At 72.1% G+C, this 57,671-nt stretch carries 46 protein-coding genes and 2 tRNA genes (2 of these 48 running past the window's edge); 11 read left to right on the top strand and 37 right to left on the bottom strand.

Features of this window, described 5'->3' with window-relative positions:
- Nucleotides 1–2,210, bottom strand: partial view of a leucine--tRNA ligase gene (leuS, locus tag CP973_RS08190; RefSeq protein ID WP_150238888.1) — the 5' portion only. Its footprint begins 679 nt before the window's first position; only the first 2,210 of its 2,889 coding nucleotides appear in the window; its start codon is at nucleotides 2,208–2,210; its stop codon lies off the left edge, out of view.
- A gap of 1,072 nt (nucleotides 2,211–3,282) precedes the next feature.
- Here leuS and CP973_RS39905 point away from each other — a divergent pair.
- Nucleotides 3,283–4,059 carry a ferric reductase-like transmembrane domain-containing protein gene (locus CP973_RS39905; RefSeq protein WP_167538288.1) on the top strand — a complete coding sequence of 259 codons (777 nt, stop codon included), beginning with the start codon at nucleotides 3,283–3,285 and terminating at the stop codon, nucleotides 4,057–4,059.
- Nucleotides 4,056–5,597 carry an NADH-quinone oxidoreductase subunit NuoF family protein gene (locus CP973_RS08180; RefSeq protein WP_150238887.1) on the top strand — a complete coding sequence of 514 codons (1,542 nt, stop codon included), beginning with the start codon at nucleotides 4,056–4,058 and terminating at the stop codon, nucleotides 5,595–5,597. Before CP973_RS39905 ends, CP973_RS08180 begins: the two co-directional genes overlap by 4 nt.
- A 321-nt stretch (nucleotides 5,598–5,918) precedes the next feature.
- Here CP973_RS08180 and CP973_RS08175 read toward each other — a convergent pair whose 3' ends face one another.
- Nucleotides 5,919–6,836 carry a LysR family transcriptional regulator gene (locus CP973_RS08175; RefSeq protein ID WP_150238885.1) on the bottom strand — a complete coding sequence of 306 codons (918 nt, stop codon included), beginning with the start codon at nucleotides 6,834–6,836 and terminating at the stop codon, nucleotides 5,919–5,921.
- 207 nt (nucleotides 6,837–7,043) lie between these two features.
- On the opposite strand from CP973_RS08175, the gene CP973_RS08170 reads away from it, so the two are divergent.
- Nucleotides 7,044–8,531, top strand: coding sequence for an MFS transporter (locus tag CP973_RS08170; protein ID WP_150238884.1), 1,488 nt, complete (start codon nucleotides 7,044–7,046; stop codon nucleotides 8,529–8,531).
- 1,521 nt (nucleotides 8,532–10,052) lie between these two features.
- Here the strand turns inward: CP973_RS08170 and CP973_RS08165 are convergent.
- Entirely contained in the window at nucleotides 10,053–10,355 is a 303-nt protein-coding gene (locus CP973_RS08165; RefSeq protein ID WP_150238882.1) for a hypothetical protein, read from the bottom strand.
- Nucleotides 10,356–10,435: 80 nt separating this feature from the next.
- Here CP973_RS08165 and CP973_RS41370 point away from each other — a divergent pair, with 80 nt between their 5' ends.
- Together CP973_RS41370 and CP973_RS08160 are read left to right on the top strand one after the other, a co-directional pair.
- Complete coding sequence (locus tag CP973_RS41370; protein ID WP_280118999.1) at nucleotides 10,436–10,558, top strand: hypothetical protein; 123 nt, start codon at nucleotides 10,436–10,438, stop codon at nucleotides 10,556–10,558.
- Nucleotides 10,559–10,624: 66 nt separating this feature from the next.
- Entirely contained in the window at nucleotides 10,625–11,503 is an 879-nt protein-coding gene (locus CP973_RS08160; RefSeq protein WP_150238880.1) for a hypothetical protein, read from the top strand.
- Between the two features lie 300 nt (nucleotides 11,504–11,803).
- On the opposite strand, the gene CP973_RS08155 is transcribed toward CP973_RS08160, so the two are convergent.
- Nucleotides 11,804–11,876 (bottom strand) — tRNA-Ala (locus CP973_RS08155).
- 164 nt (nucleotides 11,877–12,040) lie between these two features.
- Here CP973_RS08155 and CP973_RS08150 point away from each other — a divergent pair.
- On the top strand, nucleotides 12,041–13,363 hold the full coding sequence (locus CP973_RS08150; RefSeq protein ID WP_150238879.1) for a glycosyltransferase 87 family protein: 1,323 nt from the start codon (nucleotides 12,041–12,043) through the stop codon (nucleotides 13,361–13,363).
- A gap of 15 nt (nucleotides 13,364–13,378) precedes the next feature.
- On the opposite strand, the gene phsA is transcribed toward CP973_RS08150, so the two are convergent.
- From phsA to CP973_RS08105, 10 genes are all read right to left on the bottom strand, one after another.
- Nucleotides 13,379–15,208 (bottom strand): O-aminophenol oxidase PhsA, encoded by a 1,830-nt coding sequence (gene phsA, locus CP973_RS08145; protein WP_150238877.1) that lies wholly within the window; start codon nucleotides 15,206–15,208, stop codon nucleotides 13,379–13,381.
- Between the two features lie 255 nt (nucleotides 15,209–15,463).
- Nucleotides 15,464–15,697 (bottom strand): hypothetical protein, encoded by a 234-nt coding sequence (locus CP973_RS08140; protein ID WP_004571982.1) that lies wholly within the window; start codon nucleotides 15,695–15,697, stop codon nucleotides 15,464–15,466.
- Between the two features lie 3 nt (nucleotides 15,698–15,700).
- Nucleotides 15,701–15,925 (bottom strand): hypothetical protein, encoded by a 225-nt coding sequence (locus CP973_RS08135; protein ID WP_150238875.1) that lies wholly within the window; start codon nucleotides 15,923–15,925, stop codon nucleotides 15,701–15,703.
- A 172-nt stretch (nucleotides 15,926–16,097) separates the two neighbouring features.
- Nucleotides 16,098–16,170, bottom strand: a tRNA-Ala gene (locus CP973_RS08130).
- Nucleotides 16,171–16,321: 151 nt separating this feature from the next.
- Nucleotides 16,322–16,975 carry a histidine phosphatase family protein gene (locus tag CP973_RS08125; RefSeq protein ID WP_150238873.1) on the bottom strand — a complete coding sequence of 218 codons (654 nt, stop codon included), beginning with the start codon at nucleotides 16,973–16,975 and terminating at the stop codon, nucleotides 16,322–16,324.
- A complete protein-coding gene (gene rsfS, locus CP973_RS08120) occupies nucleotides 16,972–17,406 on the bottom strand; it encodes a ribosome silencing factor (RefSeq protein WP_030588905.1) in 435 nt (144 codons plus the stop codon). The genes CP973_RS08125 and rsfS overlap by 4 nt, the downstream gene beginning before the upstream one ends.
- 109 nt (nucleotides 17,407–17,515) lie before the next feature.
- On the bottom strand, nucleotides 17,516–19,360 hold the full coding sequence (locus CP973_RS08115; RefSeq protein ID WP_150238871.1) for an LCP family protein: 1,845 nt from the start codon (nucleotides 19,358–19,360) through the stop codon (nucleotides 17,516–17,518).
- A 60-nt stretch (nucleotides 19,361–19,420) separates the two neighbouring features.
- The gene (gene nadD / locus CP973_RS08110; protein ID WP_150238869.1) at nucleotides 19,421–20,050 is read right to left on the bottom strand and encodes a nicotinate-nucleotide adenylyltransferase; all 630 of its coding nucleotides are present in this window, start codon (nucleotides 20,048–20,050) and stop codon (nucleotides 19,421–19,423) included.
- A 52-nt stretch (nucleotides 20,051–20,102) separates the two neighbouring features.
- Nucleotides 20,103–20,264: a hypothetical protein gene (locus CP973_RS39900; RefSeq protein ID WP_004571988.1), complete on the bottom strand. Its 162-nt coding sequence runs from the start codon at nucleotides 20,262–20,264 to the stop codon at nucleotides 20,103–20,105.
- Nucleotides 20,265–20,445: 181 nt separating this feature from the next.
- Nucleotides 20,446–20,643: a hypothetical protein gene (locus CP973_RS08105; protein ID WP_150238867.1), complete on the bottom strand. Its 198-nt coding sequence runs from the start codon at nucleotides 20,641–20,643 to the stop codon at nucleotides 20,446–20,448.
- A gap of 141 nt (nucleotides 20,644–20,784) precedes the next feature.
- Here CP973_RS08105 and CP973_RS08100 point away from each other — a divergent pair, with 141 nt between their 5' ends.
- The gene (locus CP973_RS08100) at nucleotides 20,785–21,903 is read left to right on the top strand and encodes a M48 family metallopeptidase (RefSeq protein WP_150238865.1); all 1,119 of its coding nucleotides are present in this window, start codon (nucleotides 20,785–20,787) and stop codon (nucleotides 21,901–21,903) included.
- A gap of 252 nt (nucleotides 21,904–22,155) precedes the next feature.
- On the opposite strand, the gene CP973_RS08095 is transcribed toward CP973_RS08100, so the two are convergent.
- The 13 genes from CP973_RS08095 to CP973_RS08035 all read right to left on the bottom strand — a co-directional run bounded on the left by CP973_RS08095 (nucleotide 22,156) and on the right by CP973_RS08035 (nucleotide 40,601).
- On the bottom strand, nucleotides 22,156–23,256 hold the full coding sequence (locus CP973_RS08095) for an SCO2583 family membrane protein (RefSeq protein ID WP_167538287.1): 1,101 nt from the start codon (nucleotides 23,254–23,256) through the stop codon (nucleotides 22,156–22,158).
- A 135-nt stretch (nucleotides 23,257–23,391) separates the two neighbouring features.
- Entirely contained in the window at nucleotides 23,392–24,021 is a 630-nt protein-coding gene (locus CP973_RS08090) for an SCO2584 family spore wall biosynthesis protein (RefSeq protein ID WP_150238861.1), read from the bottom strand.
- A gap of 116 nt (nucleotides 24,022–24,137) precedes the next feature.
- Nucleotides 24,138–25,529 (bottom strand): glutamate-5-semialdehyde dehydrogenase, encoded by a 1,392-nt coding sequence (locus CP973_RS08085; protein WP_280119015.1) that lies wholly within the window; start codon nucleotides 25,527–25,529, stop codon nucleotides 24,138–24,140.
- A gap of 221 nt (nucleotides 25,530–25,750) precedes the next feature.
- Nucleotides 25,751–26,245: a hypothetical protein gene (locus tag CP973_RS08080; protein ID WP_150238857.1), complete on the bottom strand. Its 495-nt coding sequence runs from the start codon at nucleotides 26,243–26,245 to the stop codon at nucleotides 25,751–25,753.
- 348 nt (nucleotides 26,246–26,593) lie between these two features.
- A complete protein-coding gene (gene proB / locus CP973_RS08075) occupies nucleotides 26,594–27,712 on the bottom strand; it encodes a glutamate 5-kinase (RefSeq protein WP_466119496.1) in 1,119 nt (372 codons plus the stop codon).
- A 145-nt stretch (nucleotides 27,713–27,857) separates the two neighbouring features.
- On the bottom strand, nucleotides 27,858–29,294 hold the full coding sequence (obgE, locus tag CP973_RS08070) for a GTPase ObgE (RefSeq protein WP_150238856.1): 1,437 nt from the start codon (nucleotides 29,292–29,294) through the stop codon (nucleotides 27,858–27,860).
- A 141-nt stretch (nucleotides 29,295–29,435) separates the two neighbouring features.
- Nucleotides 29,436–29,693: a 50S ribosomal protein L27 gene (rpmA, locus tag CP973_RS08065; RefSeq protein WP_150238854.1), complete on the bottom strand. Its 258-nt coding sequence runs from the start codon at nucleotides 29,691–29,693 to the stop codon at nucleotides 29,436–29,438.
- Nucleotides 29,694–29,707: 14 nt separating this feature from the next.
- Complete coding sequence (gene rplU, locus CP973_RS08060; RefSeq protein ID WP_150238852.1) at nucleotides 29,708–30,028, bottom strand: 50S ribosomal protein L21; 321 nt, start codon at nucleotides 30,026–30,028, stop codon at nucleotides 29,708–29,710.
- Between the two features lie 223 nt (nucleotides 30,029–30,251).
- Nucleotides 30,252–34,292, bottom strand: coding sequence for an Rne/Rng family ribonuclease (locus CP973_RS08055; protein WP_150238850.1), 4,041 nt, complete (start codon nucleotides 34,290–34,292; stop codon nucleotides 30,252–30,254).
- 250 nt (nucleotides 34,293–34,542) lie between these two features.
- Nucleotides 34,543–35,286 carry a TIGR03936 family radical SAM-associated protein gene (locus CP973_RS08050; RefSeq protein ID WP_150238849.1) on the bottom strand — a complete coding sequence of 248 codons (744 nt, stop codon included), beginning with the start codon at nucleotides 35,284–35,286 and terminating at the stop codon, nucleotides 34,543–34,545.
- 115 nt (nucleotides 35,287–35,401) lie between these two features.
- Nucleotides 35,402–36,487, bottom strand: coding sequence for a hypothetical protein (locus tag CP973_RS08045; protein WP_341874800.1), 1,086 nt, complete (start codon nucleotides 36,485–36,487; stop codon nucleotides 35,402–35,404).
- Between the two features lie 222 nt (nucleotides 36,488–36,709).
- Nucleotides 36,710–38,635 (bottom strand): TIGR03960 family B12-binding radical SAM protein, encoded by a 1,926-nt coding sequence (locus CP973_RS08040; RefSeq protein WP_150238847.1) that lies wholly within the window; start codon nucleotides 38,633–38,635, stop codon nucleotides 36,710–36,712.
- Nucleotides 38,636–38,846: 211 nt separating this feature from the next.
- Nucleotides 38,847–40,601, bottom strand: a complete 1,755-nt coding sequence (locus CP973_RS08035) for a CYTH and CHAD domain-containing protein (RefSeq protein ID WP_150238845.1) — start codon at nucleotides 40,599–40,601, stop codon at nucleotides 38,847–38,849.
- 297 nt (nucleotides 40,602–40,898) lie between these two features.
- Here CP973_RS08035 and CP973_RS08030 point away from each other — a divergent pair, with 297 nt between their 5' ends.
- The 3 genes from CP973_RS08030 (at nucleotide 40,899) to CP973_RS08020 (ending at nucleotide 44,668) form a co-directional block, all read left to right on the top strand.
- Nucleotides 40,899–42,278: a family 2B encapsulin nanocompartment shell protein gene (locus tag CP973_RS08030; protein ID WP_150238843.1), complete on the top strand. Its 1,380-nt coding sequence runs from the start codon at nucleotides 40,899–40,901 to the stop codon at nucleotides 42,276–42,278.
- On the top strand, nucleotides 42,265–44,058 hold the full coding sequence (locus CP973_RS08025; RefSeq protein ID WP_150238841.1) for a SufS family cysteine desulfurase: 1,794 nt from the start codon (nucleotides 42,265–42,267) through the stop codon (nucleotides 44,056–44,058). Before CP973_RS08030 ends, CP973_RS08025 begins: the two co-directional genes overlap by 14 nt.
- 145 nt (nucleotides 44,059–44,203) lie before the next feature.
- A complete protein-coding gene (locus CP973_RS08020) occupies nucleotides 44,204–44,668 on the top strand; it encodes a hypothetical protein (protein ID WP_150238839.1) in 465 nt (154 codons plus the stop codon).
- 55 nt (nucleotides 44,669–44,723) lie between these two features.
- On the opposite strand, the gene rodA is transcribed toward CP973_RS08020, so the two are convergent.
- From rodA to CP973_RS07975, 9 genes are all read right to left on the bottom strand, one after another.
- On the bottom strand, nucleotides 44,724–45,932 hold the full coding sequence (gene rodA / locus CP973_RS08015) for a rod shape-determining protein RodA (protein WP_150238837.1): 1,209 nt from the start codon (nucleotides 45,930–45,932) through the stop codon (nucleotides 44,724–44,726).
- Nucleotides 45,929–48,070, bottom strand: coding sequence for a penicillin-binding protein 2 (gene mrdA, locus CP973_RS08010; RefSeq protein ID WP_150238835.1), 2,142 nt, complete (start codon nucleotides 48,068–48,070; stop codon nucleotides 45,929–45,931). Before mrdA ends, rodA begins: the two co-directional genes overlap by 4 nt.
- Nucleotides 48,067–48,789 (bottom strand): rod shape-determining protein MreD, encoded by a 723-nt coding sequence (gene mreD, locus CP973_RS08005; RefSeq protein WP_150238833.1) that lies wholly within the window; start codon nucleotides 48,787–48,789, stop codon nucleotides 48,067–48,069. Before mreD ends, mrdA begins: the two co-directional genes overlap by 4 nt.
- 3 nt (nucleotides 48,790–48,792) lie before the next feature.
- Nucleotides 48,793–49,725 carry a rod shape-determining protein MreC gene (mreC, locus tag CP973_RS08000; protein ID WP_150238831.1) on the bottom strand — a complete coding sequence of 311 codons (933 nt, stop codon included), beginning with the start codon at nucleotides 49,723–49,725 and terminating at the stop codon, nucleotides 48,793–48,795.
- A 176-nt stretch (nucleotides 49,726–49,901) separates the two neighbouring features.
- Nucleotides 49,902–50,921, bottom strand: coding sequence for a rod shape-determining protein (locus CP973_RS07995; RefSeq protein WP_003985182.1), 1,020 nt, complete (start codon nucleotides 50,919–50,921; stop codon nucleotides 49,902–49,904).
- Nucleotides 50,922–51,206: 285 nt separating this feature from the next.
- Nucleotides 51,207–51,620, bottom strand: coding sequence for a nucleoside-diphosphate kinase (gene ndk / locus CP973_RS07990; RefSeq protein ID WP_003985181.1), 414 nt, complete (start codon nucleotides 51,618–51,620; stop codon nucleotides 51,207–51,209).
- 283 nt (nucleotides 51,621–51,903) lie between these two features.
- A complete protein-coding gene (locus CP973_RS07985) occupies nucleotides 51,904–52,263 on the bottom strand; it encodes a DUF4233 domain-containing protein (protein WP_150238829.1) in 360 nt (119 codons plus the stop codon).
- Nucleotides 52,264–52,265: 2 nt separating this feature from the next.
- Nucleotides 52,266–53,726: a bifunctional tetrahydrofolate synthase/dihydrofolate synthase gene (folC, locus tag CP973_RS07980; RefSeq protein WP_244409778.1), complete on the bottom strand. Its 1,461-nt coding sequence runs from the start codon at nucleotides 53,724–53,726 to the stop codon at nucleotides 52,266–52,268.
- Nucleotides 53,727–53,886: 160 nt separating this feature from the next.
- Entirely contained in the window at nucleotides 53,887–55,335 is a 1,449-nt protein-coding gene (locus tag CP973_RS07975; RefSeq protein WP_150238825.1) for a peptidoglycan D,D-transpeptidase FtsI family protein, read from the bottom strand.
- 325 nt (nucleotides 55,336–55,660) lie between these two features.
- Between CP973_RS07975 and CP973_RS07970 the strand changes: the two genes are divergently transcribed.
- On the top strand, nucleotides 55,661–56,863 hold the full coding sequence (locus tag CP973_RS07970; protein WP_150243280.1) for a hypothetical protein: 1,203 nt from the start codon (nucleotides 55,661–55,663) through the stop codon (nucleotides 56,861–56,863).
- Here the strand turns inward: CP973_RS07970 and CP973_RS07965 are convergent.
- On the bottom strand, nucleotides 56,829–57,671 hold the end of the coding sequence (locus CP973_RS07965; RefSeq protein WP_150238823.1) for a valine--tRNA ligase. 1,851 nt of this gene lie beyond the right edge of the window; 843 of the gene's 2,694 nt are visible here — the last part of the coding sequence; its start codon lies off the right edge, out of view; its stop codon occupies nucleotides 56,829–56,831. The two genes, CP973_RS07970 and CP973_RS07965, sit on opposite strands and share 35 nt — an antisense overlap.

The following is a 57,671-nucleotide window of genomic DNA, read 5'->3' as shown; positions in this document are numbered from 1 at the left end:
GACTTGCCCATCTTGCCCAGGACACGGCTGACCTTTTCGCCCTGGTAGTAGTACGCGCCGTCGCGCTCCTCCACCTCGGCGGCGGGTACGGCGATGCCGCGGCTGTCCCGGTAGACGAACGCCTGGATCATGCCCTGGTTGTACAGCTTGTGGAAGGGCTCCGAGGAGGCGATGTGCCCCAGGTCGTGCAGCACCTTGGACCAGAAGCGGGCGTACAGCAGGTGCAGCACCGCGTGCTCCTGGCCGCCCACGTACAGGTCGACGCCACCGGTCGGCTGCCCCTCGCGGGGGCCCATCCAGTACTGCTCGATCTCCGGGTCGACCAGCGCGGTGTCGTTGCGCGGGTCGGTGTAGCGCATCTCGTACCAGCAGGAACCCGCCCAGTTGGGCATGGTGTTGGTCTCGCGGCGGTACTTCTTCGGGCCGTCGCCCAGGTCCAGCTCCACGTTGACCCAGTCCTCGTTGCGGGACAGCGGGGTCTCGGGCTGGGTGTCGGCATCGTCCGGGTCGAAGGTGCGCGGCGAGTAGTCGTCGACCTCGGGCAGCTCCAGCGGCAGCATCGACTCGGGCAGCGCGTGCGCCACGCCGTCCTCGTCGTAGACGATCGGGAACGGCTCGCCCCAGTAGCGCTGCCGGCTGAACAGCCAGTCGCGCAGCCGGAAGTTGACGGTGCCCTCGCCGATGCCGTTGGCCGCCAGCCACTCGGTGATCTTCACCTTGGCGTCCGGGACGGTCAGGCCGTCCAGCGAGATGTCCGCGCCCGAGATGTCCGCACCGGACGAGTTGATGATCTTCGCTTCGTGCGAGTCGAAGGCGTCGTCCCAGGTGGCGGGGTCCTGGCTGCGGCCGTCCGACGGCTCGACCACACAGCGCATGGGCAGCTCGAAGGCGCGCGCGAAGGCGAAGTCACGGCTGTCGTGCGCCGGGACGGCCATGATCGCGCCGGTGCCGTAGCCCATCAGCACGTAGTCGGCGATGAAGACCGGGACGCGCTCGCCGCTGACCGGGTTGGTCGCGTACGCGCCGGTGAAGACGCCGGTCTTGTCCTTGGCCTCGGCCTGCCGCTCGACGTCCGACTTGGCCGCGGCCTGCTTGCGGTACGCGGCGACCGCCTCGGCCGGGGTGCCGTAACCGCCGGTCCACGCCTCGCGGGTGCCCTCCGGCCAGGCGTCCGGGACGATCGAACGCTCGCCGGAGACCAGCTCGTGCTCGGGCGCCAGCACCATGTAGGTGGCGCCGAACAGGGTGTCCTGGCGGGTGGTGAAGATGGTGATCTTGTCGTCACCGACCGGGAAGTCCACGCGCGCGCCCTCGGACCGGCCGATCCAGTTGCGCTGCTGCAGCTTGATCGCCTCGGGCCAGTCCAGCCCGTCCAGGTCCTCCAGCAGGCGGTCACCGTAGGCGGTGATGCGCATGTTCCACTGGCGCAGCTTGGCCTTGAAGACCGGGAAGTTGCCGCGCTCGGACCGGCCCTCGGCGGTGACCTCCTCGTTGGCCAGGACGGTGCCCAGGCCGGGGCACCAGTTGACCGGCGCGTCCGAGGCGTACGCCAGGCGGTACTCGCCCAGCACCTCGGCGCGCTCGGCGGCGCTCAGTGCACTCCAGGGGCGCCCGTCCGGCGTCGCGCGCTCGCCGGCCTCGAACTGCGCCACCAGGTCGGCGATGGGACGCGCCTTCTTCGCGTCGGCGTCGTACCAGGAGTTGAAGATCTGGATGAAGATCCACTGGGTCCACTTGTAGTAGGCCGGGTCGATCGTCTCGACCGACCGGCGCAGGTCGTGGCCCAGCCCCAGCCGGCGCAGCTGGCGCCGCATGTTGACGATGTTGGCCTTGGTGGAGACCCGGGGGTGGGTGCCGGTCTGCACGGCGTACTGCTCGGCGGGCAGCCCGAAGGCGTCGAAGCCCAGCGTGTGCAGCACGTTGTGGCCGGTCATCCGCAGGTGGCGGGCGTAGACGTCGGTGGCGATGAAGCCCAGCGGGTGGCCCACGTGCAGCCCCGCCCCCGAGGGGTACGGGAACATGTCCATGATGAACTTCTTGGGCTTGGCCACCAGCTCCGGGTCGCCCGCCAGATCGCCCTTCGGGTTCGGGGCCTCGTACGTCCCCTCCGCCTCCCAGAAGTCCTGCCAGCGCTCCTCGATGTCGGCGGCCAGCGCTGCCGTGTAACGGTGCGGCGCTGCCACCTCGGCAGCCGAAGTCGTCTCGCTCATCGTCCTCAAAGCTCCATCGGTCGTCTCTGCCTGCGGCTACTGCGCGAAGTGCGAATTTTGCGGAAACAAAAAGACCCCTCGCACAGGAGGGGACGCCGCGCCGATGCCGACCGGAAGCTCACCGGTCGGTACTGATCAGCGCGGCCCGCTAAGCAGAAGGTGTACCGCACGCATGGCGCCAGGGTACCGCAGGGGGCACCGGGCCCGCTGAAAGCTTCCGGCGGATGGCCGGACGGAGGGGAGAGGAGAGGAGGGGAGGGAAGCGACGGGGTGACCGCGGGCCGCAGGACAGCCGACAGCCACGTACGAGGTCGAAAGGTTCGAACGGTCCTGCTCGGAGCGGTTCCCGGGAAGGTTCGGACAGTCCTGCTCGGAGCAGTCCCGGGGAAGGTGCACGACGGTACGGCCTACGCGGGCCTCTCCGGCCAGCCCGCCAGGACGCCTCCGGCCAGCCCGCCCGAACCTCTCCGGCCAGCCCGCCCGGGCCCCTCCGGCCACCCATCGGGCCCCTCCGGCCCCCTGCCTGGAGCCTTCGCCCGAGCCCAACGCCTCGGCTCCTTGGCTCCCCGGCTCCTAGGCTCCTCAGCTCCCCCGAAGCCTGCCCCGAGGGCCCCTCGAAGGACCTGAAGGACCTGAACGACCTCGAAGGCCTTTCGAACAATCCCGACGACCGACCGTAGCAGCGCACCGCCCCGCGCTACCCCGCTTATGCAAAGCCCGCCACCCCGGCCCGGGCCCCGCCTAGCTTTCCCCCATGCGCCCCCACCGCAAGCGCCGCGCCGCCTCCGGCCCGCGTTTCCCCGGCTTATCCCGGCCCGGCCTGTCCCTGCCCCGTCTCCATACAGCGGGCCCGCTCCGGCCGCCCTTCGGGCTTCACCGCCCAGGGCCCCGGGGCGGCCCACGCCCCGCCGCCTCGCCAGACACGCTTACGGTCCAGGCCCCACGCCGTCCCCGCGCGCGCCGCCGCCCCGCGCTCATCGCCGGAGCCGCCGCCGCTCTGGCGCTCCTCCTGCTTTCCGGTACCGACCCTCTGCGCGCCTTCCTCGACTTCACCGGCGGCGTACTGGCCCTCGTGTCCCTCACGGCCGCCGTCGTCTGGGGACTGGTCGCAGCAGGCCGTACGGTCCTGCTGCCGCGCAGCCGGCTCCTCGCCCAGGGGGTGCACCGGGCCCTCGGCACCGCCTCCCTCGGCTTCCTGCTTCTGCACATCGCGGTCAAGGTCGCCGAAGAGCACGCCTACGTAAGCAACGCGCTGCTGCCCTTCACGCAGACGCCGGCGCCCGAAGCCACCACGCTGATCGGCTTCGGCGCCGTGGCGGGCTACCTGATGGTGCTGACCGCCGCGACCGGCGCGCTCCGCAGCGCCTTCGCCGGCCGCGGCCGCGCCTCGGAACGCTGGCGCGCCCTGCACGCCTGCGCGTATCCGGCCTGGTGCCTGGCGCTCGTGCACGGCCTGAAGGCGGGCCGCAGCCCCTCGGGCTGGGTCACCACCGGGTACGCGCTGTGCCTGGCAGCCGTCGCCGCTGCCCTCCTGGCGCGCGCCTTCCTCCCCCACGTCCTACGGGTGCGCCTGCGCGCCCGTAGTACCGCCCCACCGACGGAGGCACAGCCGCCACCACAGTCGCCGCTACCGCCCCCGTCGTCGCCCACGACACTTCCAGAGTCCCCTTACCCGCCGCCCCCACCACCCTCTGAATCCGCACCCCCACCACCCCCGCCATACCCAACAGCCACACCTTCCCCTTCCCTTCCCCCTCCCCTTGCCCCTGCCCCCTACGAGCAGCACGCCTTCCCCTCCGAGCCCACCCAGTTCCCCCGCCCCGCCTCCCACGGCCGGAGCCGCCCATGAGCGGCCCGCTGCCCGACGTCCCGCCCGTCTTCGCCCTCGGCCCGGCCCGGCTGACCGCGGGCCTCGACCAGGCCGAACGGCTGGACCGCCGCGCGCACCTGCTCGTCCACGGCTCGCCGCCGTCGCTGACCGTCGACCGGCTGGCCGAGCTGGCGGACGCCATCGCGCTGCGCGGCCGCGGCGGCGCGGGCTTCCCGCTCGTACGGAAACTGACGGCGGTCACCCACCACGCGCGGCGCACCGGCGTGCGGCCCGCGGTCGTCGTCAACGGCTGCGAGGGGGAGCCGGCCTGCCGCAAGGACACCGTCCTGCTGTGCCGCGCGCCCCACCTGGTTCTGGACGGCGCGCTGCTCGCCGCCGAGGCGCTCGGCGCCCGCACCCTGGTGGTCGGTGTGACCAAGGACGCGGCCGAGCGGTCGGTACGGGACGCGCTGGCCGAGCGCGGGCTGCGCGACCGCCGGCGCGGGCGGTCACCGCGCGCCCGGCTCGCACGGGTACCGGAGCGGCTGGTCTCCGGCGAGGCGTCCGCGCTGATCCGGGCCGCGGAGGGCGGACCGGCGCTGCCGCCGGGGCGGCGCGTACGGGCCGCGGAGTCGGGGCTCGGCGGCGTGCCGACGCTCTTCTCCAACGCCGAGACGTTCGCCCAACTCGCCGTGGCGGCCCGGCTCGGCGCGCACCGGTACGCCTCGACAGGCGCGCCCCGCGAACCCGGCACCCTGCTCCTGACCGTGTCCGGCGCGGTGCCCTCCCCCGCCGTCGTCGAGACGCCGAGCGGGGTGCCGCTCCCCTACGTCCTCCAGACGTGCGCCGCCGATCCGGCCCCCGGGGGCGTCCTGGTGGGCGGCTACCACGGTGCCTGGCTGGACGCCGCGACCGCGTACGGAACAGTCGTCACCCGCGAAGCGCTCGCGGCCGGCGGTGGCGCGCTTGGCGCGGGCGCGGTGCTACCGGTGCCCGCCGACACCTGCCCGCTGGGCGAGGCTCTGCTCGTAGCGCGCTGGCTGGCGGCGGAGTCATCGGGCCAGTGCGGCCCCTGCCGCCTGGGCCTGCCCACGATGGCCGGAGCACTGGTGGACGTTCTGGCGGGCGGCGGCCAGGAGGCCCTGGAAGCCGTACGGCGCGCCGCGCAGACCGTGGACGGGCGTGGCGCGTGCAAACACCCCGATGGCGCCGCGCGATTCGTACTCTCCGCGTTGGCCGCCTTCCCCGACGATCTCGCCGCGCATGTCCTGGGCGGCGGATGCGGCCGCGAAACGCACGGCGTACTGCCCCTGCCTGCTCCGGAACCGGCGAACGCGGCCGACGGTACGGGATCCGGGACCGCGGATCCGACGGCCGCCGCGGGCCGGCTCGCCGTGGACTGGACACTGTGCGAGGGCCACGGACTGTGCGCGCGGCTGCTTCCCGAGGCCGTGAGCCTCGACCCGGACGGCTACCCGCTGATCACGGACACCGCCCTCCCCGCCCGCCTCCACCCGCACGCCCAGCGAGCCGTCCGCCGCTGCCCCGCCCTCGCCCTGCGCCTGGAGAAGCCCTGAGCCACCGGGAACGTTCGGCAACGCCTCGCCGTGATCACCAGGCTGCCGACGACATACCGCTCGGCCACCTGCCCCTTTTCGCCGCACCGCTCTCACCGAGTCACCCGCCTTCGGAGTCGCGGCACCGAGACGGCCTCGCACACGGAACTCCAGGCCATCAGCGCCCTGTTGCTGCGCCCGGACGGGTGCATCGCCCGGGCCGGCACGCCGAAGGGGGCAGCCCGCAGGTATCACTGACGGAGGCACTGCGGCGGCGGTCCGACAACCACCGTGTAGTCCCGAGAGTCCGTACAGTCCCGCCCCGGCCCGCCCTGCGCCCCGTCACGACAGGACAGCCCGTACGGAATCCCGTACGCGTGCCCGCAGCCAGGTGTGGGCCGGGTCGGCGTCGTCGCGGGGGTGCCAGGCCAGGGACAGCTCCACCGGGGGCAGTCCCAGCGGCAGTTCCCTGGTGACCAAGCCGAGTGCCTCGACGCTGCGCCGGTACTGGCGCCACGGGATGAGCCCCACCACGTCATGGCGGTTGACCAGGAGCAGCAGGGTGGCGGCGAAGGTCGGCGCGGACACGGTGATGCGCCGGCCGAGCCCCAGTGCGGCCAGCGCTTCGTCGAGCGGGCCGGACAGGCGGCCGCGCCGGGACGTGACGATGTGCCGGGCGTCGGCCACCCGTTCGGCCGTCAGCTCGTCTTGGGCGAGGGCGTGGTCCGGGCGCATGACCAGGACGTGGTGATCCGTCGCCAGTGCTTCGGTGCGCACCTCCGGCGCGGCCGGGCCCAGTACGCCCATTTCGAGGTCGGTGCTTCCTTCCCGCAACCCGGAGTGGTCCCCGGGCGGTTCCGCGAGGAAACGCAGGGTCACTCCGGGTGCTTCGTTCTCCACGCAGGAGACGAGGTGATCGCCGACCGAGGTGACCATCGCGTCGTTGGCGGTCACGGTGTAGGTGCGTTCCAGCGTTTTCAGGTCCGGTTCCCCTGCCGGCGCCAGCACCGTCCGGACCCGCCGTACCAGCTCGCGTACTTCGCTCCGCATCGCCACGGCGCGCGGTGTCGGCTGCATGGCGTGCCCGGCCCGTACGAGCACGGGATCGCCGACCGCCTTGCGTATGCGTCCCAGCGTGCGGCTCATGGCGGGCTCGGACACGTGCAGCCGCTCGGCCGCGGCGGTGACCGAGCACTCGTCCAGCAGGACGTCGAGCGCCACCAAGAGGTTGAGATCCAGCTTTGCATGCACGAGACGCATTTTATTTATCACTTGGCTGCATTTGAAGTTATTCCGCTGCGTTCCTACGGTCGTTCGCACCAGCAGCGAGAAAGGAAGGACATGACCGCGCGCAGCACAGCAACAGTCCCTGGCCACAGGCAAGTTGGAGGATCCGGTGACCACGGCACCGGCCGGGCGGGAGGACAGGCGCCCGGCAGCACGGACCGGAGCAACACCCCACGCCTGATGAATGCCGCCGTCATGACCGTCCAGGCCATGGTGTCCGGCGTCAATCTGGCTTTGCCCCAGCTCTCCGCCAGTGCGCTGCACCCGTCGGCGACCCAGACCGTGTGGATCGTGGACCTGTACGTCCTCGTCTTCGCCGCCCTCCTCATACCGGCCGGTGCGCTGGGCGACCGCTGGGGACGCAAGCCCGTACTCATCACCGGACTGGGCGTCTTCGCACTGGGCTGCCTGGGCTGCGCGCTGGCACCCGATGTTCTCGTCCTGCTGGCGTGCCGCGCGGTCTCCGGCCTGGGCGCCGCGCTGGTCATGCCCGCCACACTCGCCCTGTCCCTCGCGGTGACGCCGCCCGCCCAGCGCGGCAAGGCGGTCGGCGCCTGGTCGGGAGCCACGGGTCTGGGCGGCATGCTGGGCAACGTCGTGGCCGGCGGCACCCTCCAGTTCTTCTCCTGGCCGGTGTTCTTCGCGCTCTTCGTCCCGGTCGCCGTCGTGCTCGCGGTACTGGCGGCCCGGTACGCGCCCGCCACCGGGCGGCATGCCGCCCGCCTCGACCCGGTCGGCACCGGGCTGCTCGTCGTCACGCTCACCGCCCTGCTGTTCGGCCTCGTCGAGGGGCGGGAGATGGGCTGGTCCTCGGTGCCCGTACTCACCGGCTTCGCTGTCACCCTGCTCGCAGGTGCGGCCTTCGTCGCCCATGCGCTGCGCGCCGAGGCCCCCTTGGTCGACCCGCGCCTGTTCCGGCTGTCCGCCGTCCGCACCGGGACACTCGGTGTGGCGGCCGCCTTCCTCGGCATGTTCAGCCTCTTCTACCTCAATGCCCAGTACCTGCAGTACGCCAAGGGCTTCAGCGCCCTCGCCACCGGCCTCGCGATCCTGCCACAGGGCCTGTGCATGAAGTTCGTCTCGCCGCGGGCGGCCCGGCTGGCCGGGCGGTGGGGGGCGCGCCAGGTCGTGGCCCTCGGCATGGCTTTCATCGTCGCCGGGCTCCTGCTGCTGTCCCTGGCAACCGCGCGTACCCCGTACTGGATTTACGTCATCGACCTGCTCGTCATGGCGTGCGGCATGGGACTCGCCACCCCGCCGCTGTCCAGCGGAATCGTGGGAGCGCTGCCGAAGAGCCGGAGCGGTGTGGGATCCGCGCTGAACAGCACCGCGCGCGAACTCGGCAGCGCCATCGGTGTCGCGGTGGTCGGCACGGTCCTGACCGCCGGGTTCACCGCCCGGCTGGCGGCCCCCGTCGCGCCCCACGCCCACTCGGTCTCGGACGCGATGGCGGCGGCGGAGCGCCTGGGCGCCGCCCAGCACGCCGCCACGGTCACGGCGTTCACCGATGCCATGGCCCTCGGCTACCGGGTCGTCGCGGTGATCGTCGCCGTGGCCGCGGTGGCCGTACTGCTCAGCAGGCGCGGCGGCGCCTCGGGCAGCGCCGGAGACGATGGCGCCCGCCCGGCCACCGGTGACGCGCCGCGGGACGAGCGGGAGACCGCGTGAACGTCACGGAACACGATCACGTACCCGTGAACCGGAACACACCCGCTCACGCGGACGCCAGAGGCGGAGCGGCACCCGCACATGGCGAACGGGACCTGGGCCGTGCGGTTACGGTCGGAGTCCTGCCGGCGGCCGTCGTGTGCGGCACGCTGGCCACCGGTGGCCTGAAGCTGCCAGGACCCTCCTTACCTCACCGACGCCCGGACCCGCGCTCACACTGTGATCCGCGCCCAGAACGAGGGATGCAACGGCACCCTCCGAGGCCACCGCATCGACACCGGCCGGCCCACCATCGCCGATCACGCCGACCCCAGCCCGCCGGACGCCCCCACTCCAAGCATCGTGACGAAGCACATACCGAGTACTTTTGCGCAGCTACGTCACACCCAGAATGATGACCGCTTCCCACTTCCCGCGTGATCGTTCCCCAACCGTCCGCCACTCGCCCCTGGCGTGCGCTCCCCATCGGCCCCTTCCCGTGCCATCTCGGTGACACCACGGGCCCACACCCCCTGGCCGTGCCGAGATCGTCAGCATCTAAACGGATCGCGCGCTGGCGCACCTGGCTCCAAAGAGCTTCAACGGCGGGGGCCACCGATCGAAGGTGAGGCCGGTGTCGGTGAGGTGGCCCTTGAAGAACCACGGCGGTACAGGCTGCGCTTGAGGTGGGTGCACACGAGTGCGGCGAGATCGCCGAGCCCGTGTTCGGCGATGTTCGCCAGCGACCTTTTCACACTGGGCCAGGCGCCCTCGACTGGGTCGAGCTCGGGCGCTCAGGGCGGGAGCCCCACGGCCGTCGGCCAGTCGCGGACGGCAATGAACTGCTGGAGGTCCGGCTGCGGTGGGTGTTGAGAGCATCCCAGACCGCGACAAGGGAGCCGCCGAGCTGCTGGTGGGTGGTATCGGGGCAGGCATGGCCGGATTTGGCGAAGCCCTTAGAGGCTTCTTTCAGTCCGCGGTCGATGACAAACGGTAGTTCAGCTGGGGAGCGGTGTCCGGGTTTGATGGCGATCAGCACAACCATCGATACCGGCGGATGTCGGCCGCGGTGACAGGGGCCCTTGGGCGGCCCCAGGTGCGGCTCTTGGGTGGCCTCAGCACCTGGTCTGCCTCATTTTCGAGGCAGACCAGGTCCCCAGGTCGCCCGCTGTCCTTTCATCGCCAGCCAGTCCTCGTCGCGCAAGGTGGCGATGCGGCCCTCGTCGCGTTCCGGAACTCGCTGGGTCGGCACCAGTGCGCACCTTCCCAGCCGGGGCCAGCAAATCTGAGGATTCCGACCCCCGATGAAGCGGCAGTGTAATTTTCGCCCATTCCGCGAAAGCAGCTGCCCCACACTACCCGCGCAGGACAACACGCGCCGAATTCCGGCTCACGACTCAAGCCTGGATGCAGATATGCCGTACGAACATCGCCAACTAATACTGCGACCTGGAACCAACTTCACAGGGAGACTGCCACGACAAAGAACATCGATTACCGAACAATCGTATCTAAACTCCGTACGACTAATGCGGCACCAATTCATCCAATCGTCCACGCAGCATCCCCCACCGGAGGAGCGTCACGAATGGACCATCGGGTGCGATCAGCCTCTGGATCCCAATACGGAACAGCTCCGTTGTAATACAGCGCATAAGCCCAATGTTCAGGCAATTCATGAAAAATCAAGTCGTCTTCTTCTTCAAAGGATTGCCCCCTCCACTCATAATTAATGCGCGCCACCGCTTCCGCCATTGAGATGCCGAAAAGCCCCGTCATCTCTTCGGCGATCTCGTCGAGATAATCCTGAACATCCCGCGTGGCCGTCATCAAATATTTCGACATCTACAGTATCCCTTGAAGTCCTCGATTGAGCACAGCTGCCGCTTCAGGAGAGAAGACGGCCCTGCCGGTATGAGTGGACGGTGGCCCTGGATGCGAAGACGTCGGCGGCCATCGACGCCTACACGCCGCGCACGGTGCCGACGTGCTGGCCGGTGGTTGGGCCGCTGGTCATGCTGAGCGCCCTGGCGCGGCTCGCGGTGTGAGCGGAGGGGCGCGGGATCACCCGGGAACCGGCCGCCTGGCTGCGGGAGGAGACGATCAACGCGTTCGTGCTGACCGGCTGCGTGGGCCTGAAGCCGCGCACGCTGCGGACCTACCGCAGTCGGCTGCGCCGGGTGCAAGAAGCGCTCACCTGGGCCCAGGAGGGGCGTGAGACGTCCGTTCGGCTGTCGGCTCCGGCCGCCCCGGCCCCGCCCTTCAAGAACAGTGAGATCGCCGCGCTTCGAGCCTGGGCGCAGCGCCAGCGGCCCCCCGTACGACGGGACGCGCTGGCGCTGATGGCCCTGGGTGCCGGCATGGGACTGACCCCGGGCGAGGCCGCCCGCACCCACGGGACGGATCTGCGGCGTACCCGCTCGGTGGCCTGCGCGCTCGACAACGAGGTGTTCGGACGGCCGCTGGTGGCCCGCGCCGACTGGGAGGATGTCCCGGCGGAGCTGGCCGAACTCGCGCAGAGCGACTCCCTGTTCCGCCCCGGCCACAAGGCCCCGCCCCCGGACAACCTGATCGCCTCCTGGACCTGGGGAGCACCGGCCCGAAGGACGTCTGCCGGGCCTGAGCGCCCGGCGTCTGCGGACCAGCTGGATCGTCGCACTGATGTGCCGCCGGATCGACACCGCAGTGATCGCAGCAGCGGCCGGGCTGGCCTCGACCGCCTCCCTGGCCCGCTAACAGCACTTCGTGCCCCCGCTCAGCAAACAGGAGACAGCCCGCCTGCTGCGAGGAATCCCGTGAGGGCCCCGCCGCCCACGCGCCCGGCCGCCCGCAAAAACCGGCCGCGGCCGATGACCGAGGCACCGGCGCGGATCCCCGACTCGAAGGTGTTCCAGCTGGCCGCGCTGCTGGACCACTCCGGCGCCCTGGCACTGCTCGATGCGGAGCTGGTCGGTCACTCCGGCCCCGGGGCCTGCCGGTCAGGGCGGTGCTGACCAGTCTGCTGCTCAAGCCCGCCGGACGCTCCCCACCCCAAACACCGTGACGAAGCACACACCGCAATCCACACGGACCATCGCGCGAGATCGCTCCGGCCCCACAGCCCCACCACCACGCGCTCCGCGGCATCACCCATGGCCGACGGCCGCCGCCAAGATCCCCAGGGCTGCTACTCATCCCTGGCCAGACCCCAGGGCACGCTCTCAAACCAGAAGATCCCGCCCGATCGAGTCGATCGGACGGGATCCCGTGTACCGAACCTGAGAGCCCGAGAGGTCTCAAGGAAGGTCCTGCTGTGGAGCTAAGGAGAATTGAACTCCTGACCTCCTGCATGCCATGCAGGCGCTCTACCAACTGAGCTATAGCCCCTTGCTTGGTCCGCCGCGGTTTTCCTTCCGGCTCCCCGCTGCGGCATCGCCTACATTACACGGACCTCCCCGCCTTCTGCCAAATCGGTTGTCCGCGGCCCTCTCGGAGCGGCTCGATGTACTGTCGGCGGGCCGTGCCCGATTCGTCCTGGGGAGCCGTACGCCGTGTCCGCGCTGGAGCTGGAACGGTCCGCCGCACCCGGCGGCCGTACCCCGCTGAGGGATTTCGCCCGCCACCGCCCGCTGCTGGTGGCGGCCGTGGGCTGTGTGATCTCCTTCGCCGCCTTCTGGATCGTGCAGCGGCTGGCGCACGTGACGATGATCGACCTGATGGTCTACCGCGCCGAGGGCTGGACCGCCCGCAACGGCGAGGACCTCTACGACATGGTCGCGACCTCCGCGAATCTGCCCAACACCTACCCGCCGTTCGCGGCGCTGGTGTTCACGCCGCTGACGCTGGTCGGCGTACCGGAGATGCGCACCCTCGCCACCCTCGGCAACCTCCTGCTGCTGGTGGCGGCCGTGCACCTCGCTCTGCGCCTCGCCGGCCGTCCCCGGCGCATGCCCCCGCTCGCCGCGGCGCTCGCCGTGGCCGCGCTGCTGGTCTGGTGCGAGCCGGTGTGGACCACGCTGCGCTACGGGCAGATCAACCTGCTGCTCGCCGTGCTGGTGCTGTGGGACCTGACCCGCAAGGACACCAACCGGTGGGCCGGTGTCGGCATCGGTCTGGCGGCGGGCATCAAGCTCACGCCGGCCCTGTTCGCCGTCTTCCTCGCGCTGGCCGGGCTGGTACGGGGCTGGCAGCGGCTGCGGGCGGGCGCGGGTCCGCGGGGCGCGTGGAACCCCTGGCTGCGGCAGGCCGTCGTGGCCTGCCTCACCTTCCTGGGCACCGCCCTGCTGTCCGCGCTCGTGCTGCCGCACGACTCCCGGCGCTTCTGGACGGAGATCATCTTTGCCGCCGACCGGGTCGGCGAGGTGGAGATCACCGCCAACCAGTCGCTGCGCGGCGTGCTGGCCCGGCTGCTGCACACCCACGACCCGGGCCTGTGGTGGCTGGTGGCCGCGGCCGCCGTCGCCGTCCTCGGGCTGGCCCTCGCGGTCGGCGCGCTGCTGCGCGGCCGCCGCGCCTGGGCGGCCGTCGCCTGTGCGGTGACCGCCCTGCTGGTCAGCCCGATCTCCTGGTCGCACCACTGGGTGTGGGGCGTGCCGATGCTGGTCCTGCTCGGCTCGGAGGCGATGGCCCGCGGCGGCTTCGGCAGCCGCAGCGGCAAGCGGTGGTGGGCGGGAACGCTCGCGATGGGCCTCCTCTTCTGCTCGTACGCGCTCTGGTTCGTGCCGCACCGCTACCACCACCACGAGGAACTCCACCAGAACGGCGGCCAGATGCTGCTGTCCGGGATCTACCCGGTCGCCGGGCTGGTCTTCCTGGCCCTGACCGCCGTACTGCTGCGGCGGGACCGCGCCGGGCGGGACCGTACAGCCCGGTAGGGTTCCCGATCCGTCTCAGTGGTCGCCGTGGCCGTGGCCACCGGGCGGGTGGTGATGGAACTTCAGCACCTCGCGGGGCATGACGACGAACGGGCGCATCATCCCCATGTCCTCGTGCTCCAGGATGTGGCAGTGGTACATGAACCGGCCCGTGGCTCCCCGGAAGCGGCCGATCACATTCACCATCTCGCCCGGCGGTACCTGTATGACGTCCTTCCAGCCCTGGTCGCCGGGGGTTATCGGCTCCGGGCCGCCGTAGTCGAGCGGGGCACGGGTGCCGCCGAGATCGCGGTCGTACGGGGTGTTCGGGTCGGCCGGGTAGCGGTGCCGGGCCAGCACCTGGAAGTCGACGAGGTGGAGGTGCATCGGGTGGCTGATGCCGCCCAGGTTCAGGAAGCTCCACTGCTCCCAGTCGCCGTGCCGGACCAGGTGGCCGAGCGCGTCGTCGAACATCCGGGCCGTACGGCGGTAGGTGCGGACCTCGCCGTCCGCGCCGCGGATCTGGACGACCCCCTCGGAGGGGATCCGCACGTCCGTCTCGGGGACCTCCCGCATCTCCCACATCTCGGGATGGTAGTTGCCGACCGCGCCGGGCGGGGTGAGGGCGATGAGCCGGTGCTCGTGGGCGGGGACCGTGTCGTGGGTGAGCCGCTCGAACGACGGTGAGATCACCTTCGGCAGTACGAACGGGTCGGGCACCCGCGCCGCGTCCACCCGGAACTGCATCACGTCCGGATACGCCACCCTGGGGTCCGCGTTGACGAGCCGGAGTGTACGGCCGCGCAGCCGGGCGAAGTCGACGAGCACGTCCAGCCGCTCGGCGGGCGCGACGGACAGTTCTTCGTCCCCCGGGACCGGGCGCGGCAGCAGCCCGCCGTCCGAGCCGATCTGCCACACCGCGCCCGTCACCGGCACACCGGTCGCGTCGTCCACCAGCCGGAGCCGGAAGGTGCGGCTGTTCGCCGCGTTCAGCACCCGGAAGCGGTACCAGCACGCCTCGACGTCGGCGTAGGGCCAGATGACGCCGTTGACGAGGGTGTACGGGCCGACGAAGGGCTGGGTGACGTTCCTGCCCTCCTTGTCCAGTCGCCCGATCAGGGTCTTGTGGAGCAGACGGCCCGTCAGGCGGCCCTCGGTGTCCGTGTCGAGGTTGCGGTCCTGGATGACGAGCGGTATCTCCCGCCGCCCGGAGGGCAGATGGAGCATGTCCTCCTCGTCGTCGCGGACCAGGTACATGCCCGTCAGGCCCGCGAAGACGTTCCACCGCGTGATGTCCATGGCGTGATCGTGGTACCACCACGCCGTCGCACGGTGGTCGTTGGGATATTCCGCGCGCTGGGTGTCGCCGGGCAGGACGGCGTTCTCCGACCAGCCGTCGTTGCCGCCGCCGGTCACCGCGCCGTGCACGTGGGTGACCGTCCAGGGCGGGAGGGCGGCGACGCCGTCCAGCAGCGTGCCGTCCCCGCGGCCCGGCCGGTCGGTCGGCGGCGGCTCGCCGGCGGCCTGCTTCGCCTCGAAGGCCGTCACCGGGTGGGCGCCGGTGAGGCGGTTGCGCCAGTTGACGCGCAGCCGCCGGCCGCGGCGCACCTCGATCGTCGGGCCCGGGTAGTGCCCGTCGTACGCCCACACCTTCGTCGGCGGCAGCTCGGAGTGCAGCCGCACCCAGGTGGTGGTCTGGTCGATGTCGATGCCGCGCAGCGCCTCCTTGCGGCCCGGCCGCAGGACGGGCGGGACGCGCAGCGCGTCGACGAAGGGTGTCAGCCCGGCCATGGCCGCCCGCTTGTGCGCCTCGCGGGGCGGATGTGCCGGTACTTCCCGGACAGAGCTGATGGTCATGTCGCTCATGACGCGACCCCCGTAGTGCTTCCCCCGTGCCGCCGGCCGTCTCCGGCGGCAGCTTTCCCCACGTCAACGCACGGGCGTTCGGGCGGAGTTCCGCCTTCACGGAGAAGTGGGCGAAAGATTGGGCGCGCCCGCCGGACCAGAGATCGCTCGCGCCTGTCGCACCATCGGCCGCGCCCGGCCGTCCCCGCCCGCTGGCCCCCCAGGAGCCCGGCTCCAAGCCGTGGCGACCAAACCGTGACGACTGAGCCGTCGCGACTAAGCCGTGGCGAACGAATAGAAACGCTTCAGCGTGCAGTGCTCGTCCAGCAGCCGCCCGTAGATCGGCTCCCCGTCGAGTTCACGGTACGTCTCGATGGGGTCGCCTTTTATGACGAGCGCCCGCGCGCACTCCTCGCACCAGTACTGGTAGTCGGCGTTGACCGGCTCCATGTCCCGGACGATCGGCGTTCCGCTGCCGCACCAGTCGCATTTCCTGCTGTGAGCGCCCATCCGTCAGCTCCAGCTGTGGCCGCAGGCCGTACACACGAACGAGATGCCGCCGTTGTCGCCGAGCACCTGTGCCACGTGGGGCGAGCCGCAGGAGGGGCACTGGAGGACGGCACCGGCGGGCCGGGCGGAACGGCTGGGGACGGGCGCGGTCTCCGGCAGCGGGCCGGGTCCCTGGGCCACGGGCGCGGCGAACAGGTCCTCGACCTCCTCCATGATGCTCGTGGGCATCGCGTCCTCTCCTCCCCTGCCGGCGCCGTCCGAATTCTGCCACGGACCGCCGACCGGGTCAGTCCCGCTGCCGCGGCGGCTTCGATCAGCGACCGGCGAGGGCCTGCCGCCGGAGCGCCTGGATACGCAATGATCCCGCCTCCCTGAGCGGGAGACGGGATCATCCGAGGTGTGGAGCTAAGGAGAATTGAACTCCTGACCTCCTGCATGCCATGCAGGCGCTCTACCAACTGAGCTATAGCCCCGGGTCTTGTTCCGCTCCTCCGGGGTTTTCCCCGGCGGCGCCGCGAACAAGAAGAACTTTAGCCTGCGACCTGCCCGGATGTGAAATCCGGTCCCTCCGGGCCTCCGGCGGGGCGGTCCGCAGGGCCTCGCGGCGGCCCGCGGAAGGCCCGCTCAGGTGTCGTCGCCGAGCACCGGTTCCGGCAGCGTGCCGGCGTTGTGCTCCAGCAGGCGCCAGCCGCGGGCGCCCTCGCCGAGCACCGACCAGCAGCAGTTCGACAGGCCGCCCAGGCCCTCCCAGTGGCGCGACTCCAGGCCCAGCAGCCGTCCGATGGTCGTACGGATCGTGCCGCCGTGGCTGACCACGACCAGGGTGCCGCCGTCCGGCAGCTTGTCCGCGTTGCGCTCCACCACGGGGGCCGCGCGGTCGGCCACCTCGGTCTCCAGCTCGCCGCCGCCGCGCCGCACGGGCTCGCCGCGCTTCCACGCCGCGTACTGCTCGCCGTACCGCTCCACGATCTCCTCGTGGGTCAGGCCCTGCCAGGCGCCCGCGTACGTCTCGCGCAGCGCTTCGTCGTAGGTGACCTCCAGGCCGGTGACGGCCGCCAGCTCACCGGCCGTGGCGGCGGCGCGGCGCAGGTCGGAGGCGATGACCGCGTCCGGTTCGAGGGCCGCGAGCAGCCGGGCGGCGCGGCGCGCCTGGGCCAGGCCCTCCTCGGTCAGCTCGATGTCGGTGGTGCCCTGGAAGCGGCGCTCCAGGTTCCACGCCGTCTGGCCGTGGCGCCACAGGACTATGCGGCGGCCCCGGCCGCCCTTGGTGCCGTTCAGCTCAGCTCTCCGTCCTGCTCGGCCGCGGTGGCCTCGGCGTGCGCCGCGGCCTTGCCGCGCGTGGCCTTGGCCTCCTCGGGCAGGTCCAGCTCGGGGCAGTCCTTCCAGAGCCGCTCAAGGGCGTAGAAGACGCGCTCCTCGCTGTGCTGGACGTGGATGACGACGTCCACGTAGTCGAGCAGCACCCAGCGGGCCTCGCGGTCGCCCTCGCGGCGCACCGGCTTGGCGCCCAGGTCCTTGTTCAGCCGCTCCTCGATCTCGTCGACGATCGACTTGACCTGGCGGTCGTTGGGGGCCGAGGCCAGCAGGAACGCGTCGGTGATCGAGAGCACGTCGCTGACGTCGTACGCGATGATGTCGTGCGCGAGCTTGTCGGCGGCCGCCTGCGCGGCGGCCTGGATGAGCTCGATGGAGCGGTCGGTGGCGGTCACAATCCAGCTTTCGGGATCGGTGGTCAGGTACCCACCAAGGGTCTCACGGACCGCCGACACTCCCGCCGGACTTTACGGGCGGGGGCCCGGTGCCGGGCCCCGCCCTCCCTCAGCCCTTGTAGTCCTGCCCCAGGACGATGGTCACGTCCGCGTTCGGGGCGGCCTTGCCCTGCTTGACCGCGCCGGCCGGCAGGCCCAGCGTCTTGGCGGCCTCCTCGGCCTTCGCCTTCTGGGCGGCGTCCGCGTACGTCACCTCGGAGGCGGGCTTCGCCGCCGCCGTACCGCCGTCGACGAACGAGTAACCGCCGTTGACCAGGGCGATCCGCGCCTTGTCGGTCGCCTCCTTCTTGCCGGTGGCGTTCTGGACGCTGATCCGGGCGGTGGCGCCGGGGTCGGTCTTCTTGAGGGTGCCGCCCAGTACCTCCTTGACCACGCTGTCCGCCGCCTGCTGGGTGAGCGTGCCGTCCGGCTGCACCGGCAGCAGGGTGGTCCCGTAGGCGCCGGACTTCGCCAGCTCGGCCCGCTGGGCGAGCGAGCTGCCCAGCTCCGCCTCGGTGAGCGGCGGGTCCAGGACCTGGAGGAGCGACTTCACGGTGGCCGTCGCGCCGTCCGCGTCACTGGAGACCTTCTTCAGGGTGGCCTGCATCACCTGGCCGAAGCGCGCCAGCTGCTTGGTCTGCGGCTCGCCGGGCGCCTGGTAGGTGGCATACGCGACGGCCGCCTGGCCGTTGAGCTCCTGCGCCTTGCCCTGCTTGACCAGCGGGTTGTCGTCCTTCTTGGCTCCGGGGACGGTGGCGTCGGTGTCCACCGTGATGCCGCCGGTCGTCTCGACGAGGTTTTCCAGGTACGGGGTGTCCAGCCGCCAGCTGGCCTTGATGTCGGCGCCGAAGAGGGTGTTCAGGGCCTCCCTGGTGGGGTCGATGCCCTGCTCCTTGACGGACTTGGCCAGGGTCGTGGCCCCGCCGTCCTCGGTGGAGACCGCGAGGTTGTTGGGCAGCAGGACGGTGGTGCCCTTGTGGGCGCCCTCGTTGTCCACCAGGAGCGCGGTGCTGCTGTTGCCCTTCGGGTCCTTCAGGTGCACGACGAGCACATCGCGTTTCTGCCCGGCGGCCCCGCCCTCCTTGCCCGCCTCGGCACCCGAGAGGCCGGGCAGTTTGCCCGCCCACCACAGGTAGCCGACGCCGCCGAGGAGCAGCAGGACCAGCAGCACGATCAGCATGACCTTCCGGCTGCGCCCGCGCCGCTTGGCCTCCTCGCGCCGCTCGGTGCGGCTCTCGGTGAACTTGAGCCAGTCGATGACGTCTTCCGAGTCCTCGGTCGGCTCCTCTATGAACGAGAACTGTTCGGTGCGGTAGTCCGTGTCCGGGGCGCCTCCGGGGCCCGGGGCCGCCGTCCGTTCCGTGGTGTCCGCCGTCCGGCCGTGCGGCGCCCGGCCGTCGGCCTCCTGGGCGGGCGGCTGGGCAGGCGGCTGGACGGGCTGCCCGTACGGCTGCTGCTGCGGCTCCTGATAGGAGACCTGCTCGTACGACGGCTGCGCCGACTGCTGCGGGATCCACCCCTGCTGTTGCTGCTGGTGCTGCTGGTGCGGTGCCTGCTGCTGTTGCTGGTGAGCCTGCTGGGGGTTGCCGTACTGGTCGTACTGCTGGTCGAACTGCTGGCCGTACTGGTCCTGGGGGGCCTGCTGGTGGCCGTACGGGTCGTAGCCGTACCCCTGGTGCCCCGATCCGGGCTGCTGCTGCCCGTACGGGTCGTACGGGGCCTGTCCGCCGTACGGGTCATAGCCCACCGGCTGCCCGTACTGGTCGTACGCGACCTGCTGCGGCGCCTCCTGGTAGACCGGCTGTCCGTAGGCGTCATAGGCGTACGGCCGGCCCTGCTGAGGCGCTTGCCGTCCCTGCTGCTCCTGGTGGGCATACGGGTCCTGCGGCACGTACGGGTCCTGTCGGTCGTTCACCGGTGCCCCTTTCCGTGAGCCCCGTCGGCGGCCGTCGTCGGCGGCCGTCGTCAGCAGATGTCAACGGCCGTCGTGGCCGGCCGGGTCCTCGCGGTACAGCTCGCGCTTGTCGATGTAGCGCACGACGCCGTCCGGAACCAGGTACCAGACCGGCTCCCCCTGGGCGACGCGCGCCCGGCAGTCGGTCGAGGAGATGGCCAGGGCCGGCACCTCGACCAGGGACACCGCCCCTTCGGGGAGCCCGGGGTCGGCGAGTATGTGCCCGGGCCTGGTCACCCCGATGAAGTGGGCGAGCGAGAACAGCTCCGGCGCGTCGTGCCAGGTCAGGATCTGGCCGAGCGCGTCGGCGCCGGTGATGAAGAAGAGGTCCGCGTCACGGTGCTGGTCGCGCAGCTCGCGCAGCGTGTCGATGGTGTAGGTCTTGCCGCCGCGGTCGATGTCGATGCGGCTCACGGAGAACTGCGGGTTGGACGCGGTCGCGATGACCGTCATCAGATACCGGTCCTCGGCCGGGGACACCGTCTTGTGGCTCTTCTGCCACGGCTGCCCGGTCGGCACGAAGATGACCTCGTCGAGGTGGAACTGGCTGGCCACCTCGCTGGCGGCGACCAGGTGTCCGTGATGGATCGGGTCGAACGTTCCGCCCATCACTCCGAGCCGCCGCTTCACGGGCCCTGTCTGCTCTCCCATGCGTGCAGACCCTACTGGGCGCAGCGGGGTGCCGGGGTCCGGGTGCCCGCCCTCAGCGGTCCCGGTTGAAGCGGGTGGTGATCCACAGCAGGAGAAGCAGGGCAATCAGGGCACCGCCGCCGGTGACGAACGGGCTGAGGCTTTCGTGGCCGCCCCCCTCCTGACCGCCTTCGGCGAGGGTGACCAGGTGCTGTGCGGTGGTGTGCAGGCTCATCGTCGGCTAGGCCAATCCAGGATGGGTTCGGACAGAGACTTCCGCCACATCGTATGCGTGAGCCCGGTCGCGGCTCACGCCGACTCCGCCAGGAGGGCGCTCGCACGCCCGTGCGCGCGGGTGCGCGCGGTGCCCGCCCCCGGCGGACGAGCGGGCGGACGGCGGTACGGGACGGCGCCGGTCAGCGGCGGTCGTCGCCGTGGCCGTTGTCGTTGCCGTTGCCGTCCCTGTCGTCCTTCCCGTAATTGCGCAGCAGGATCCACGCGAGGAACACCGCGCCGAGGATGCCGACGATCAGGACGGTGCGCAGGACCCAGCCTGGCCCGTCGTTCTTCGAGGTCTCCGCCGCGGCGGCGAGCAGCACGCTCGTGTTCGGCATGAGTCAAGCGCTCCCTTTGTACGGGCATGTGGGCATCTGCGCGCCCCTGGTGCGCTCGCCAGCGTACGCCTGGGCATCCAAACGGCTGTCAGTGGCGTCCTCTAGTCTGAATCCCACGCAGTCGAACAGGGGGAGGCCCCAATGACGGAGAGCCCAGGCGGCAGCGAGCGCGTACCGAGCCGGGACCGCAGGCGGTTCCCCGGAATCTCGTCCCGCGCCTACGAGCACCCGGCGGACCGCTCCGCGCTCGTGGCACTGCGCAAGCTGAGCGGGTTCGACACCGTCTTCAAGACGCTCAGCGGCCTGTTGCCGGAGCGCAGCCTGCGGCTGATGTTCCTGTCGGACTCGGTGCGGGTCAGCGACCAGCAGTTCGCGCACCTCAACGACATGCTGCGCGACGCGTGTTACATCCTGGACCTGGAGAAGGTCCCGCCGATGTACGTCAACCAGGACCCGCAGCCGAACGCCATGTGCATCGGTCTGGACGAGCCCATCATCGTCCTGACCACCGGCCTGGTCGAGCTGCTCGACGAGGAGGAGATGCGCGCGGTCATCGGCCACGAGGTCGGCCACGCCCTGTCCGGCCACGCGGTCTACCGCACCGTGCTGCTGTTCCTGACCAACCTCGCGCTGAAGATCGCCTGGATCCCGCTGGGCAACGTCGCGGTGATGGCGATCGTGACGGCGCTGCGCGAGTGGTTCCGCAAGTCGGAGCTGTCGGCGGACCGGGCCGGCCTGCTGGTCGGGCAGGACCTCCAGGCGTCCATGCGCGGCCTGATGAAGCTGGCCGGCGGCAACCACCTGCACGAGATGAACGTCGACGCGTTCCTCCGGCAGGCCGAGGAGTACGAGGCCGGCGGCGACCTGCGCGACTCCGTCCTGAAGGTGCTGAACATGCTCCCGCGCAGCCACCCCTTCACCACCGTGCGCGCCGCCGAGCTGAAGAAGTGGTCCGCCAGCCGCGACTACCAGCGCATCATGGACGGCCACTACCCGCGCAAGGAGGAGGACAAGGACACCTCGGTCTCCGAGTCCTTCCGTGAATCCGCCGCGCACTACGCCGAGTCGGTGCGCACCAGCAAGGACCCGCTGATGGGCCTGGTGCGCGACATAGCCGGCGGCGCCGGCGACCTGGGCGGCAAGCTGCGGGACACGGTCTTCCGCGGCGGCTCCCGGCCCGGCGGGCCGGGCGGCGCCAACGGCACCGGCGGCACGGACGGCCCGGACGCCAACGGCCCGGAGGGACCGGCCGGGCGCTGACGGCGGGGAAGCACCAACGGCGGGGAAGGCGAGGGCCCGCTCGGGCGCCGACGGCCAGGGAGGCAAGGGCCCGGCCGGGGGCGCCGACGGCCAGGAGGCAAGAGCCCGGCCGGGGCGCTGACGGCCCGAAGAGGCCTGGCTCTGCTGGGCGCCGACGACCCGAAGAGGCCTGGCTCTGCTGGGCGCTGACGGCCCGAAGAAGCCCGGCTCGGTGGGCGCTAACGGCCCGCAGGGCCTGGGCTCGGCCGGCCGTCAGCGGCCCGTAGGGCCCGGACTCGGCTGGGCGCCGGCCGCCAGCTTTCCGCACAGCCCCGTGTTCGCCCGGCCGCGGGCGTACGGATCGGTGCCCTCGGGGCCGGTGTCCGCGGCGCGCTGCCCCGCGAGCAACGGGCGCAGTTCGCTCGCCGCGCCGGCGGAGCAGGACATCGGCCCCGCCTGGAGGCTGCTCTGCAACACCTCCAGGCGGTGGTCGTTCAGATCGTCGCGCCCGATGCGGAAGCGCAGATCGCGGTGCACGGTGAACAGCGAGGCGGCGGGGGCCTGCCGGGCCGCCGTGCCCTTCGCGGTGACCGGACGCACCGCGTAGGCGAAGGTGAAGTCGGCGCTGACCTCCAGCGCGTCCGCGCTGACCTCGGTGGCCGAAAGGGTGCCGCTCACCCGCACGTTGGGGTCCGCCAGCTCCACCCAGTCCGGGTCGAAGCGGGTCAGCCAGCCGGTGGCCGCGTGCCGCCCGTCGTCGGCCGGATGCGCCAAGCTCCGGTCGAACTGGTCGAGTTGGCTGGGTTTCAGCAGCAGGCCCACCGGCCGTACGGACCCGCCCGTCAAGGTGGCCGGGTCGATCGAGGAGCGCACGAGATAGTCCTTGACGATGGACAGGGCGGAGACGACCTGGCCGTCGGAGAAGTGCTCGGTGCGGCCGACGGCGGGCAGGTTGACGCCCGCGGCGCCGACGCGGTACTGCGCCGCCGGGCTGCGCGCGAAGAGGTCCGCCGCCTTCCCGCCCGGCACGGCGCCGGACGGCGCCAGCGGCACGACCGTGGACCGCAGCGGCTCGGCCGCCATCGGCTCGGGCGGCCGGTACGGATGCCGGATGCCCATGTAGATCGCGGTGCCGAAGGCGACGACGATCAGCAGCGCGAGGATGACGGCCTGCCGGGCGCCGCCCAGCCGGGCCCAGGCGTGCCGGGTGCGTACGGCCCGTGCGTGGTCCCCCATGCGTTCCCTTGCGGAGTACTCCTGAAGGCGTGCAGCCCGTACAAACGATTCGTCGAAGACGACGGATCGGTATTCGTCCTCTCCGCCTCCCGCGGCGCCCTCGGGGGTCCCTTCGGGAGGGTCACCAGCACCGGCCATACCACAAGAGTAGGTCCGCGGGGCCGCCGGTAAACGCCCTGGTACGGGACAAGTTCGGCGGGCCGTTACGGAGCCGCGCCCCCCACTTGCGGCGTGCCGGGCGCCCTGACGGAGGCGTCCGGCGCACCGGGGCGGTCAGTGAGCGCGCGGCGTGGCCGGTACGGGCGGCGCCTCGGAGGCGGCCGAGGCGGACGCCGAGGGCAGGACGCTGGGGCGGACGGCCGGCGGGCCGTCCACGCCGCTGGTCGCGGGCGGTGGTGTCGGGTTCTGGGTGCGCCCCCCGGAGGCGCCCCGGTAGACCGCGGAGAAGGCCAGCGCGACCAGCCCGATCCCCATGATCACGGCGAGCACCCAGGCCACCGGTCGGTGCCAGCGGACGCTGGAGCGGTACGGGCGCAGGGCACCACCGTAAGGGCCGTACGGGCCATAGGGGCCGTACGCGTCCGGGTCGGCGGCCGCACCGGCGTCGGCGGAGCCGCGGCCGTGTCGGCGGCCGGAGCCACGGGGCCGGCCGTCCGGACCGTCGGCGTCCGGGTCGGTGCCGAAGCCCGGGCGGGCGCGGGCCGCGTCGGCCTCGGCGCGGGCCCGGGCGGCGGCCAGCATCCGTTCGACCGCGGTGGGTTCGTGGAAGCGCGCGGACCGCACGAAGTCCTCGTCGAGGACCACGGAGGCGAACTCCTCGTCCGCTGCCCCGTGGCTCGGATGGCGGTGCTCGTCGGGCTCCTCGCCGTCCGGGAACGGCTTGCCCCCCACGTCGTCCGGCACCCGTCCAGACTAGCCCCGGGCGGCCGGTCGTGGGCGGGGAGATACGGGAATTCCGCGCGCACCGGTGTGCCGCCCGCCCGTACCGCCGGAGTGTGCGGCGCTCCCCGCCCGTCCGGTCAGCGCGTGTGGCCGTCCCCCGTGACCACGTACTTCGTCGAGGTCAGCTCCGGCAGCCCCATCGGGCCGCGGGCGTGCAGCTTCTGCGTCGAGATGCCGATCTCGGCGCCGAAGCCGAACTGGCTGCCGTCGGTGAAGCGCGTGGAGGCGTTCACCGCGACCGTCGTGGAGTCCACGAGCTGGGTGAAGCGGCGGGCCGCCGCCTGCGAGGTGGTCACGATCGCCTCGGTGTGGCCGGAGGACCAGCGGCGGATGTGCGCCACCGCGGCGTCCAGGTCCTGCACGACGGCCGCGGCGATGTCGTACGAGAGGTACTCGGCCGCCCAGTCCTCGTCCGTGGCGGGCGCCACCAGGCCGGGACCGGCCTGCTGCCAGGCCGTGTCGCCGTGCACGACCACCCCGGCCTGGGTCAGCGCCTCCAGCGCCCGCGGCAGGAACGTCTCGGCGATGCCGGCGTGCACCAGAACCGTTTCGGCGGCGTTGCACACGCTCGGCCGCTGCGCCTTGGAGTTGATCAGGATGTCCAGGGCCATGTCGATGTCGGCGTGCTCGTCCACGTAGACATGGCAGTTTCCGGTGCCGGTCTCGATCACCGGGACGGTGGACTCCTCCACGACCGTACGGATCAGCGAGGCGCCGCCGCGCGGGATCAGCACGTCGACCAGGCCGCGCGCCCGCATCAGCTCCCGCACCGAGTCCCGGCTCTCGCCCGGCACGAGCTGTACGGCGTCGGCGGGCAGGCCGACGCTCGCGACCGCGTCCCGCAGCACCTCGACGAGGACGCTGTTCGTGGCGTAGGCGGAGGACGAGCCGCGCAGCAGCACCGCGTTGCCCGACTTCAGGCAGAGCGCGGCGGCGTCCACGGTCACGTTCGGGCGGGCCTCGTAGATGATCCCGACGACGCCCAGCGGGACGCGGACCTGCCGCAGGTCGAGGCCGTTGGGCAGCGTGGAGCCGCGCACCACCTCGCCCACCGGGTCGGGCAGCGCCACCACGTCCCGGACATCGGCGGCCATCGCGGTGACCCGCTCCGGGGTCAGGGTGAGCCGGTCCACGAGGGACTCGCCGGTGTCCGCGGCCCGTGCCTTGGCGACGTCCCCGGCGTTGGCGGCGACGATCTCCTCCGTACGGGCCACCAGGGCGTCGGCGATGGCGAGCAGCGCGCCGTCGCGCGCGGTGCGCGGCTGCGGCGCCAGGACGGCCGCCGCTTCCTTGGCGCGCCGGGCGGTCTCGATGACGGGTGTGGAGTGCGCTGATTCGCTGGTCATGGCGGAAAGCCTAGCCGGGCGGCGGACCGGGACCCGCCGCGTTCCAGTGACCGAGACGCCGCGGTCCGGCGGGGTCAGTTCCGCAGAACACCGCGGTCCACCGGGGGCTGTGCCGCAGGGCACCGCGCTCTGCCGGGGTCCGTCCCGCACGACACTGCGGTCCACCGGGTCCGTGCCACAGGGCACCTCCGACTACCGAGGCCCACCCCACACGACACCCCGGTCCACCAGGGCCCACCCCACCCCACACGACACCGCCGTCCACCAGCCCCGTCACACACCGCCCCTCAGAACGCGACCCCGCCCGCCGATCCCGCCCGTACGGACGCACCTCCGTCCGAGCCTCAGTACGGGTGCACCCCCATCCGAGCGGCAGGCGGCGGCCCGTAACCCTCCGCGACCCGCTGGTGGTACGTCTCCCGGTCGATGACCTCCAGGCCCACGATCTCCCACGGCGGCAGCCCGGCCGAGGAGCGGTGCTCGCCCCACAGGCGCAGCGCGACCGCCGCCGCGTCGTGCAGGTCGCGGGCCTCTTCCCAGTAGCGGATCTCGGCGTGGTCGCCGGCGTAGCGGCTGGTCAGCAGGAAGGGGTGGTCGTGTGCGAGCTGTTCGAGGGCCCGCCGGACCTCCTGTACGGGGGCCTCGGCCCCCGAGACGCTGAGGGTGACGTGCCACAGCCGGGACGCCTCGCGCCGCTCGCCCGCCGGCCGCCCGTGCGCCGCCGGCCCCGGCCCGGCCCGGTCGTCGTCCGCCGCGCCGGCCGGACCGGCGGCCCGGACGCTGGTCAGTGCGCGTTCCGCCGTCCCTCGGGGCAGTGCCCCTGGGCGCCCTCGTCTCACCGGCGGCCTCCTGTTGTGCGTAGCGCTCCGCTCGTCCGCGCGGAGCCGATCGATGCGGTCCTCTTCGCCGTTGCCGGCCGCCGCGGGACGCGCCTGCGCGCCGGGACGCCCCGGGGCACCGCGCGTCGCGCTGCTCCGGGCCCCGTTCGCGGGCGGTTCCTCGGCAGTGGTCCGGCACTGCTTGTGACGTAGCGCGCGCTCGCGCGCGGGACGGCGCTCCCCTGACGCGTCCCCGCAACAAAGTTGACCAGCCCGCGGCCCGTCGCGGGGGCTTTTTCGAGAAGGTCTCCGTGGAAAGGCTGGTCTTTGGACCGATCCCGGTCGGTTCGCCCTCCCTCGTGACAGGTGTCAGTGGTCCAGTACGACCAGATCGTCGCGGTGCACGACCTCGCGTTCGTACGCGGGCCCGAGTTCGCGGGCGAGGTCGCGGGTGGAGCGGCCGATCAGCCGGGGGATCTCCCGGGCGTCGAAGCTGACCAGGCCGCGGGCGACGGCGCGGCCCGTGGTGTCGCGCAGTTCGACCGGGTCGCCGGCGCTGAACTCGCCCTCCACCGAGGCGATACCGGCCGGCAGCAGCGAGGAGTGCCGCTCGACCACGGCCTCGACGGCCCCGTCGTCCAGCACCAGCGCGCCGCGCGGGGTGGAGGCGTGCGCCAGCCACAGCAGCCGGTCGGCGGAGCGGCGGCCGGTGCGCAGGAAGTGGGTGCCGGTGGGGCCGCCGGACAGGGCTTCGGCGGCGTGTACGGCGGAGGTCAGCACGACCGGGATGCCGGCCGCGGCGGCGATCCGGGCCGCCTCGACCTTGGTCACCATGCCGCCGGTGCCGACGCCGGCCCGGCCCGCGCTGCCGATCGAGATGCCCTCCAGGTCGGCCGGGCCGCGTACCTCCGCTATCCGGGAGGTGCCGGGGGTGGCCGGGTCGCCGTCGTAGAGCCCGTCCACGTCCGAGAGCAGGACGAGCAGGTCGGCCCGTACGAGGTGGGCGACCAGGGCGGCCAGCCGGTCGTTGTCGCCGAAGCGGATCTCGTCGGTGGCGACGGTGTCGTTCTCGTTGACGATCGGCACGGCGCCCATCGCCAGCAGCTGGTCCAGCGTGCGGAAGGCGTTGCGGTAGTGGGCGCGGCGGCTGGTGTCGTCGGAGGTGAGCAGGACCTGGCCGACACGGCGTCCGTAACGCGCGAAAGAGGCGGTGTAGCGGGCGACCAGCAAGCCCTGGCCGACGCTGGCGGCGGCCTGCTGCCGGGCCAGGTCGCGGGGCCGCCGGTCCAGGCCCAGCGGCGCCAGGCCGGCCGCGATGGCGCCGGAGGAGACCAGCACGATCTCCTTGTCCTGGTGCTTGGCCAGCACGTCCACCAGCGCGTCCACCCGGTCGGCGTCCAGGCCGCCGCTCGCCGTGGTCAGCGAGGACGAGCCGACCTTGACCACGATCCTGCGGGCGTCCGTCACGTCCTGCCTTGCGCCTGCCACTGCCTGCCCCTGTGCTCGTCTGTCCCACACCGCCGCGTACGGAGGTTTCCGTGCGCGGCGCTCCGCGTACCACCGCACTCTACGGGCGGAAGGCCCCCGTGCTCCCGGGAGCCTCCCCGTTGCCCCGTGGGCGCGGGTCCGGCCGTCAGAAGGGCTGGAAGCCCTCGTACTCCTGCTCGGCCTCGTCCCGCGCCGCCTCGCGGTCGCGGCGGCGCTGCACCGCCGGGCGCGGCGCCTCCATGCGGTGGTCCTCGCCACGGCGGCCGAGCATCTCGGCGCCCGCCGCCATCATCGGCTCCCAGTCGAAGACGACCGCGTTGTCCTCGGGGCCGATCGCGATGCCGTCGCCGGCGTGCGCGCCGACCTTGCGCAGCTCGTCCTCGACGCCGAGGCGGTTGAGGCGGTCGGCGAGGTAGCCGACGGCCTCGTCGTTGTTGAAGTCGGTCTGGCGGACCCAGCGCTCCGGCTTCTCGCCCCGTACGCGGAAGAAGCCCTCGCCCTCCGGCGTGACCGTGAAGCCCGCGTCGTCCACGGCCTTCGGGCGGATGACGATACGGGTGGCCTCCTGGGCGGGCTTGGCGGCGCGGGCCTCGGCGACGATGCCGGCCAGCGCGTACGACAGCTCCTTCAGGCCGGTGCGCGCGACGGCCGAGACCTCGAACACGCGGTAGCCGCGCTCCTCCAGGTCCGGGCGGATCATGTCGGCGAGGTCCTGCCCGTCCGGAATGTCGATTTTGTTGAGGACGACCACCCGCGGCCGGTTGTCCAGGCCGCCGTACTGCGCCAGCTCCGCCTCGATGACGTCCAGGTCGGAGACCGGGTCGCGGTCGGACTCCAGGGTGGCGGTGTCCAGTACGTGCACCAGCACCTCGCAGCGCTCGACGTGCCGCAGGAACTCCAGGCCCAGGCCCTTGCCCTGGCTGGCGCCGGGGATCAGGCCGGGTACGTCCGCGATGGTGTAGACGGTGGAGCCGGCCGTGACCACGCCGAGGTTGGGCACCAGGGTGGTGAACGGGTAGTCGGCGATCTTCGGCTTGGCGGCCGAGAGCACCGAGATCAGCGAGGACTTGCCGGCGCTCGGGTAGCCGACCAGCGCGACGTCCGCGACGGTCTTGAGCTCCAGCACGATGTCGCGCGCCTCGCCGGGCTCGCCGAGCAGCGCGAAGCCGGGCGCCTTGCGGCGGGCGGAGGCCAGCGCGGCGTTGCCGAGGCCGCCGCGGCCGCCCTGTCCGGCGATGAAGGTGGTGCCCTGGCCGACCATGTCGGCGAGCACATTGCCCTTCTTGTCGAGGACGACGGTGCCGTCCGGGACGGGCAGGACCAGGTCCTGGCCGTTCTTGCCGTTGCGGTGGTCACCGGCGCCGGGCTGGCCGTTGGAGGCCTTGCGGTGCGGGTGGTGGTGGTAGTCGAGGAGCGTGGTGACGTCCTGGTCGACGACCAGGATCACGTCGCCGCCGCGGCCGCCGTTGCCGCCGTCGGGGCCGCCGAGCGGCTTGAACTTCTCGCGCATCACGGAGGCCACGCCGTGGCCTCCGTTACCCGCGGCGACGTGCAGCTCGACGCGGTCCACGAAGGTGGTCATGGTGCGTGCCTCCAGGTACGACGGGAATGTCTCTGTACTAACACGCCAAGGGCGGACCGGCCTTCCCGCGCTGCTGCGGGGTAAGGCGGTCCGCCCTCGGAGTGGTGCTGCTGAGCTATCGCCCGATGCCGAAGTGGTGGGTCACTCGGCGATCGGGACGATGTTCACGACCTTGCGGCCACGGTGGGTGCCGAACTGCACCGCACCCTCGGCCAGGGCGAACAGGGTGTCGTCGCCGCCGCGGCCGACGCCCGTGCCCGGGTGGAAGTGGGTGCCGCGCTGGCGGACCAGGATCTCACCGGCGAGGACGGTCTGACCGCCGAAGCGCTTCACGCCGAGCCGCTGAGCATTGGAGTCGCGACCGTTCCGAGTGGACGATGCGCCCTTCTTGTGTGCCATGTCTCCTCAGTCCCTTACTTCGCCGGAGCGTCGATGCCGGTAATCTTCAGCGCGGTGTGCAGCTGGCGGTGGCCGATCCGCTTCTTGTAACCGGTCTTGTTCTTGTACTTCTGGATGCGGATCTTGTCGCCCTTGTGGTGGTCCACGACCTCGGCCTGGACCTTCACGCCGGCCAGCACCCACGGGTCGCTGGTGACCGACTCGCCGTCCACGACGAGCAGCGTCGAGAGCTCGACGGTGTCGCCCGCCTTGCTGTCGGAGATGCGGTCAACTTCGATGACGTCGCCGACAGCAACCTTCTGCTGGCGGGCGCCGGTGCGCACGATGGCGTACACGCGGAACTCTCTCTCACTCGATACGGGCCCACTGATGCCAGCCGCTCTCACGGGTTCGTGACGATCCCGTGGAATCCGGATCGGACGAGCGGCCTCCCCCGGCGAGCCGGGAGGTGTGTGCTCAGGGGTTCGGCGTACTACAGACGCCGACGGTCAAGGTTACGGAACCCCGACCGGGGGGTCAAACCGGCCCCGGGCGCGTACGGCCCGGGGCCGGTCCTGCTCAGTCCTCCGCCGAAGCCGAAGCCGACACCGACGCGGCCGGGGCCTGCTCGGCGGCAGCGGTCTTCTTGGCCGCCGCCTTCTTCGTCGTGGTCTTCTTCGCGGCCGTCTTCTTGGTGGCGGCCTTCTTCGCCGTGGCCTTCTTGGCGGTGGTGGCCTTGGCCGTGGCGGTCTTGGCGGTGGTGGCCTTGGCGGTGGTGGTCTTGGCGGTGGTGGTCTTCTTCGCCGCCGCCTTCTTGGCCGTGGTCGCCTTCTTGGCCGCCGTCTTCTTGGCGGGGGCCTTCTTGGCGGCCGTCTTCTTCGCCGCGGTCTTCTTGGCGGGCGCCTCCTCGGCGGCCTCCTCAGGGGCCTCCTCGGCGGGCGCCGCCACGTCCGGGCTCACGGCCTCGTCCGTACGTACGGCGCTGTCGGCGGCAGCCTCGGCGACCGGCTCGGCCACCGGCTCCGCGACCGGCTCGGGCGCGGCCTCGGCCGCCGGGGCGCTCGCCTCGGCGACCTGCACCGCGTCCTCGGCGGTCTCGGCGGACTTCGGCGGGCCCGCCGGAGCGGACGCCTTACGGGTGGCCCGGCGGCGCGGCCTGGCCGGCGCGGGCTCCGCGGCGGGCGCCTCCGCGACGGGCTCCGGCTCGGGGGCCGGGGCCGGGGCGGGCTCGGTCTCCACCACGATCGCGGCCGCCTCGGACGCCTTGGGCGCGCCCGCCGGAGCGGTCACCTTGCGGCTCGCGCGACGGCGGCCCCGGCCGCGGACACCGGCCGCCGCCTCGGCCTCGGCCGGGCTGCCGAACCACTCGTCGGCACCGTCCACCGCGGGGCTCAGCTCCGCCTCGGTCACCGCGACCGGCTCCAGCTCCGGGTGCTCGTCGGCCCGCGCGGTCTCCGCCTCGGGCTGCTCGTCCTGGTGCTGGTGGTCGTGGTGCTGGTGGTCCTGGCCGGACGCGCCCGACTTGCCCTTCTTCTTGCGCTTGCCGCCACCGCCGCCACCGGCCGAGGACGGCTGGTCCATGTGGACGATGACGCCGCGGCCGTTGCAGTGCACACACGGCTCGGAGAAGGACTCCAGCAGGCCCTGGCCGACCCGCTTGCGGGTCATCTGCACCAGGCCCAGCGAGGTGACCTCGGCGACCTGGTGCTTCGTACGGTCGCGGCCCAGGCACTCCAGCATCCGCCGCAGCACCAGGTCCCGGTTGGACTCCAGCACCATGTCGATGAAGTCGATGACGACGATGCCGCCCAGGTCGCGCAGCCGCAGCTGGCGCACGATCTCCTCGGCCGCCTCCAGGTTGTTCCTGGTCACGGTCTCTTCGAGGTTGCCGCCCTGACCGGTGAACTTTCCGGTGTTCACGTCGATGACGACCATGGCCTCGGTCTTGTCGATCACCAGCGAGCCGCCGGAGGGCAGCCAGACCTTGCGGTCCAGCGCCTTCATCAGCTGCTCGTCGATGCGGTACGTCGCGAAGACGTCGACGTCCGAGGTCCACTTCTGCAGGCGGTCGACCAGGTCCGGGGCGACGTGCTCGACGTAGCCGTGGATGGTCTGCCAGGCGTCGTCACCGCTGACGATGACCTTGGAGAAGTCCTCGTTGAAGATGTCGCGGACGACCCGGACGGTCATGTCGGGCTCGCCGTACAGCAGGCTCGGCGAGCTGGTGGAGCCCGCCTTGGCCTTCTTCTGGATGTCCTCCCACTGCGCCTGGAGGCGCTCCACGTCGCGGCGCAGCTCGTCCTCGCTGGCGCCCTCCGCGGCGGTACGGACGATGACGCCCGCGTCCTCGGGGACGATCTTCTTCAGGATCTGCTTCAGACGCGCCCGCTCGGTGTCCGGCAGCTTGCGGCTGATGCCGGTCATCGAGCCCTCGGGCACGTAGACCAGGTAGCGGCCGGGCAGCGAGACCTGGCTGGTCAGCCGGGCGCCCTTGTGGCCGATCGGGTCCTTGGTGACCTGCACCAGCACGGACTGGCCGGACTTCAGCGCGGTCTCGATGCGGCGCGGCCCGTTGGCCATGCCGAGCGCCTCGAAGTTGACCTCGCCCGCGTACAGCACGGCGTTGCGGCCCTTGCCGATGTCGACGAAGGCGGCCTCCATCGACGGCAGGACGTTCTGCACCTTGCCGAGGTAGACGTTGCCGACGTACGACGTCGACTGCTCCTTGTTGACGTAGTGCTCCACGAGCACGTTGTCCTCAAGGACGCCGATCTGGGTGCGCTCGCCGCTCTGGCGGACCACCATCACGCGCTCGACGGCCTCGCGGCGCGCCAGGAACTCCGCCTCGGTGATGATCGGCACCCGGCGGCGGCCCTGCTCACGGCCCTCGCGGCGGCGCTGCTTCTTGGCCTCCAGACGCGTCGAGCCCTTGATGGACTGGACCTCGTCGGACGGCTCGTCCTTCTTGCGCGGCTCGCGGACCTTGACGACCGTACGCTCCGGGTCGTCGCCGTGCGTGGTCTCCGCCTCACCGAGGTCACCGCTGCGACGGCGGCGGCGACGGCGACGGCGGCTGCTGCTGGACCCGGCGGCCGGCTGCTCGTCCTCCTCGGCGGCGGGCTCGGCCTGCTCGGCCGGCTCCTCCTCCGCGGCGGCCTGCCCGGCGTCGGCCTGCCGGCCCTCGTCGGCCTGCTCGCCGTCACCGTCGGCGGCCTCGCCACGGCGACGGCGGCGGCCACCGCGACGACGACGGCGGGAGGGGCGGTCGCCCGACTCCTCGTCGCCCTGCCCGGCCTCGGCCTGCTCGTCGTCGGTGTCGTCCTCGGCCTCGGCCCCGTCGATGTCCCGGGTGTCCTGGACGGGCGCCTGCTCGACGGCCTGCTGCTCGGCCTCGGCGGCGGCACCGCCCCGGCGGCGACGGCGTCGGCTGCCGGCCGCGGGCTGCTCCTCCTCCTCGGCGGCGGACTCGACCTGCTCGGCGGCGGCCGCGGCGGCGGCAGCGGCGGTCTCCGGGGTCTGGAACATCGGCTCGGTGAAGACCGGCGCCTGGAACACGGCCGTCGGCGCGCGCCGCTCACGGCGGCGGCTGCCGCGCGCGGGCTGCTCCGGCGCGGCCTCGGCCTCGGCACGCGGCGCCTCGGCGGCGGGCTGCTCCTGCTGCGCGGCCGGCGCCTCGGACGCCCGCTCGGCACGGCGGCGCGAACGGCGGCGGGGCGCCTCGGCGGGCGCGGCGGCCTGCTCGGCGGCCGGGGTCTCCGCCGCAGCGGGCTCGGCGGCGGCCGGGGCGCTCTCCACGGCCTCGGCCGGCTGCGGGGAGCCCGCGGGGGCGGTGGCCTTACGGGTCGCGCGGCGCCGCGTACGGGCGGGCTTGCTGTCCTCGGCGGCCGGGGCCTCGGCGGGCGCGGCGGCGGGGGCCTCGGCGGTCTCCTCGGCCTCTTCCTCGTCCTCGGCCTGCGCCTCGGCGTCCGCGCTCAGGGGCTCGGCGCTCTGCGACTCGGCGCTGCTCTGCGGCGAACCGGCCGGGGCGGTGGCCTTACGGGTCGCACGGCGGCGCGTACGAGCGGGCTTGCTGTCCTCGGCGGCCTGCTGCTCGGCGGCGGGCGCGGTGTCCTCGTCGGCCTGCGGCGCGGCGGACTCCGCGGCCTGCGGCGCGGCAGTGGCCTCGGCGGCCTCGGCCGCGGGCGGACCGGCCGGCGCGGAGGCGCGGCGGGTGGCGCGGCGACGGGGCCGGGCGCGCGGCGCCTCGTCCTCCGCCGCGGGCTGCTCCGGCTGCGCGGCCGGCGCCTCGGGCGCGCTCTCCACGGCCTCGCCCACCTGGGGGGATCCCGCCGGAGCGGTGGCCTTACGGGTGGCCCGGCGGCGCGTACGGGCGGGCTTGGCGTCGTCGCCGGAGACGACCGTCGAGGCGGTGCTCGTGTCGTCCTGCGCTGGACTCGCGACCGTGGTGCTCTCCGCGGTCACCGGGGCCTCGGCGGGCGTGCTCGCCGCCGTGGGCGGGCCGGCCGGCCGGGAGGCGGCGCGGCGCCGGCGGCGCGGCGGCAGCGTGTCGCTGGGGGTGCTGCCCTCGGAAAGCTGCTCCGTAGGACCGCTGGATTCGTTGGGCTCAATGGGTTCGAGCATGCGGGCGGTTCTCCCGTCACGCTCCCGGGCGCCGCGCCTGGTTCCGGACGCGGCCCGCGTGATGTGCGCGGTGCCGCCCTCCGGGGCGCGGGCGCCGCACGGGAGCTGTCGTCTCGCTCGCCGGGCCCGTAGGGCGGGACCGGCGAAAGTCTGCTGGTCAGTGCGTCTGCCGGACCGGGGAGTCTCCCTGGTTGATCGGCGACGCGACGACGGCGGTCCTGCTACAGGACCGTCCGGCGCCTCGCGGCACTCAGCCGGCGGCCGTTGATGTGCCGGCCTCGGCAGCGTCGCGGTCGGGCGCGAGCGGGTCGGTCACCGCGCCGGTCTCCTCATCGAGCAGCCCCTGCGCCAGCCTGGTCACCGCAGCGGGGACCGGCGGCGCCAGGTCGGCCGTAGCTCGGAGGCCGGACAGGACGTCGTCGGGTCGTACGGCAGGTGTCGCATGCCGAACAACCAGCCGCAGTATCGCACAGGCATCGCCACCCGGCCTATCGCCCTCGGGCGCCGCGGCTTCGAGGCGGGCCACCGCGGCCCGCGCGTCGAAGGTCCGCATGCCGTTCTTCGTACGGCGTTCGACCTGCACTTCCTCGGCGGCGAGGAAGGCCTCGACGGCGTGCGCCGCGTCGGCGGGCGTGACGCCGTCGAGGCGCAGCTCCCACACCGACGCCTGGAGCCGGTCGGCGAGCCCGGACGTACGGGCCTCCACCGCGTCGGTGATGTCCAGGCCCGCCGGCAGCGACTCGTCCAGCAGGGTGCGGAGCGTGTCCGGGTCGCGGCGCTCGGCGAGCTGGATCTCCAGGTACTCGGCCTCGCTGCCGGTACCGGTCGGCGCGGCGTTGGCGTACGACACCTTCGGGTGCGGGGTGAAGCCCGCCGAATACGCCATGGGGACCTCGGCGCGGCGCAGCGCCCGCTCGAAAGCGCGCTGGAAGTCGCGGTGGCTGGTGAACCGGAGGCGGCCGCGCTTGGTGTAGCGCAGTCGGATGCGCTGCACCGCCGGTGCGGGCGGCGGGCCTTCGGGCTGTCGCTTGCCCAGTGTTACTTCTCCTTGGTGTGAGGGCGCTACTGGACGTCACCCCCGCGGGAGCGGGGACGGTCCCGGATGACGCCTATCCAGCGTCGCCCAGTCCGGGCCCCCGTGTGGACGGGGACACGTCGCGCCCGGACGTCTTACCTAGAGTACGTGCCGCCGGTACCGCCTGTTCCCGCCGGGGCTCTGGCACCGCGGCCGGCTCCGGCCGCTTCGGGCTCCCGAACAGGGCCCGCCGGACCTCGGCGCGGGTCTGCCGTACGGACTGCCGGGCGGCGCCCAGCGCACGGCGTACGGACCGGCCCGCCTCCCGCGCGGCGGCGCGCACCGGGCGCCACAGCACGTCCCGTACGGCGTGGCCGACCGGGGTGAGGACCGCGCGGTGGACCCACCGGAACGGCTCGACGAAGATCCACCGCAGGAGTGTGCCGAGGAAGCGGCCGACGGCCCGGGAGACGTACCCGGCCACCCGCCAGGCGTGTCCGAACGCGGCGCCGGTCTCGCGCGCCACGACGGCCGCGGCGGCGCCGACCGCCCGGCCCGCCGGGGCGAGGACGTACCGCCACACCGCGACGGCCGGGACGACGAGCGTCCACCGTACGAGTGCGGCGACGGCGGCCCCGATGCCGCGGACCACCCGGACGATGCCGTGCCCGACCGGCGTCAACACGTGCCGGTAGCACCACCGGGCGGGGAGCACGACCAGGCGCAGCACGAGCCAGGCGAGCCCCGCGCCCAGCCCCCGGAACACCCACCGCACAGCGTGCCCGACAGGCGTAAGCACCCGGCGGTAGCCCCAGAGCGCCGGCACCACGACCAACTGGTGGACCAGCCAGGCCACGGCCACGCCGACAGCCGTGCCGACGGGCACCAGCACGTACCGCCACAGCGCGGCCCAAGGCCAGTAGAAGACCGCTTTGCCCACCCAGGCGAGCGCGGCGCCGAAGGCCCACACCACCCAGGCGATCCCGTGCCCGACCGGAGTCAGCACCCACCGGTACACCCAGGTCGACGGCACAACGACCAGCACCCGCCCCAACCAGGCGAAACCACGCCCGACCGGCCGCAGCAGCCCCCGGTCCAGCGCCCGCGCACCGGCGACCAGCACGTCCCACACCATCCGCACCGGCACCACGACCACCAGCACCACAACACGCACCGGCACCCGAACCAGCCGCGTCAGACACCCCTCCCCCGGCGCATACCCCCCGGGCACCCGTTCCCGCACCGGCGCCCGGTCCCCTGCACACTCCTTGGACAGCGACGGCCCGGCTGTGGGCTCCATGCGGTTTTCTCCCCCTCGCGCCCGGTATGGGCACTGACGTACGCATGCCGCGGCCCGGCTCCGCATCACGCGGGGCCGGGCCGGGGCACGAACCTGGAACGCTTACTTGACGACGGTCAGCGGCAGCAGCTTCTTGCCGGTCGGGCCGATCTGGATGTCGAGGTCGAGCTGCGGACACACCCCGCAGTCGAAGCAAGGCGTCCACCGGCAGTCCTCGACCTCGGTCTCGTCGAGGGCGTCCTGCCAGTCCTCCCAGAGCCAGTCCTTGTCCAGGCCGGAGTCGAGGTGGTCCCAGGGGAGGACCTCCTCGTAGGTGCGCTCGCGGGTGGTGTACCAGGCGACGTCGACGCCGTACTCGGGCAGGGTCTTCTCGGCGGCGAGCATCCAGCGGTCGTACGAGAAGTGCTCGCGCCAGCCGTCGAAGCGGCCGCCGTCCTCGTAGACGGCGCGGATGACGGCGCCGACGCGGCGGTCGCCGCGGGAGAGCAGGCCCTCGACGATGCCGGGCTTGCCGTCGTGGTAGCGGAAGCCGATGGAGCGGCCGTACTTCTTGTCGCCGCGGATCTTGTCGCGCAGCTTCTCCAGGCGCGCGTCGGTCTCCTCGGCGGAGAGCTGGGGCGCCCACTGGAAGGGGGTGTGCGGCTTGGGGACGAAGCCGCCGATGGAGACGGTGCAGCGGATGTCGTTGGACTTGGCGACCTCGCGGCCCTTGGCGATCACGTTGACCGCCATGTCGCCGATCTGGAGCACGTCCTCGTCGGTCTCGGTGGGCAGGCCGCACATGAAGTACAGCTTCACCTGCCGCCAGCCGTTGCCGTAGGCGGTGGCGACGGTACGGATCAGGTCCTCTTCCGAGACCATCTTGTTGATGACCTTGCGCATCCGCTCGCTGCCGCCCTCGGGCGCGAAGGTCAGTCCCGAGCGTCGGCCGTTGCGCGTCAGCTCGTTGGCAAGATCGACGTTGAAGGCGTCGACGCGGGTCGACGGCAGCGACAGGCCGATCTTGTCTTCCTCGTACCGGTCGGCGAGGCCCTTGGCGATGTCGCCGATCTCGGTGTGGTCCGCGGAGGACAGCGACAGCAGGCCGACCTCCTCGAATCCCGTGGCCTTCAGGCCCTTGTCCACCATCTCGCCGATGCCGGTGATGCTTCGCTCCCGCACGGGGCGCGTGATCATGCCGGCCTGGCAGAAACGGCAGCCGCGGGTGCAGCCACGGAAGATCTCGACCGACATCCGTTCGTGGACGGTCTCGGCCAGCGGGACGAGGGGCTGCTTGGGGTAGGGCCACTCGTCCAGGTCCATGACGGTGTGCTTGGACACCCGCCACGGGACGCCGGAGCGGTTGGGCACGACGCGCGAGATGCGCCCGTCGGGCAGGTACTCCACGTCGTAGAACTTGGGGACGTACACGCTGCCGGTCTTCGCCAGGCGGAACAGCAGCTCGTCGCGCCCGCCCGGGCGGCCCTCGGCCTTCCAGGCGCGGATGATGTCGCTGATCTCCAGGACGGCCTGCTCGCCGTCGCCGACGACCGCGCAGTCCAGGAAGTCGGCGATCGGCTCCGGGTTGAAGGCCGCGTGGCCGCCCGCGAGGATCAGCGGGTGCTCGTCCGTCCGATCCTTGGCCTCGATCGGGATGCCCGAGAGGTCCAGGGCGGTGAGCAGGTTGGTGTAGCCCAGCTCGGTGGAGAAGGAGACGCCGAGTACGTCGAAGGCGCTCACCGGGCGGTGCGCGTCGACGGTGAACTGCGGCACGCCGTGCTCGCGCATCAGGGCTTCGAGGTCCGGCCACACGCTGTAGGTGCGCTCGGCCAGGATGCCCTCGCGCTCGTTGAGGACCTCGTAGAGGATCATGACGCCCTGGTTGGGCAGCCCGACCTCGTAGGCGTCCGGGTACATCAGCGCCCAGCGGACATCGCAGGCATCCCAGTCTTTGACGGTGGAGTTGAGCTCTCCACCGACGTACTGGATGGGCTTCTGGACATGCGGGAGAAGCGCTTCCAGGCGCGGGAAGACCGTCTCGACAGGCATCGCGGCGTCTTTCATGAGCTGGCAGGGGTGACCATCCAGCGTACCCCGGGAACGAGGTCCCGTTGACGGGCCGCATCGGTCGTGCATCGGTGGCGGCCCCCGTGAGGGCATCAGGGTGGGCGGGCGGTCACGGGGCGGGTGCGGTGGGTCACGGGCGGGGGCCGCCGGTCTGCGGGCCCCGGACGTTGCCGACGGGCGTCCCGCACGGCCGTCAGCCGCCCAGCTTCCTGCGCAACCCCGGCCTCGACGCCTTCCGCCACACCTCGGGCAGCTCGCGCTCACGGGCGGCCGCCGCCGCTTCCTCCCGCCCGTACAGCAGCCCGAAGCTGAACCCGCCCTCGCCCGCGCCGTGCGCCTGTACGGCGAGATCGCGCAGCGCTTCCCGGGCCAGCACGCTGTCCTGGTGGTCGCCGAGCAGCTGCTGCACCCGCTTCATGCGCCCGGCGAACTTCTCCGCCGGGCCGCCCAGCGCCGGCCCGGCCGCCTCCGCCGCGTACCGCACGCGCTTGGCCGCCTTGCGGGCGCTGTGCAGCGCCTCGTCGCGCTCCGGGCCGGCCGGCGCCGCCATCGCGGCCGCCACCCGCCCGGCGAGCCGCCGGTACTCCTTGAGCACGGCCTCGCCCATGGGGCGCGCCGGCGGGCGGGCCGCGGCCGGGCGCAGCGGCGGGTCCGCCAGGAGCGCGTGCAGGCGCTCCAGCAGCGCCAGGTGCCGCGCGCCGTCCAGGACCGCGAGCAGGGTCCGCCGCGAGCCGAGGCGGCGGCGCTGCGACCACAGGCGCAGCCGCGCGGCCACCGGCCCGAGCCGCAGCTCGCGCGGCAGGCCCGCCAGCCCGGCACGCAGCCGCTCCGCCAGCACCTCCCGGTCCCGGTCCACGCCCAACCGCCCTGCCAGCCACTTGAGTTCGTCGCCGATCGGGTCGGTCACGGACCGGTCCAGCACCGTGCCGTACGAGCGGAAGGCGCTGCGCAGGCGGCGGGTGGCGACGCGCATCTGGTGCACCGAGTCGGGCAGGTCGCGGCGGACGGCCGGGTCCAGTTCGACGAGGGTGCGCACCTGCTCCCGGACGTACGCGAGGACGGCGTCACCGGCGGTGCGGGGGGTGGTGGTCCGGGCCTTTTCGCGGGACTTGTCGGCCGCCTTGGCCTTCGCCTTGCCGCTTCCGCCGCTTCCGCTGCTTCCACCGCTTTCGCCGCTTCCGCTGCTTCCCGCCGTCCCGGCCAGCGCGCGGGCCAGCTTGGACGCCGAACCGGCCGGGCGGATTCCCACGGCCGCGAAGGCCTCGCCCACCGCGTCCAGGAGCCCGATGTCGCCGTCCCCCACCAGCTCCACCTCGATCTCGCGCCAGCGGACCCCGGTGGTCACCCGGTCCGGCCGCGCCGGCCGCCGCCCCGACTCGCCCTTATCGCCCCCATCACCCCTATCGTCCCCACCATCCCTATCGCGCCCATCGCGCCCATCGCGCTGAAGCTCGTCCGCCGCGTCTGGCGCGCACGTCGCTTCACCCGTCCCGTACGGACCGGCCCCGTCGCCCAGGCGGTGCGCCACCACGTCGTCCACCGCCACCTCCGCGAGCGGCTCGCCGCCCGCGGTCTCCAGCACCCACAGCGTGCGCCGGGTCCGCAGGTGCGCGACCGGGGCCAGGGGCGCGCCGCGCACCCGTGAGCGCACGAGGGCGGCGAGCTTGCCGGGCAGCCGCTCGGCGAGGGGCATCCGCACCTCATCCCGTACGCCGGGGGCCACCGGGAGTTTCAGGTGCCAGCCCGCGTCGCCGCCGCCGGTGCGCCGCCGCAGCGTGATGCCGTCAGCCGCGAGCCGCTGGTCAGGGGTGTCGTAGTAGGTGGCGGACAGGACGACGGTGCCCTGGTCCGCGAGGGCCGCGACCCCGGCGACGCCGGTCAGGTCGGGCAGTTCGGCGCTGTCGTCGGCTTCGTACTTCCGCTCGATTTCCCGCACGGTGTCCGCCATGGATCGAATCTAGCCGCGTGTGGGGCGGCGAGGCAGTCCCCGACCGGACGTTCGCGCGGCGCCGTTCGGTCCGGCGGACGGATTCCGTCCTGGCCACACGGCACACGCGTCGAAAACAGTTCATCCCTGCACGAACACCTGCGAATGCCGGATAGCTCCTTTCCGGCCTGTTGCGGAAATACGCCGTCTTGCCGTCGGCAGATGCCGCTCGGACGATCGGTCCCCTCCATACCGTGCGGACCGCGGCGGCCGTGAGGGCCGCCGCATGCCCGCGCGCCCTTTCACGAGGAGGTCGTGATGACCACAAATGGCCGTTTGAGCCTCGGTCCCGACGCGGCACGGCAACTCGCCACCACCACCAAGACCACGCCGCAGATGCGCGGCATCACCCCGCGCTATCTGCTGCGCGCCCTGCCCTGGGTGGATGTCGAGTCCGGCGTCTACCGCGTCAACCGGCGCCGTACCTTCATCCTGGGCGACGACCGGATCAGCACCTTCTCCGAGGGCGACAGCCACCGCATCGTCCCCGAGGACCTGCGGGAACTGCCGTTCCTGCGGCAGGCCGACGAGGGGCAGCTGCGCGAGCTGGCCGAGACGTGCGACGAGGTCACCTTCGACGCCGGGCAGACGCTGTGCTCCGAGGGCGACAACGCCGACCGCCTGTGGGTGCTCGTACGCGGCCGCGCCGAGAAGCGCGTGACCGGGCGGTACGGCGAGGACGCGTTACTGGAGGTCGTCGGGGACGGCCAGTTCTTCGACCTGAAGGCCTGGGCCAAGGGCGAGTCGCAGCCGTACCAGGTGCGGGCGCTGACTCCCGGTGTCGCGCTGTGCGTCAGCCGCGCGAAGCTGGCGGAACTGGCCGACCGCGACGAGTCGCTGCGCACCACGCTGGAGTCCTACTGCGCCGGCGAGATGCCGACGCCGGGCGCCGAGGCGCCGGTCGACCTGGCCGCCGGTCACGTCGGCGAACCGGACCTGCCGGGCACGTACGTGGAGTACGAGGACGCGCCGCGCGAGTACCACATGAGCCTCGCGCAGACCGTGCTGCGCGTGCACACCCGCGTCGCCGACCTGTACAACCAGCCGATCGACCAGACCCGGGCGCAGAGCAACCTGACCGTGCACGCGCTGCGCGAGCGCCAGGAGTCGATGATGCTCAACCACCCGGACTTCGGGCTGTTCAACCAGGTCGCGCCGGGCATGCGGGTGCAGACGCGCACCGGCGCGCCGACGCCGGACGACCTGGACGAGATGCTGGCCAAGGTGTGGAAGCAGCCCGGGTACTTCGTCGCGCACCCGCGGGCGATCGCCGCGTTCGGCCGGGAATGTACCCGCCGGGGTGTGCCCCCGGTGACCGACACGCGGTTCGGCAGTCCGCTGCTGACCTGGCGCGGCGTGCCGCTGCTGCCGTCCGACAAGGTGAACATCAACGGCGCGGGCACGACCGAGATCCTGCTGATGCGGGTGGGCGAGGCGGAGCAGGGCGTGGTGGGCCTGCGCCCGGCCTCCGTACCGGACGAGGTGGAACCGGGCCTGTCCGTACGGAACATGGGCGTCGACCAGAAGGCGATCACGTCGTACCTGGTCACGGCGTACTTCAACACGGCCGTCCTGGTGGAGGACGCCCTCGCCGTCCTCCAGAACGTCGAGGTGTCCAAGTACCATGACTACTCCTGAGTTCACGGGGCTCGCGGCACCGCTGAGCGCGCTCCTGGGCAGGGAGGCGAAGACCGGCGCGGCGGATGCGGCAGCGGCCCCTGCCACCGGCACCACCACGGCCGTCCGTACGGACACGGCCACGAGCACGGCACCCGCCCCGGGCACGGGCGCGGCTCCGGGCGCGGGGGCGACCGTCGTCCCGGCCGCGGCCATGGCGGGCCTGCCGGGCATGCAATCGGTTCCGAGCGCGGTACCGGATACGGGCGCGGTACCGGATACGGGCGCCGTACCGGGCACGAGCGCCGTGCTGGGCATGGGAACGGTTCCGGGCATGGGGACTGTCCCGGGCATGGGGACTGCCCAGGGCATGAGCGCGGTACCAGGCATGGAAGCAGTCCCGGGCACGGAGACGGTCCCGGGACTGAGCGCGGTACCGACCGCCCCAGTCCAAACCCCTACCACCGCGCCCACATCAACCACGCCCACCACCCCAACAACCACCCCAACAACAATCCCAACACCCACCTCCGCCTCCACCCCCACCCCGACAACCACCCAACACCTCCCCGGCACCCAACGCGGCGCGTTCTCCCCCGAGATGGCCCGGCGTGACGTCCCGATCCTGCACCGGCTGGTGAACGGCCGGCCGCTCGTGTGGCTCGACAACGGGGCCACCACCCAGAAGCCGCGCCAGGTGATCGAGGCGGTGGCGGCCTTCTACGGTTCGGCCAACTCCAACATCCATCGCGGCGCCCACACCATGGCCCGCGACGCCACCGCCCTGTACGAGGCGGGCCGGGCCGCCGTCGCGGACTTCCTGGGCGCCCCGTCCCCCGAGGAGATCGTCTTCGTCCGCGGCACCACCGAGGCGATCAACCTGGTCGCCGAGACGTGGGGCCGGGCCAACATCGGTCCGGGCGACGACATTCTCGTCCCCGTGCTGGAGCACCACTCCGACATCGTCCCGTGGCAGCAGCTGGCCGCCGAGACGCATGCCCGGGTGGTGCCGGTGCCGCTGCTGCCGGACGGGCAGATCGACCAGTTCGCCTACGCCGACCTGCTGTCCTCCCGTACCCGGCTGGTGGCCGTCAGCCATGCCTCCAATGTGCTGGGGACCGTTCCCCCGGTGGCGGAGATGACGGCGCTCGCCCACCGCTACGGGGCCAAGGTGCTGGTGGACGGCGCCCAGGCGGTGGCCCACTTCCCGGTCGACGTACAGGCCATGGACGCCGACTTCTACGCCTTCTCCGGCCACAAGCTGTTCGCGCCCACGGGCATCGGCGCGCTGTACGCCAAGCCCGAGCTGCTGGCGGCCATGGTGCCGTGGCAGGGCGGCGGGAACATGATCGAGTCCGTTTCCTTCGACCGCACGACGTTCGCGCCCGCGCCGCACCGCTTCGAGGCCGGTACGGGCCACATCTCGGGCGTGGTCGGGCTGCTGGCCGCGCTCGACTGGCTGTCGTCCTTCGACCACGAGGCCGTCGCCGAGTACGAGGCCGATCTGCTGGCGTACGCGCGGCAGGCGCTGGCCATGGTGCCGGGCCTGGAGATCCTGGGGGACGCCCCGGACCGCATCGCGGTGCTGGCGTTCACGCTCGCGGGCCACGACTCGACGGCCGTGGCGCAGTTCCTGGACCTGGAGGGCATCGCGGTCCGCTCCGGTCACCACTGCGCCCAGCCCGCCCTGGCCCATTACGGCCTGGACAGTGCCGTACGCGCCTCCCTGGCCCTCTACAACACCCCCGAGGAGGTCGACCAGCTGGTGTCCTCGCTGCTGCGGCTGCAGCAGTCGCCGTAACCCGACCGGAGCGCCCGCCCCGACCCGCGGGGGCGGGCGCTCCCCGGGCCGGGGCACGGCCATGATCCACAGCCCCCGTCCGCGGCTGTCACCCCCTCCCGGTACAGTTCCCTCCTCGGTTCGCGCACATCCAGCAGGGGGGACGATGCTCGCGCATCTGGCGGACACCGCACGGCAGTTGGCGGCCGTTCTGTGGCAGCAGCACACGGTCTACCGGGACCGCACGGGCGGTGTGGTCATACGGGGCGAGCACGTCGAGCGGTGGATCAGTCTGTCCGCCACCGGCACCCGTGGGGAGGTACTCATACGGGCGGGCCGCATCCTGGACGGCGGCACGAGCGCGCCCGCGCGGGCGGAGACCGTGATGCGGCTGGACAGCGGCACGGGCGAACTGGCCGCCGCCTGCCGCCGGCTGCTGGCCGACATCGCGATGAGCGCCGAGCCGGCGGCGTCCCGCGCCCCGGGGTACGCACGGCCCGCGCGGCAGGCCCGCCCGCGGCCGCGGAAGGCACGCGTCGCGCTGTGGGTGGTGCTGGCCACGGTGACCAGCGCCTCCGTGGTCGCCCTCCTGGTCGCGTACAGCTCCTACAGCGCCGCGTCCGGCCGCTGACGTACGCTCCCACGGCCCGGTGGCGTACACCCGCCGGGCGGAAACCGCCGGCTCGTCAGGCCGACACCGGCCGCTGTACGTGAATGGACTGGAGCAGCCCTATGGCGATCCAGACCGCGAACATGGACGTGCCGCCGTAGGAGACGAACGGCAGCGGCAGGCCGGTGACGGGCATGATGCCCAGCGTCATGCCGATGTTCTCGAACGACTGGAACGAGAACCAGGCGATGAAGCCCGCCGCCACGATCGTGCTGTACAGCTCGCTGGCCTCGCGGGCGATGCGGCAGGCGCGCCACAGGACGACGCCCAGCAGCACGATGATCAGGCCCGCGCCGAGGAAGCCCAGTTCCTCGCCGGCGACGGTGAAGATGAAGTCGGTCTGCTGCTCCGGCACGAACTGGCCGGTGGTCTGGCTGCCCTGGAAGAGGCCGGAGCCGGTCAGTCCGCCGCCGCCGATGGCGATGCGCGCCTGATTGGTGTTGTAGCCGACGCCCGCGGGGTCCAGGCTCGGGTTGGCGAAGGCGGCGAACCGGGCGATCTGGTAGTCGTCCAGCAGGCCCAGCTGCCAGATGGCCACACAGCCGATGACACCGGCGCCCAGCAGTCCGAGGATCCACCGGTTGGAGGCGCCGGAGGCGAGCAGCACACCGAGGATGATCGCGCCGAGGACCATCACCGAGCCGAGGTCCGGCATCAGCATGATGATGGCGACCGGCACGGCGGCCAGGCCGAGGGCCTGGACGACGGTGCGGTGGTCGGGGTGCGGGCGGTCGCCCGCGTCGACCCGGCCCGCGAGGATCAGCGCCATTCCCAGCGTGATCGTGATCTTGGCGAACTCGGCGGGCTGGAGGGAGAGGCCGCCGGGGATGGCCAGCCAGGAGCGGGAGCCGTTGATCGTGGCGCCCAGGGGCGTGAGGACGAGCAGCGCCAGCACCAGCGAGAGGCCGTAGAGGATCGGCACCGCGCCGCGCAGCGTGCGGTGCCCGAGCCAGATCGCGCCCGCCGCCAGGGCCAGCCCGATGCCGGTGTTCAGCAGGTGGCGCAGCAGGTAGCCGTACTCGTCGCCGTGGGTGAGTTCGGTGCGGTTGCGGGTCGCGGAGAACACCAGCACCGCGCCGATCAGGGACAGTGCCAGGCTGCACAGCAGCATGACCCAGTCCAGCCGGCGTACGACCGAGTCGCGTGCCGTCAGTTTGCCCCAGGCGCCGCGGTCGGGGCTGTAGCGGCGGACGGTGAAGCCGTTCGCGGTGTGGGAGCTGGTCACCGGCCCCGCCTCCCGGCCGCGGCGGGCGTCGGTGTGGCGGCGACGGGCGTGATGGGCTGCGCCTGGATCGTGCCGTCACCGAGGATCTTGGGCAGTCCGGTCTGCGGCTTGGGCAGCAGCGCCTTCGACTCGTCGATCTTGCCCTTGTCGTCCACCCCGTACAGCGCGTTGTAGATCTTGCGCACGGCGGGACCGGCGGAGCCCGAGCCGGTGCCGCCCTGGGAGATGGTCATGACGATCGTGTAGTCCTTGGTGTACGTGGCGAACCAGCCCGTCGTCTGCTTGCCGTAGACCTCGGCCGTACCGGTCTTGGCGTGCATCGGGATCTTGTCCTGCGGCCAGCCCTGGAAGCGCCAGGCGGCGGTGCCGCGGGTGGCGACGCCGGCCAGCGCCCCGTCGATCTGCGACAGGGTCTTGGCGCTCACCGGCAGCTTCCCGTGCGACTTGGGCGCGATGTTCTCGATGTGCCTGCCGTCGGGGCTGACGATCGCCTTGCCCACGGTCGGGTTGTACAGCGTGCCGCCGTTGGCGATCGCCGCGTAGATCGTCGCCATCTGTATCGGGGTGACCTGGGTGTCGCCCTGCCCGATGGAGTAGTTGACGGAGTCACCGGCGCGCATCTTCATGCCGGACTCGCAGTTCTCCCGGGCGATCTTCGAGACATAGTCGTCGCCGGACTTGCCCTGCTTGCACCAGCTGTCCTTGTTGGCCTCCCAGTACCGCTTCTTCCACTCGCGGTCCGGGACCCGGCCGGTGACCTCGTTGGGCAGGTCGATGCCGGTCTCCTTGCCGAGGCCGAACTGGTGCGCCATTTTGTAGAACCAGTCCTTCGGGTTCTTCGGCTTGTTGCCGCCGTCCTTCTGCCACTGCTGGTAGGCGAGGCTGTAGAAGACGGTGTCGCAGGACACCTCCAGGGCCCGGCCGAGGTTGATCGGCCCGTAGCCCTTGGACTCGAAGTTCTTGAAGACCTGGCCGCCGATGCTGAACGAGGCGGTGCAGGGGTAGGTGCCGTCGAAGTCGTACCCGGCGGCGACCGCGGCCGAGGTGGAGATGACCTTGAAGATCGATCCGGGCGCCGACTGGCCCTGGATCGCCCGGTTCAGCAGCGGGTAGTTGGAGTCCTTGCCGGTCAGCTTCGCGTAGTCCTTGCCGGAGATGCCGCCGACCCAGGCGTTGGGGTCGTAGGACGGGTTGGAGGCCATGGAGACGACCCGGCCGGTCTTGTTCTCCATGACGACCACGGCGCCCGCGTCGGCCTTGTAGTTGGTGCCGGTGTTCTTGTCGTGCTCCTTGCGGGCGTCTTTCATCGCCTGCTCCAGTTCCCGTTCCGCTATGGCCTGGACGCGGGCGTCTATGCTCGTGATGACGTTGGAACCGGGGACCGCCTTGTCGCTCTTCGCCTTGCCGATGACCCGGCCGAGGTTGTCGACCTCGTAGCGCGTCACCCCGGCCTTGCCGCGCAGCTGGCTGTCGTAGGTGCGCTCCAGCCCGGAGCGGCCGATCTGGTCGGAGCGCAGCAGCGGCGAGCGGGTGTTCTTGGCCTTCTGGATCTCCTCGTCGGTGACCGGCGAGAGATAGCCGAGGACCTGGGCGGTCTGGGCCTTTCCCGGGGCGGCGTAGCGGCGTACGGCGGTGGGCTCGGCGGAGATGCCGGGGAAGTCCTCGGAGCGCTCGCGGATCTGGAGGGCCTGCTGGGTGGTGGCCTCGTCGGTGATCGGGATGGGCTGGAAGGGCGAGCCGTTCCAGCAGGGCTGCGGGGTCTTGGCGTCGCACAGCCGGACCTTGTTGCGGATCTCCTGCTCCGTCATGCCCAGGACCTTGGCGAGGCGGCCGAGCACGGCCTTGCCGTCGTCCTTCATCTTCAGCAGTTCGGTGCGGCTGGCGGAGACGACCAGGCGCGTCTGGTTGTCGGCGAGCGGGATGCCGCGGGCGTCGAGGATGGAGCCGCGGGTGGCGGGTTCGACGACCTGCTGGACGTGGTTGTTGCGGGCCTCGTCGGCGTACTCCCGGCCGTTGCGGATCTGGAGGTACCACAGCCGGCCGCCGAGGGTCAGCAGCAGGGAGAAGACCAGGATCTGGATGGCGACCAGCCGGATCGTGACGCGTGAGCTGCGGCCGGTCTCCGGGATGTTGGTCACAGTCGTTTGACCCCCTTGATGCGTCCTGTCTTGCCACGGGACGATCTGCCGAGCAGTCCGCCGCGCTGGCCGCCGATGCGGGTCGGCTTGGACGGAAGGTTGGTGCGCATCGAGCGGCTGGCCTTGAGGCCGGTGCCGGAACCGAGCCAGCCGTAGGCGCTCTTGCGGCCCTTGCCGGAGCCGCCCGGCCCGCCGGCCGCGTCGGTGGCCAGCGGGTCGTGTTCGGTACGGCGGGCCAGCGCCATGACCACCGGTACGGCGAACGGGGCGAGCAGCAGGTCGTAGAGCGTGGCGGTGAACAGCAGCCAGCCCAGGCCCACGCGAGCGGCGGCGGAGTCGCCGACGAGCGAGCCGACACCCGCGTACAGCAGGGTCGAGCCGAGGGCCGCGCCGATCACGACCACCAGCGGCATGGTCGCCGAACGGTGCTGGCCGCTGTCCGGCTTGGTCAGCCCGGCCACGTACCCGATGACGCACAGCACCAGGGCGTAGCGGCCGATGGCGTGGTCGGAGGGCGGCGCCAGGTCGGCGAGCAGACCGGCGCCGAAGCCGATCAGGGCGCCGGGGACGTGCCCGTAGACCAGTGCGAGGCCGAGGACGACCAGGAGCAGCAGGTCCGGTACGGCGCCGGGCAGCTGGAGCCGTGCCAGCACGCTGACCTGGACCAGCAGGGCCACGACGACCAGCGCGGCCGAGAGCAGGATCCTCTTGATGCGCATCGGTCAGCTCCTGGGGGAGGCGCTCGCGGTGGGGGTGGCCGTGACGGTGACCGTCGGCGTCGGCTTGGGCTTGGCGGGCTTGGGCGGCAGCACGGTGTCGCGCGGGTCCTCGCGGGGCGGCTGGACGACCACGCCGACGATGTCCAGCTTGGAGAAGCCGACGAACGGGCGGACCTGGAGGGAGCGGGTCAGATCGCCGTTGGACGGATCGACCTTGACGACCCGTCCGACCGGGACGCCGGGCACGAAGGGCTTGTCGGCGCTGGAGCCGAAGGTGACCAGCCGGTCGCCCTTCTTCACCTCGGCCTTGCCGTTCAGGAGCTGGACCCGCAGCGAGTCGCCGCCCTGGCCGGTGGCGAACCCGATCTCGTTGGTCTTCTCCATGCGGGTGCCGACGGTGAAGTCGGGGTCGTTGGCGAGCAGCACGGTGGCGGTGGTGCGGCCGACGGTGGTGACGCGGCCGACCAGGCCGTCGCCGTTGAGGACCGTCATGTCGCGGGCGATGCCGTCCTGGGAGCCGGCATCGATGGTGACGGTCCAGGAGAAGCCCTGCGCCGCGCCGATGGCGATGACCTGGGCGCCCTTGATGCCGTACTGGCCGGTGCCGGCGGTCTTGAGGATCTTGTCCAGCTCGGCGGCGCGGTTGCGGTTGCGGTCGGCGGAGCCCAGCTTCGCCTTGAGGGCGGCGTTCTCCCGTTCCAGGGCGCTGATGCGGGTGTGCCGCTCGCCGGAGTCCCGTACGGCGCCGACGGCGTTGCCCACCGGGTCGACGACCGTGGCGATGCCGCTCTCGACCGGCCCGAAGACCGCCGCGGCGGCCTGCCGGGCACCGGCGAGCGGGGACCGTTCGCCGCCGCGGATGTCCACCGTGATCAGCGCGAACGCGATCGCGACCAGCAGCACCAGTAGCAGCCGGCTCTCTCGTGTGTCCCTCACGTGCGGCGGCCGTGTCCTTCCTCGTAGGACCGGCCGGCTGCGGGCCCGCGCCGGTCGCGCTGGGGAGTGCGGTTGTGCCTTTATACGCAGTGCTCGCCTGTTGGGGCGTGGTGCCTGTATATCAACGATCCGCCGTACGGACGATCAGCCGCCCGTACGGCGGAATGTCGGGTTCCTCAGCGGCGGGGCTGGGAGTCCAGGACCTGCTGGAGCGCCTCGAACTCCTCGACGCACTTGCCGCTGCCGAGCGCGACGGAGTCGAGCGGGTCCTCGGCGATGTGGATCGGCATGCCGGTCTCGCGGCGCAGGCGCTCGTCGAGGCCGCGCAGCAGGGCGCCGCCGCCGGTGAGCACGATGCCGCGGTCCATCACGTCGCCGGACAGCTCCGGCGGGCACTTGTCGAGCGTCGTCTTGACCGCGTCGACGATGGAGTTGACCGGTTCCTCGATGGCCTTGCGGACCTCGGCCGCGGAGATCACGACGGTCTTGGGAAGTCCGGAGACCAGGTCGCGGCCGCGGATCTCGGTGTGCTCGTCCTGCTCCAGGTCGTACGCCGAGCCGATGGTGATCTTGATGCTCTCGGCGGTGCGCTCGCCCAGCAGGAGGCTGTACTCCTTCTTGATGTGCTGGATGATCGCGTTGTCCAGCTCGTCGCCGGCCACCCGGATCGACTGGGCGGTGACGATGCCGCCGAGCGAGATCACCGCGACCTCGGTGGTGCCGCCGCCGATGTCCACGACCATGTTGCCGGTGGCCTCGTGGACCGGCAGGCCGGAGCCGATCGCGGCGGCCATCGGCTCCTCGATGATGTGCACCTGGCGGGCGCCGGCCTGGGTGGACGCCTCGATGACCGCGCGGCGCTCGACTCCGGTGATGCCGGAGGGGACACAGACGACGACGCGCGGGCGGGCGAGGTAACGGCGCTTGTGGATCTTGAGGATGAAGTAGCGGAGCATCCGCTCGGTGATCTCGAAGTCGGCGATCACGCCGTCCTTCAGCGGACGCACCGCGACGATGTTGCCGGGGGTGCGGCCGATCATCTTCTTCGCCTCGGCGCCGACGGCGAGGATGCCGCCGGTGTTGGTGTTGATGGCCACGACCGACGGCTCGTTGAGGACGATCCCGCGACCCCTGACGTACACCAGCGTGTTGGCGGTCCCGAGGTCGACAGCCATGTCACGGCCGATGAACGACATGTTGTTCCCCATGAGGATACGTCTGGCCTTCCCAACTGGAGCGAATGCTTACTTGAGGTCGGCAGGTGGTGCGCCGGGGCGCGGAAACTCCATCGTAGTCACGAAGTCCCCACCGCTCGAACGCAGTGCGGGGTTCCTTCGCCATTGTCGGCGGAACACGGACCCGCCCCCTTCAATGGGACGTCGTGTCGCACCGAAGCGTTCCCCCGTTCGGTACCGGCTTGCCGTGGGGCGGCCGCGGCGGCGCGGTCGCCCCAGGTCACCGGGGCGCGAACGGACGGAAGGTCAGGAAAGGCCGGGGAAGAAGATCTTGATCTCGCGCTCCGCGGACTCCTCGGAGTCCGAGGCGTGGATCAGGTTCTCCCGGGTGATGGTCCCGAAGTCGCCGCGGATGGAACCGCCCGGCGCCTTGATCGGGTCGGTGGGGCCGGCCAGCGTCCGCACGCCTTCGATCACCCGCTCGCCCTCGACGACCAGGCTGACCACCGGGCCGGACGACATGAACTGCACCAACGGCTCGTAGAAGTCGCGGCCGACGTGCTCGGCGTAGTGCTGCTCCAGGATCGCGCGGTCGAGCGTGCGCAGTTCCAGCGCGCTGATCGTCCAGCCCGCCTTGCGCTCGATACGGCCGAGAATCTCACCGACCAGGCCGCGGCGGACCGCGTCGGGCTTGAGGAGGACGAGCGTGCGCTGGCTCACGGGAAGGACTCCTTGGGTGACGGAAGTCGGCAGGTGACCTGAGGCTACATGGGTGACGGCGCTGGTCCGTACGCGGTACCGGAGCCGGTACGGGGCCGTACGGGTGACGCGGGCCGGGTTTCGTACAGACGTCCGGGGCGGAGGCGGGCAGTTGTCCGGTCCGGGCACATACGTCCCGTCCGGCCGGACCGCCCGCGCCCGCGGACGTACCCAGCCGTACGCGGTCCCGCGGACCGTACCCAGCCGTACGCGGTCCCGCCCGTACGGGGCTACGCGGCCGTACTCACGCCGCGCCCGGCTGCGGCCCCTCCTCGGCCTGCGCCGCCCAGCGGGCCTTCGCCTCGTCGATCTTCCGGCCGAAGTGCACCGACGCCCACCACAGCGCGGCGAAGACCGCGCCGAGGAAGAACATCGTGCCCACCACGAAACCGCTGGCGATCAGGGCGATCTGCAGGACCCAGCCGAGCTGCACGCCGCCGGGGCGGGTCAGCACGCCGCACAGCAGGACACACAGCAGCATGGCGACGCCGCTGACCGTCCAGACCGTGGCCGTGGAGTGGCCGGAGGTCTGCATGGCGACCAGACCGGCGAAGCCGATCACGAAGAACTCGCCGATCAGCGTGCTCGCACACAGCGTGCGCATGGTCAGTTCCTCCCCAGGAGCAGCCGGGCCTCGCCGACCGTGATCACGGAGCCGGTGACCAGGACGCCGGCGCCGGCGTACTCGCCCTCCTCCTCCGCGAGGGTGATCGCCGCCTCCAGCGCGTCGTCGAGCCGGGGCTCGACCTGCACCCGCTCGGGCCCGAAGACCTCGACCGCGATCGCGGCCAGCTCGTCCGGGTCCATGGCGCGGTGGCTGGAGTTACGGGTCACCACGACCTCGGCGAAAATCGGCTCGAAGGCTTCGAGGACACCGCGTACGTCCTTGTCGGCGCTGGGGCCGACCACCCCGACGAGTCGGCTGAATCCGAACGCCTCGCCGACCGCCTCGGCCGCGGCCCGCGCGCCCGCCGGGTTGTGCGCCGCGTCCAGGATCACGGTCGGGCTGCTGCGCACGACCTCCAGGCGGCCGGGCGAGGCCACCGAGGCGAACGCGGAGCGGATGGTGTCGATGTCCAGCGTGCGGGCGTGCTCGGAGCCGATGCCGAAGAACGCCTCCACGGCGGCCAGCGCCACCGCGGCGTTGTGCGCCTGGTGGGCGCCGTACAGCGGCAGGAAGATGCCCTCGTACTCGCCGCCGAGGCCGCGCAGCGTCAGCAGCTGGCCGCCGACCGCCACCTCCCGGCTCAGCACGCCGAACTCCATGCCCTCGCGGGCGACCGTGGCGTCCACCTCGACCGCGCGCTTGAGCATCACGGACGCCGCGTCCACCGGCTGCTGTGCGAGGACGACCGTCGCGTCCTTCTTGATGATCCCGGACTTCTCGCCGGCGATCTGCTCGGGGGTGTCGCCGAGGCGGTCGGTGTGGTCCAGCGAGATGGGCGTGACGACGGCGACGTCGCCGTCGATCACGTTCGTCGCGTCCCAGGTGCCGCCCATGCCGACCTCGACGACCGCGACGTCCACCGGGGCGTCCGCGAAGGCCGCGTACGCCATGGCGGTGAGCACTTCGAAGAAGGACAGGCGGTACTGCTCGCGCTCGTCGACCATCTGCACGTACGGCGCGATGTCGCGGTACGTGTCGATGAAGCGCTCGGCGGAGATCGGGGCGCCGTCCAGGCTGATCCGCTCGGTCACCGACTGCACGTGCGGGCTGGTGTACCGGCCGGTACGCAGCTCGAAGGCGGACAGCAGGGCCTCGATCATGCGGGCGGTGCTGGTCTTGCCGTTGGTGCCGGTGATGTGGATGGAGGGGTACGCGCGCTGCGGCGACCCCAGCACGTCCATCAGCGCCTCGATGCGCCGGACCGACGGGTCGAGCTTCGTCTCGCCCCAGCGGCCCGCCAGCTCGGCCTCCACCTCGCGCAGCGCGCGGTCCACCTCGGGGTCTTCGGGGCGTGCGGGAATGCCGTCCCCCTGGGGCGGTCCGGCCTGCGCGCGCAAAGTGCGGCTGCCGGCCTCGATCACCGCGAGGTCGGGGTCCCGGTCGGTCTCGGCCTCCACCATCTCGTCGAAGGTGTCGGCCGGATCGGGGATCGGGTCGGGGTCGTCGTTTCGGGGCCGGTCGTCGCTCACGGGTCCAGTCTACGAGCCGCCTGTGACAGTGGCGGCGGCGCGGGCCCGCGGCCCCGGGCCGCCGCGGGAATCCGCCCGGCGGCCCCCGCCGCTACGACAACGCCGCCTTCATCATCGCCTTCGCCACCGGCGCCGCCAGCCCGCCGCCGGAGATCTCGCTGCGGGCCGCGTCACTGTCCTCGACCATGACGGCGACGGCGACCTGATGGCCCTTGCCGTCCTTGGCGTAGGAGACGAACCAGGCGTACGGGGTGCCCTCGTTGTTCACGCCGTGCTGGGCGGTGCCCGTCTTGCCGCCGACCGTCAGGCCGTCGATCTTGGCGTTGGAGCCGGTGCCCTCGTTGACGACGGTCTCCATCGACGACTGGAGCTGCTCGGCGGTGCGCTGCGAGATCGCCTTGCCGTAGTCCTTCGGCCGGTACTCCTGGAGCGTGTTGCCGCCGCCGTCGGTGAGCTTGTCCACCATCTGCGGAGTCCGGAGGTCGCCGCCGTTGGCGATGGCCGAGGCGACCATGGCCATCTGGAGCGGCGTCGCGGTGTCGTCGAACTGGCCGATGCCGGACAGCGCGGTCTGCGGCTTGTCCATGCCCTTCGGGTACAGGCTCTTGCCCGCCCGTACGGGCGTGTCCAGCTTGCCGTCGTTGAAGCCGAACTTCTCCGCCTGCGCGCGGACCTTGTCCTGGCCCAGGTCGGCGGCCATCTTCGCGAAGACGGTGTTGCAGGAGTACTGGAGCGCGGTGCGGATGGTGGCGTTCTTGCAGGGCGCGGAGGCGCTCTCGTTCTTCAGCACCGTACGGGTGTCGGGCAGCGTGTACGGGTCGGGGCTGTCGGTGGGCTGGTCCACCGAGGAGTAGAGGCCGTTCTCCAGCGCGGCCGCCGCGACGACCAGCTTGAAGGTGGAGCCGGGCGGCAGCGGCTGGCGCAGCGCGCGGTTGATCTCGGGGTGGTCCTTGTCGCCGGAGAGCTCCTTCCAGGCCTTCTGGTCGTCGCTGCCGGACCCGGCGAACTTGCCCGGGTCGTACGACGGGGTGCTGACCATGCCGAGGATCTTGCCGGTGGCCGGGTCGAGGGCGACCGCGGCGCCGGTCTTGCCGTTGAGCGCCTGGTACCCGGCCTGCTGCACCTTGGCGTCGATGGTGGTGGCCACGTCGCCGCCCTTGGGGCGCTGGCGGGTCAGGACGTCACCCGGGTTCTGCAGCCGGCTGTCCGAGCCGTCGAGGAGGTCCCCGTACAGGCTCTCCAGCTGGTTGCTGCCGAAGATCTGCGAGCTGAAGCCGGTCACGGGCGCGTAGAGCGGGCCGTTCTTGTACGTGCGCTGGTACTTCAGGGTGCCGTCGGTGGCGGTGGAGCCGGTCACCGGCTGCCCGTCGACGAGGATGTTGCCCAGCGGGTTGGCGTACTTGGCGATGGCGACGCGCGGGTTGTGCGGGTCGTCGGTGAACGTCGAGGCCTTGGCCCCCTGGATCCAGGTGACCCACGCCAGCAGCGCGAGTATCAGCAGGATGCAGAAGACCGAGACGCGGCGCAGGGGCTTGTTCATGGGTGGCGCGGCTCCTCGTCGTCGGCCGCGCGTGCGGCCGGATCGTGCGTTTTTGCCGGAAACTCCCGTTCGCGGGCCCATGCTCCACCGTCTCCATGAGAGACCGATGAGAACGCGGACGCCCGCCGTCCCGCCGTGACGCACGCCTCTGATCGCCGGGCCCGGGCAACGCACCACCCCCCTGCCGTCATCTTCCCCGGCGGGCTCTGTGAGCCTTTACCGACAAGAAGATCAGTAGCCCGGGGGCGACGGCGGACGGCCGCCGGTCCCCACCGGGCGGGGCAGGAGCTGAAAAAGCGTGCGCGTGCCGGCCATCAGTCAGCGGATGCACCTGGTGCTGCTCACCGCGTGGACCGTGCTGTGGTTCGTCGTGGTCGAGCCGAACGGGGGCTTCTCCTGGCACTACCTGCGCACCGGCGGCGAGCTGATCTACCAGGGCTCCTCCGGCGACGGCACCGGCGGCCTCAACCTCTACGCCCACCACCCCGAACTCCAGATGGGCCCCATCAGCTTCCTGGTGGCCGGCCTGTTCAACCCGTTCCCCGAGCACACCGGCCAGTTCCTGGCGGCGGCCCTGATGTCGCTGCTCGGCCTGGTGATCGTGGTGCTGGCCGGGCGCAGCGCGGCCTGGCACTTCCTGGGTACGGGCACCAATCACCAGCGGCTGCGGCAGCGCGTCCTGATAGCCGGTCTGGCGTTCATCCCCATGTGGATCGAGGTCTCGGTCCGCTTCGGGCACCTGGACGATGTGCTGGCGCTGTTCTTCACGGCGCTCGCCGTGCGGTCGGTGACCCGCGGCAACGCCGCGCTGACCGGCGTCTTCCTGGCCCTGGCGATGGACTCCAAACCGACGGCGCTGGCCTTTGTACCGCTGCTGCTGGCGCTGCCGAGGGAGAAGTGGCTGCGCGCGGGGCTGTGGACGGCGGGCCTGGTCGCGGTGGCCTGGCTGCCGTTCTTCATCGGCGACATGAATTCGTTCTCGGCGGCCAAATTCGCCATTCCCAACCACCCGGCGTCCGCGCTGCGCTGGCTGGGCGTGGCCGACCCCGAGACGCCGGGCTGGGACCGGCCCGCGCAGTTCGCGCTGGGTCTCGCCCTGGGCTGTCTGGCGGTGTGGCGGGGGCGCTGGGCGGCGGTGGTCCTGCTGGGCGCCAACGCCCGGATCGTCCTGGATCCCAGCGTCTACACGTACTACACCGCGTCCGTCCTGCTCGGCACGCTGCTGTGGGACGTCATCGGGCAGCGGTGGCTGGTGCCCTGGTGGAGCTGGCTGGCGCTGCTGATCCTGTACGGCAGTGTCTTCGCGGTGCCGGACGACTCGGCGCGCGGCTTCATCCGGCTGGCGTTCGTGGCCGTGTCGACGGCGTACGTCCTGCTGTGGCCGGTCCGCGAACGCGGCGACCGGCGCGGCAGGGGACGGCGCAGGCCCCTCGCCCGTACGGACGAGGGGCCTGCGGAGACGTACGCGCCGGGGACCGCCCCGGCGCCGGGCGCTACGCCGTGGGCAGGGCCTCCAGCTGGGCGCTGATGCGCACGATGTCGGCCTCGGCCGTCTCCAGCCGGGTGCGGATCTTGGCGACGACGTGTTCCGGGGCCTTGCCCAGGAACGCCTCGTTGCCCAGCTTCGCGGTGGCCTGGGCCTTCTCCTTCTCGGCGGCGGCCAGGTCCTTCGACAGCCGCTTGCGCTCGGCCTCGACGTCGATGGCGCCCGACAGGTCCAGCGCCACGGTCGCGCCCGCGACCGGCAGCGACGCGGTGGCGGTGAACTCCTCCCCCGCGGGCTGGAGGCGCAGCAGCGAACGCATCGCGGCCTCGTGGGCGGCGAGCTGCGTACCGGCCAGGTCCAGCCGGGCCGGGACCTTCTGGCCGGGCTGGAGGCCCTGGTCGGAGCGGAAGCGGCGGACCTCGGTGACGACCTGCTGGACGGTCTCGATCTCCCGCTCGGCGGCCGCGTCGCGGAAGCCGGAGTCGGCGGGCCAGTCGGCGATCACGACGGACTCGCCGCCGGTCAGCGCCGTCCAGAGGGTCTCCGTGACGAACGGCACGACCGGGTGCAGCAGCCGCAGCGTCACGTCCAGGACCTCGCCCAGGACGCGGCGCGAGGCGTCCGCGGCCGGGCCGCCCGCCATGAACGTGGTCTTGGACAGCTCGACGTACCAGTCGAAGACCTCGTCCCACGCGAAGTGGAAGAGGGTGTCCGACAGCTTGGCGAACTGATAGTCGTCGTAGTACGCGTCCACCTCGGCGACGACCGTGTTCAGGCGGGACAGGATCCACCGGTCGGTCGCCGACAGCTGCTCGGCCGGGGGCAGCTCGCCCTCGACCGTGGCGCCGTT

The organism is Streptomyces albofaciens JCM 4342 (assembly GCF_008634025.1).
In the GTDB taxonomy this organism is placed as follows: domain Bacteria; phylum Actinomycetota; class Actinomycetes; order Streptomycetales; family Streptomycetaceae; genus Streptomyces; species Streptomyces albofaciens.
Note: the sequence above shows the minus strand (reverse complement) of the source record. Positions and strands in the feature narration are given on the sequence as shown.

Excerpts from the sequence above, each read along its gene's own strand:
- CP973_RS08180 (WP_150238887.1), top strand. The coding sequence starts at position 4,056 with ATGAGCGGCCCGCTGCCCGACGTCCCGCCCGTCTTCGCCCTCGGCCCG.
- CP973_RS08175 (WP_150238885.1), bottom strand. The coding sequence starts at position 6,836 with ATGCGTCTCGTGCATGCAAAGCTGGATCTCAACCTCTTGGTGGCGCTC.
- CP973_RS08170 (WP_150238884.1), top strand. The coding sequence starts at position 7,044 with ATGAATGCCGCCGTCATGACCGTCCAGGCCATGGTGTCCGGCGTCAAT.
- CP973_RS08165 (WP_150238882.1), bottom strand. The coding sequence starts at position 10,355 with ATGTCGAAATATTTGATGACGGCCACGCGGGATGTTCAGGATTATCTC.
- phsA (WP_150238877.1), bottom strand. The coding sequence starts at position 15,208 with ATGAGCGACATGACCATCAGCTCTGTCCGGGAAGTACCGGCACATCCG.
- CP973_RS08140 (WP_004571982.1), bottom strand. The coding sequence starts at position 15,697 with ATGGGCGCTCACAGCAGGAAATGCGACTGGTGCGGCAGCGGAACGCCG.
- CP973_RS08135 (WP_150238875.1), bottom strand. The coding sequence starts at position 15,925 with ATGCCCACGAGCATCATGGAGGAGGTCGAGGACCTGTTCGCCGCGCCC.
- nadD (WP_150238869.1), bottom strand. The coding sequence starts at position 20,050 with ATGGGAGAGCAGACAGGGCCCGTGAAGCGGCGGCTCGGAGTGATGGGC.
- CP973_RS39900 (WP_004571988.1), bottom strand. The coding sequence starts at position 20,264 with ATGAGCCTGCACACCACCGCACAGCACCTGGTCACCCTCGCCGAAGGC.
- CP973_RS08105 (WP_150238867.1), bottom strand. The coding sequence starts at position 20,643 with ATGCCGAACACGAGCGTGCTGCTCGCCGCCGCGGCGGAGACCTCGAAG.
- CP973_RS08100 (WP_150238865.1), top strand. The coding sequence starts at position 20,785 with ATGACGGAGAGCCCAGGCGGCAGCGAGCGCGTACCGAGCCGGGACCGC.
- CP973_RS08095 (WP_167538287.1), bottom strand. The coding sequence starts at position 23,256 with ATGGCCGGTGCTGGTGACCCTCCCGAAGGGACCCCCGAGGGCGCCGCG.
- obgE (WP_150238856.1), bottom strand. The coding sequence starts at position 29,294 with ATGACCACCTTCGTGGACCGCGTCGAGCTGCACGTCGCCGCGGGTAAC.
- rpmA (WP_150238854.1), bottom strand. The coding sequence starts at position 29,693 with ATGGCACACAAGAAGGGCGCATCGTCCACTCGGAACGGTCGCGACTCC.
- CP973_RS08055 (WP_150238850.1), bottom strand. The coding sequence starts at position 34,292 with ATGCTCGAACCCATTGAGCCCAACGAATCCAGCGGTCCTACGGAGCAG.
- CP973_RS08040 (WP_150238847.1), bottom strand. The coding sequence starts at position 38,635 with ATGCCTGTCGAGACGGTCTTCCCGCGCCTGGAAGCGCTTCTCCCGCAT.
- CP973_RS08035 (WP_150238845.1), bottom strand. The coding sequence starts at position 40,601 with ATGGCGGACACCGTGCGGGAAATCGAGCGGAAGTACGAAGCCGACGAC.
- CP973_RS08030 (WP_150238843.1), top strand. The coding sequence starts at position 40,899 with ATGACCACAAATGGCCGTTTGAGCCTCGGTCCCGACGCGGCACGGCAA.
- CP973_RS08025 (WP_150238841.1), top strand. The coding sequence starts at position 42,265 with ATGACTACTCCTGAGTTCACGGGGCTCGCGGCACCGCTGAGCGCGCTC.
- CP973_RS08020 (WP_150238839.1), top strand. The coding sequence starts at position 44,204 with ATGCTCGCGCATCTGGCGGACACCGCACGGCAGTTGGCGGCCGTTCTG.
- mreD (WP_150238833.1), bottom strand. The coding sequence starts at position 48,789 with ATGCGCATCAAGAGGATCCTGCTCTCGGCCGCGCTGGTCGTCGTGGCC.
- CP973_RS07995 (WP_003985182.1), bottom strand. The coding sequence starts at position 50,921 with ATGTCGTTCATCGGCCGTGACATGGCTGTCGACCTCGGGACCGCCAAC.
- CP973_RS07985 (WP_150238829.1), bottom strand. The coding sequence starts at position 52,263 with ATGCGCACGCTGTGTGCGAGCACGCTGATCGGCGAGTTCTTCGTGATC.
- folC (WP_244409778.1), bottom strand. The coding sequence starts at position 53,726 with ATGGTGGAGGCCGAGACCGACCGGGACCCCGACCTCGCGGTGATCGAG.
- CP973_RS07975 (WP_150238825.1), bottom strand. The coding sequence starts at position 55,335 with ATGAACAAGCCCCTGCGCCGCGTCTCGGTCTTCTGCATCCTGCTGATA.
- CP973_RS07970 (WP_150243280.1), top strand. The coding sequence starts at position 55,661 with ATGCACCTGGTGCTGCTCACCGCGTGGACCGTGCTGTGGTTCGTCGTG.